Source organism: Mesorhizobium sp. M0317, assembly GCF_040321555.1.
Taxonomy (GTDB): domain Bacteria; phylum Pseudomonadota; class Alphaproteobacteria; order Rhizobiales; family Rhizobiaceae; genus Mesorhizobium.
In genome coordinates, this window is sequence record NZ_JAMYRV010000002.1 from 284845 (window position 1) to 339270 (window position 54426).

Below are 54426 nucleotides of genomic sequence, written 5' to 3' on the forward strand. Positions count from 1 at the left end.
TCTGTACGTCGGCGCCTCGACGCATGTCTCGGCGCGCTACGAGTTGACCTATGGCGGCAGGACCGAGCGCCAGTCGTCGAGCGGCATTATCATCTCCACGGGCGCCGGCTCCACCGGCTGGCTGCGCTCGGTGATGGCGGGCGCCGCGGGACTGGCCGCGGCCTATGGTGACAACTCCGTGCCGACCGTGCCGCCGCAAGGCTACGATCGCGAAGGCGAACAGCTGTTCTTTTCGGTGCGCGAACCGTTTCCGAGCAACACGACCGGCGTGTCGCTTGTGCATGGCGTCATCACCCGCGACCGGCCGCTGGTGGTTTCTTCGCGGCAGAGCAGGGGCGGCGTCATCTTCAGCGACGGGATGGAGCTCGATTTCGTCGAGTTCAATTCCGGCACCGACGTGACCATCGCGATCGCCGACCAGAAGGCCTATCTCGTGGTGCCATAAACGCGCCACGTGGGCAGCCAAATCACCGGCCGGACTGAATTCGGCCGCCCGCCATTCTTTGCGATGCACCATGCCCGACTGTGAAATCAGCTTCGACATGTCACGGATCGATTTCCGGGCGACCTCCGACCTGTTGATGGCCAGCTATTGGGGCGACGGTCGCAGCGATGAGTTTCATCGCCGCGCCTTTGCCAACTCGCTTTGCGCCAGCGCCTATCTGGATGGGAATCAAGTCGGTTTTGGCCGGGCCATCACCGACCGTACGGTGTTTGCCTATCTCGCCGACATCATCATCTGGCCGCAGCAGCGCGGCCGGGGCATTGGCTTGCAACTGGTGAGGGCGCTCATCGATCACCCTGAGCTCAGCACGGTCTCGCACTGGAGCCTGTCGACCAGCGACGCGCATGGCGTCTATGAGAAGCTGGGCTTCAAGGCATCGACCGATGGCCGCTATATGCGCCTCGATCGCAACCCTGATTGAGCGATGCGCCGTGCGGGCTCGCCCGCCAGTTGTTGCAAAATAACCTCAGTGGTTGGACCAGATACGCATTGCCGCTCGCTCGCTCTTGGCGATCCGCCGAGGCGTCTCTATAAGGACCGCTCCGCAATTGCCTTGCGGGAGGTCCGAATGGCAGTATTTCACATGGTAATGCGAGGCCGCGAAGCTTAGGTCTCACCTGGCGTCCGGCGAAGGCTTGTCCTTCGCGCCGATGCCGGGTCGAGTACAGGCTTTTGCCGATGCCGGTCGCCACCCGATATCTAGGGCGCGCCGCCACCTATGCCGAACCTCCGCATATCAGGGCGAATTGCCCAGCGCGGTTTTCAATTTTTCGACCTTACCGGGACCGGGCATTTTTGCGCCCGGAGGACATCATGCCTCGTTTTCGAATCGATCTGCGTGCAAGCGCCTTTCGCAGCGTTCTTGGCTTCACGCTCAGCCACTGGCGGCGCCAGCCGTGGCGGCTTTCGCTGATCATGGGCAGCTTCCTGCTGTCGACCCTGGCCGATGTCTTGACGCCGCTCTATTCCGGCCGGCTGGTCGACGCCGTAGCCAGCAGTGCGTTGGCTGACGATGTCGCGTGGAATGCGGCAATGGCGGCGTTCTCCGCGCTCATCGCTTTGGCGCTGACCGGCGTGGTGCTGCGCAACCTGGCTTTCATGGGTATTGTCGAGCTGACGCTGAAGATGATGGCCGACATCGCCGCCGACGCGTTCTATCGCGTGCAGCGCTTCTCAACCGACTGGCACGCCAATAGCTTTGCCGGATCGACGGTGCGCAAGGTTACGCGCGGCATGTGGGCTCTCGACCTGCTCAACGACACCATCCTGATTGCGTTGCTGCCGTCGGTCGCCATGCTGGTCGGCTCGACGTTGCTGCTCGGCTGGTTCTGGCCGCTGATGGGGCTGGTCGTGGCAGTCGGCTCGCTGCTGTTCATCACCGTGACGGCGCTGCTGTCGCTCGGCTATGTCGCGCCCGCGGCACGGCTCGCCAACAGCTGGGATACGCGGCTTGGCGGCTCGCTTGCCGATGCGGTGAGCTGCAATGCCGTGGTCAAGGGTTTCGGCGCCGAGACGCGCGAGGAAACGCGTCTTGCCAAGGTCGTCGCCAAATGGCGCGCGCGGACCAGCCGCACTTGGGTGCGCGGCACCATCAACGGCACGACGCAAGGCGCCATGCTGCTGGTGCTGCGGACGGCAGTAATCGGCCTGTCGCTGATGCTGTGGGCCTGGGGCCAGGCAAGTGCGGGCGATGTCGCCTTCGTGCTGACCTCGTTCTTCGTGCTGCAGGGCTACCTCAGGGACATCGGCACGCATATCCGCAATTTGCAGCGTTCGGTCAACGACATGGAGGAACTGGTCGATTTCCAGTCGCAACCGCTCGGCGTCGAGGACCGGCCCGGCGCCAAGCCGATCCGGATCACGCATGGCCACATCGCCTTCGATAACGTCACCTTCCACTATGGTAGCCATCGCTTGCCGCTCTACCGCGACTTTTCGGCGGAGATAACGGCGGGCGAGCGGGTCGGACTGGTCGGCCATTCCGGCTCGGGCAAGACGACCTTCGTGAAGCTGATCCAGCGTCTCTATGATGTCAGCGGCGGCAGGATCCTGATCGATGGCCAAGACATCTCCCAGGTTGCACAGGCGTCGCTGCGCGCGCAGATTGCCATCGTCCAGCAGGAGCCCATCCTGTTCCACCGCTCGCTGGCGGAAAACATCGCCTATGCCCGTCCGGACGCCACGCAGGCCGAGATCGAGCATGCCGCCAAGCTCGCCAGCGCGCACGACTTCATCACCAGCCTGCCGAAGGGCTACGGCACGCTGGTCGGTGAACGCGGCGTGAAGCTGTCGGGCGGCGAGCGCCAGCGCGTGGCGATCGCACGCGCCTTCCTGGCGGATGCGCGCATCCTGATCCTGGACGAGGCGACATCGAGCCTCGATTCGGAATCGGAAGTGCTGATCCAGCAGGCGATGGAGCGGCTGATGGTCGGCCGCACGACGCTGGTCATCGCACACCGTCTGTCGACGGTGCGGGCGCTGGACAGGCTGCTCGTGTTCGACCGTGGCAAGATCGTCGAGGAAGGCTCGCATGACGAGCTGATCCGGCTGAAGGGCGGCATCTACCGCCGCCTGTTCGAGCGGCAGGCGCTGGAACTGACCAAGGGCCTGGTGATCTGAGCTGAACGCAGAGCCCTATCCGAGGGATAGGGCTCTGCCTAGTTCATCCAGGCATTCGCTCGAATGGCTGAAGCGCTGGGTCGATCGTGTCCCAGGCGTGGCCGCGCACGGTGTAGGTGACCGCCTGCGGGTCGAACTGGCCGGGATCGTCGAGGCTCGTGGCCTGGATCGCCGTCACCTCCGGCACGGCGACGAACGTTACGTAGACCGGCGTGCCGCAGGTCGGGCAAAAGGCCTGGGCCTTTTCATTGCCGCTGTCGGCGATCATCCGCCATGTGCTCGGCTCGCCGGTGATCTTTACGTCAGCGCGCCGGCCGAAGGTCACATAGGAACAATGGCCAGTACCGCTGCGCTTTTGGCAATCGAGGCATTGGCAGTGGTTCTGAAAGATCGGCTCGCCGCTGGCCTCATAGCGGATCGCGCCGCAGGCGCAGCCGCCGGTATAGTGCCTGGTCATTGTCGTTCTCCCGCTGTCAGATTGCTTCAGGCCGATTTCGGCTTGGCGAACAGGTCGATGCCTGTGCCGGTTTCGAGGAAGGATTTCATGCTGGACAGCACGGCCGGCCAGCCCTGGCTGATGCCCTTGGCCATGCCGCTGCCGGCTTCGAGCTCGTCATGGCTGACGGTCAGCTTGACCATGGTGTCGTATTCCTCGATGGCGAACGTCACCCGGCTGTGCTTGGTGGGATCGTCGGCCTGCGAGGCGTTGGCCCAGCTCATGACCAGGCGGGTCGGCGGCGAGATTTCGACCACCTTGCCGACGACTTCGACAGAGCGCTCCTCATTGGCGCGAATATGTTCCCATTTCGAGCCGGGCTTCCAGTCGGAGACGTTTTCGTGGCCCCAGTAGCGCTTGGCGATATCGGGCCTGGTGATGGCTTCGAACACCTTTTGTGGCGTCGATCTGATGTAGGTCACGTAGACAAAACTGGTGGTTTCCCGGGTCATTGGTCGTCTCCTTCGAGTTCTTGTTTCAGGTCGTGCAGCAGGCTCAGCCGCTGCCGTTCGAATTTTCGCACCCACCGCTCGTAGACTTCGTGCAGCGGCACGGGGTTGATGAAATGCAGCTTCTCTCGGCCACGCTTGACCGTGCTGATCAGATTGGCCGCTTCCAGCAGATCGATGTGCTGCGTGGCGGATTGCCTCGCCATGTCGAGATTTTCGCAAAGCTCGCCGAGCGTCTGGCCGTTCTTCTCACACAGAAGATCGAGCAGCATTCTGCGGGTCGGGTCGCCCAGCGCTTTGAAAACCTTGTCGGCGTCCATCGGTCTCACTCATCTTGAAGACACAATATGCAGGTAAATGCCTGCATGTCAAGCTGTGGCTAAGCTTGGCCTGAAGGGGAGGGATTTATAGTGTCGGATTGCTGGCGCGCGGAGCGAAGCACCGAGCCCGGAATCGGGGCAAGAACCGGTGCGGGCGCGCAGGACTATGCAGCGGTGGCTGTGAGCTAGGCTCTAACGACGAACTTGTCGGGATCGGCGCAGAAATGGGCGATGATCTGGCAGAGGTCCGGCTCGTTGACCATGCGTACGGCCTCGGCCCCATTGACCCATTTGCGGGTGCGCGCGCGCTTTTCCTTCCAGCGGTCGGCAACGTGCTCGACCTGCAGCGGAAACACCAGCACTTCGCAAGGGACTTCCTCGCCGGACGCGAGGGCCTTGGCGTAGAAGTAACGACCGGCCTCGAAGAGCGAAATCTTGCCACGCAATCCGGCTTCCTCGCCCGCCTCGCGCGCCGCTGCCTCGCAGAGCGGCTCCCTGGCCTCGGGCCAGCCCTTCGGCAGCACCCAACGCCCGGTGTCTCGGCTGGTGATCAGCATGATCTCGACGCCGTCTTCGTTATTGCGCCATGGCAAAGCGGCAACCTGCAGGCGACAAGGCGAAGTGCCGAAGAGCTTGCGGACCCTTTCAGCCAGATGGTCGTGTGTCGCCGGTGTCGTCAGCATCAGTGAAAGCTACCCCAGCCCTCAGAATCGTTAGCCGCCGTATGAATCTTACCGACAAGTGTAAGTCTTAAAAGTAAAAAACATCACACCGACCCGTCAAATCCGCCAACACCTGTCGATTCGACAGAACATTGTCCCTTCCAGTGCCTGTTTTCATAGCAAACGGGGCCGGTTTGGCCGTCTGGGCAGAAATGGGCTGGCGCGAATCAGCCGGCGTGATCGTCGGCGATCGGCTTCTGGTAGGTGAAACCCATGTCCCAGGGAAAGTAGATCCAGGTGTCCTGGCTGACTTCGGTGATGAAGGTGTCGACCAGCGGCCGGCCTTTCGGCTTGGCGTAGACGGTGGCGAAATGCGCCTTGGGCATCATGGCGCGCACGATGCCTGCCGTCTTGCCGGTGTCGGTGAGGTCGTCGATAATCAGCACGCCCGCGCCATCATCGGCGAGCAGCGCCGGCGTGATCTCCTTCAGCACCTGCAACTGCCCCTGGCTGGTGTAGTCGTGATAGGAGGCGACGCAGACCGTCTCGATGACGCGTATGCCGAGTTCGCGCGAGATGATGGCAGCGGGAACCAGGCCGCCACGGGTGATGCAGACGATGGCCTTCCACTGACCCTTGTTGGCGCCGGCAAGCCGCCAGGCGAGCGCCCGGGCATCGCGGTGGAACTGGTCCCAGGAGACCGGAAAGGCTTTTTCGGGAAGGGACATTCTGCACTCCGCGCGCAACATTGTGGAATGCGCGCGGAATTAACTGGAAAGTCAGGGCATTGGCAAGGGCGGGGCCAGTCTGTGGAGTTAACGCGACAAAAAGGCCGCCACCGGCACGCTGCGCAACACGGTGCGCGTGACGCCGCCGAACAAAAGCTGACGCAGCCAGGAATGGCTGTAGGCGCCGAGCACCAGAAGGTCGGCTCCGGTCTCGGCGATCCGGGTCTGGATGACGTCATCGACCGAGGCGTTGCCCGATTTCTGCACCGACACGCTGACCGTTGCGCCATGCCTGGAGAGTGCTGCGGCGATCTCGGCGCCGGCGGCTTCCGGGTTGTCATCCAGCGTATCCGGCGGATCGATGACCAGAATGTCGGTTTTCTCGGCCTCGATGATGAAGGGCAGCGCGTCGAAGGCGGCACGCGCCGCCTCCTTGCTGCCGTTCCAGGCCAGCAGCACATGTTTGAATGTGGTGACCAACGGCCCCTCATGCGGCACCACCAGCACCGGCCGGCCGGCATCGTAAACCAGCGCGTCGACATCGGCGCTCTGGTCGCCGCCGGTCTCGCGCTGCGCGGCGATGATCAGGTCGGCGGCGCGCACGCTGGAAATACCCGTCAGCGCGCTGTCGCCGGAAAAGCTCTCGAGGCTGCGCCATTCGAAGGAAAGGCCGGAATTCTCGATCTGCCCAACGAAAAGCGCCTGCAGTTTCTCGGCGCGCTCGCGGTTCATGTCGGCGGAGACCTGCAGGAACTCGGTGTCGGGGAAGCCGGTTGCCGAGGTGTAGGGAACGGGCAGCGCTTCGGCATGGATGCCGATGAGATGGCTCTCGAACCGGTCGGCAAGCGGGATGGCGCAGTCGAGCACGCGTTCGGCGTCCTGTTCGTTCTGCAATATGGCGACGATGGTCTTGAAGCGCATGCGAAATCCCTCAAATCTGCCGGCGCGTGCTGCGCCCGAGGGAAAACGTGGGAGTGCGGTGCTTGGTTCCGGCCCGGCGATGGGCCGCGAACCCAGGGTCAATTGGCGGCGGTGAAGCCGGCCACCATCGCCTCGACGTCCTTGCGTGCCGAATCCAGCGCCTCCTGGCTGCGGGCGCGGACGACCAGCTCCGTCCAGAACTTGCCGTCGCCATATTTCGGATACGAGCCGATGATGGTGTCGGGATGCGCCTTCTGGATATTGCCCAGGGGACCACCGATCAGGCCTTCGCCGAACGGGCAATGGACGGTGGCCGACAGCATCTTGGTGCCGGCCTTCAGCGTCGGCACGACATTGTCGAGCATGGCCTGGAAAATCGCCGGTACGCCGGCCATGACATGGACGTTGCCGATGCGAAAGCCGGGCGCGACGGAGACCGGATTGTCGATATGGTCGGCGCCGCGCGGCATGCGCGCCATGCGCTTGCGGGCCTCGGTGTATTCGATGCCGCGCGCGGCATAGCTCTCGCCCAGCATGGCATAGGCCTTGGCGTCGTATTCGCACGGCACCCCAAAAGCCTTGGAAACGGAATCGGCGGTGATGTCGTCATGCGTCGGGCCGATGCCGCCGGTGGTAAAGACATAGGTGTAGCGGGCGCGTACGGCATTCACCGCAGCGACAATCTCGTCCTCCTCGTCGGGAACGATGCGCACTTCCTTCAGGTCGATGCCGATGGCCGTCATGATGTCGGCGAGGTGGCCGATATTTTTATCCTTGGTGCGGCCGGACAGAATCTCGTCGCCGATGACAAGCATGGCGGCAGTGACGATTTCAGGCATGGAAGGCTCCGGCAAACAGGCCCGTTGGCAGACAAGGTCGCCTGAGGCAGAAAGAAGGTCGCCTGAGATAGCGCGACATCGAACTGGCGGCAATGCCGACACAAGCCGCCATCTGCCTTGCCGAGCGTTCGTCAGTGGGTGATGGTGCGCGCCGGTCCGCTCCCCGGGTGAAACATGCTGGTATCGATTCTGCTTGTCGCCGGCCTGTCCGTGCTGGCTCTCGTCATCGTGGCCTGCCTGGTGGCCGCTACGCTCTGGATTGCCGCCAAGGCCGAAAGGCTGGTGCCGGCCAGCGGAAACTTCGTCGAGATCGACGGCAGCCGCATCCATTATGTCGAAACGGGCGAGGGACGGCCGATCCTGTTCGTGCACGGACTTGGCGCGCAGCTCCACCAGTTTCGCCACACGCTGTTTGAGCGCTTTGGCCCTGGCTACCGCCTCATTGCACTCGACCGGCCGGGATCGGGCTATTCTGTTCGCGCGCGAGGAGCCACCGGCCGTCTGCCTGAACAGGCCGAGATCATCAGGCGCTTCATCGAAACACTCGGGCTGGAAAGGCCGCTCGTGGTCGGGCACTCGCTGGGGGGCGCCGTCGCGCTGACCCTGGCCTTGGAGCATCCCGGCGCGATTTCCGGCATCGCCTTGCTGGCGCCGCTGACCCATCTGGAAGCCGGCGTCCGCGAGAAAGCGGGCCTGCTCTATATCCGTTCGCGGCTTTGGCGCTGGATCATGGCCTACACCGTCGCGATACCGACAAGCCTCAGATATGCGCGGCAGACACTGGAGTTCATCTTCTCGCCGCAGGCCGTTCCCGCCGACTACATGATCGATGGCGGCGGATGGCTCGGGCTGAGGCCTGTCCATTTCCATGCGACCTCCACCGATTTCGTGGCGGTCGAAGAGGATCTTGGCCGCATCGAAGAGCGCTATGGAGAGATCGCCATGCCGGCCGGGATTTTCTTCGGGACAGCCGATCGCGTCATCGCCATGCGCATACATGGGGAGCCGATGAAGGACAGGATCGAAGGGCTCGATTTCGAGACGGTCGAAGGCCTCGGCCACATGCCGCAATTCGTCGAGCCGGACCGCGTCATCGCCTTCATCAAGCGCATTGCCGAGCGGACATTCGCCGGCCAAGACCTCACCACAGCCTCACAACAATTTCACTGAACCATTCGGCTGATATCCGGTTTACCCCGTGTCGCACCCAAGGCGGCGGATACGGAGTAATTCAATGTACAGGAAAGTTTTTGCAGCATCCGTGCTGACGATCGGTCTTGCCACATCGGCGATGGCGCAGTCATCGGACAGCACGTATTCCAACCATCACAGTTGGTGGCCGTTCGGGAACGAGCAGTCATCGACCGTCGACCAGAGCACCACCGGCAGCATCAATGCCGACGGCAGCCAAGGCTATGGCGGCGCTACGGGGCCGTGCGCCTCCGACCCGTCAGGACCCTATGGAAATGTGAGGCCCAACGTGAACGATCAATATTGCGGCAAGTGATCAAGCCGCGGCTTCGACTGACCGGCAGGATGTCCCGCCTGTTTGTTTTGACACGCAATTCCCAAGGGAATTGCTTAGGCGAGCATCCATGGCCGGCAGCGAAAGCTGAGGGGCAAGGATCAGTCGGAAACTTCGGTCTGCGGCCGGTCGCGGCCGTCGGCCAGTTCGTCGTGCCACTTGCCTTCGGCATCCTCATACTGGATGCCGTCCGTGGCGCCGGCGATCTGCTGTTCGGCCGAGGCGATCTCGGCGGCGCGCAGCGCATCCTGGTGGGTCGGGAATGTCTCCGAGAATGTTGAACCGACCTTGTAGGCCCAGCCCCCGTCATGCTCGACGATCTTGTAAGTCAGCTTCGCCATGAATCCTCCGGTTCGTCCGTCCGCTCAATGCGGCCCGTTTTTCATTGCAATTTGGGCTTCAATGCAACTTGGCGTCTGGCAGCCGGTCTTCGGGAACCAGCACTTCCGATTCCTTGGCCGCTTCGATCAAGGCCCTGCGTGCATCGGCCGTCGAACGATAACCTTCCAGCACTTTGAGGCAAGTGTCGAGAGCATCACGATGGCGCGGGCCGCGATTGAGCGGCCACACCGTCATCAGACACTCCGCCGCTTCCTGGGTGCTGCGGATCTGGCGATATTTGCCGACATGGCCGAGTTCGACCACGACCGGGGTTTCAAAAGGTTTGTTATCCATGATGGCCGCAACGCAAAGCAGCCAATATGGTTGCAAAAGTGGCCGTCAGCCTGCGCCCAAACGTCTCACCAACCGCAATCGTTGGTCTCAGTAACCGCAGTCGTTGCGCAGCCAGTGGGCGTTGGCCCAGCCGGTCCGTCCGCCGATTTCGACCTGGTACCAGTTGCCCCGGCGGTCGAAAATCTCCGTGTGGTCGCCGTTGAACAATTGCCCGATCATGCGCGACGACGAGTTCGGCCGTGCGCGCACGGCGAGAAACCCGCTGCCGGTATCCAGATCGTAGTGCCTGGACAGGCCGTGCACCGTGCCTTCGCAATATTGCGCGCCGACCGGAGACGACGCGGCGAACGACAGTGCGACCACCAGAGCGGCTGCCGCCGGATAGATTGCCCTTGATGCCATGGACTTTGCTCCCAATCCGGCCGCCAAGGCGGCCTGCCCCCAGGGACTATAGCGGGCGGATTAAAGCGAAGCTGCGGCAATCTGTCCAGCAGATGCGTTTGGCGCATCCGTCGGCGCTGCCTGTTCAGCCCTTCGTCCAATGCTGCATCGTCGTCACCGAGCGGGCGAGCTGTGGCGCGGGATGGATTTTCTCGCTGAAGGTGGCGGCGGCGCGCCAGCCCCAGCGCGGATCGGCGAGGAAGGCGCGGGCCAGCGCGACCATGTCGGCGCGGCCGTCGGCGACGATCGCCTCTGCCTGCGAGGGATCGTCGATCAGGCCGACAGCCCGTGTCGGGATGCCGGCGCCCTTGCGCACCGCTTCGGCCAGATGCACCTGATAGCCGGCGCCGGTCGGCAGCTTCTGCAACGGCGAATTGCCGCCGCTCGAACAGCAGATATAGGCAACATTAAGCGCCTTCAAGGCTTTGGCCACCTCGATCGCCTCGTCGACCTCGAAGCCGCCATCGACCCAGTCCTTTACCGACAGGCGGGCGCCAAGCATCAGGTTTGGAACTGCCTTCCTCACCGATTTGGCGATCTCGATGAGGAAACGCATGCGGTTTTCCAGCGAGCCGCCCCAGCGGTCGGTGCGCTGGTTGGAAAGCGGCGACAGGAACTGAAAGATCAGATAGCCGTGCGCGGCGTGCAACTCGAGGAAGTCGAAGCCGGCGCGCTCGGCCCGCCTCGCGGCTTGAGTGAAGCGCTCGATAAGCTGCAGGATTTCATCCTCCTCCAGCGCATGCGGCACATTCCAGCCGGTGTCATAGGCGATGGCCGAGGCCGAGACGGTCTGCCAGGGATCCTCGCCCGGCTGCAATGGGCCGCCGCCTTCCCAGGGCTTTCGGTTGGAGGCCTTGCGGCCGGCATGGGCAAGCTGAATGCCGAATTTCGTTTCCGGCGCGGCGACGCGCCTTGCTGCATCCAGCGTGCGCCGGGCGGCCGCCTCGTTGTCGTCGGAATAGAGGCCGAGGCAGCCATGGGTGATGCGGCCGCGCCGTTCGACGTCGGTCATCTCGACGGTGACCATGCCGGCGCCCGACATCGCCAGGTTCATCCAGTGATAGAGATGCCAGTCGCTGGCCGAGCCATCTTCGGCGGAATACTGGCACATCGGCGCAACCGCGATACGATTCGGAAAGGTCAGGCCATCGAGGGCGATCGGCTGGAAAAGCGCTGCGGTCATCAAAAAAACTCCGGAGAGGGACTGCAGCTATTTAGGCGATGGCAGTTGCCGGCGCCAGACACGTGGCGGTGAAAGCTTCGCCGTTTCGGTTGCGCGCAAAACCGTTCGCGGTTACGCCATGGCGCCGACAGCTTGGAGCTCATCATGGAAGATCGTATCCGCATCCGCTCGGAGGAAGTCCTGTCCGACGACTGGGCGGTCCTGAAGAAGACCGTTCTCGATTACCGTCGGCGCGACGGGCAGTGGGAGACGCAGATTCGCCAGACCTACGATCGTGGCGACGGCGCGGTGATCCTGCCTTTCGATCCCGAGCGTCAGACGGTGCTTCTGGTGCGGCAGTTCCGCTACCCCGCCTACGTCACCGGCCACCGCGAACCGCTGATCGAGGCCTGCGCCGGCCTGCTCGACAAAAACGATCCCGAAACCGCCATCCTCAAGGAGGCCGAGGAAGAGCTCGGCTATCGCTTACAGAACATCGAGCGGCTGTTTTCCCCCTATATGAGCCCAGGCAGCGTCACTGAACGGCTGTGGTTCTTTGTGGCGCGCTATTCACCCGCCGACCGCATCTCGGCCGGCGGCGGCGCGGCCGACGAGGGCGAGGACATCGAGGTTCTGGAAATGCCTCTTGATGAAGCGCTGGCCGGCATTTCAGACGGCCGCATCATCGACGCCAAGACGATCATCCTGATCCAGCATTTGAAACTGTACCCGATGAAGGGCTAGCTCGGCGAAGCTCGACGTGCCTCACTGCTGCGGGCAGGGTGGCACGTCCACTTCGCGGATGAAGTTGCGCAGGTTGCAAGGACACCGGAATGGCGCGTGGCGCAAAGGCATGGCTGAAGCGAAACAGCGCGCGGGCATCTCTCCTGTTGCTGAACGCCGCGCTGCTTGTCCGCTACCGCCGGTTGACCCAGCGTTTCCTGGAGCGGATGCGGCATCTGCCGAATTTTGCAGCCCCGGTGACGTTCACGGAAAAGATCCACTGGCGCAAGATTTTCGATGACGATCCTCGCTTTGCCGGTCTTCTCGACAAGCTCAAGTCCAAGGAAATCGTCAGGGAGCGGCTTCCCGGGCTCGCCATCCCTGAGGTGCTGTGGCAGGGCGACGATCCGCGCCAGATCCCCTTCGATGACCTGAAAATCCCCTACGCCGTCAAATGCAACCACGGTTGCGCCATGAATGTCATCGTTCGCGATCCGGCCAACGCCGACCGGGAGGCGATCATTGCCGAGATGACGGAATACCTTGGCCAAACCTATGGCGCCCGCAAGCTGGAGCGCAGCTATGCGCACATAGAGCGGCGGGTTTTCGTCGAAGCACTTGTGGGCAAGGACCAGGGCTATGACCCGGTCGACTACAAATTCTGTGTGCTGGCTGGCCGCGTCGCCTACATCGTCGTCGTCGCCTTCCGTTCCACGGTCAAGAATACCGCCCACCTGGATCGCGATTGGCGCCCGCTGAACATTGCCCAGGGCGCGATCGACTCGAGCCTGGAAATTCCCCCTCCCAAGAGCCTTGCGCGGATGATCGAGGCAGCCGAGGCGCTCGGCAGCGAGTTCGACATGGTGCGTGTCGATTTCTACGAGGAGGAGGGGGAGCCGATCTTCGGAGAATTCACGGTCTACCCACGCAGCGGCTTGCTGCAATTCGACCCGGCTGCCTTCGACCGCGAACTGGGCGAGCATTGGGATATTGGCGCGTCAGGTTACCTAAGTTGTTTGCCCAGCCGATTTGCCCAACGGTACAAGGCAATGCTCGTCGCCGCCGGCTATCTCGACGTTTGAGATGGCTGCCTTGGTGGCGTGCTACCCGAAGCTCGAAGAGCGAAGGGTGGTGCGGAGAACCCATACGATTAGAGATCGAGGGAAACTGATAGCTCAGCAGGGAGTCGTGATTTCGAAGTGCCGTCTCAACTGAGCCGTAGCGGTCAATTCGTCCTGCTGGGATCAATCTTCGTGAGCCGCTGCCTGGTCTCGACCATGCGCCTTTGCGCAGATCGGATTCGGCAACACAAGGCGAGATCGATAGCGACGCCGCAATCTTCGTCCAGCAAGTTTTCGGCTCGTTCGAGATCCAACTTTGCCCGGCCGACGCGCTGACGGGCTCTGGCCAGTTCCAAGTTCATCAGGTCCATTGTTGCGCTTCCTTTTGGGTTGCGGTCCCTTCGGAACACCAAACCGTGCCGAGCGCTTTGGTTCCTGCGGCGACTCGGCCGATTGCCGCTAAGGTATCAGGAAGCTCTCCCACGTCCCGACTGGGTCGAGATCATTTGACAAAATCTTTCAGCTTGTTGAGTCGACTGTCGCCAGAGGCCTTCCGGCCTTCAGGACACGCCGCCTCGCAGATCGTATCCTGCTGGATAAAGCGAGGTTCTCAGCCACCATTTTCTCGCTGAGTACCAGCGCGAACTCGGTTTGTTTGATGCGCTGCTGAGCATCAGCGAGTTGCATCGTGAAAAGATCGGTTGCCATTGTTGATCCGGGATCCGCGAGATTCATGATTGCGTAACACATGGCGGGCGAAATCGTTCCTAGTTGTCGGGCGAAGCCGGTGCCGCAAAGGGCGGCTGAGTTTGAACTTCCCACCCGGCCAGACGTCCGCGAGCGCCAAGGCATCGAGAGCCCAGTGATCGGAGGGCCACGACGAGCGGGCGCAACCCGACCACTTAAGTGATCAGCCTCGCTACAGCCTTGACAGGTACAGTCGCGGCCTCATCAAGGGGAGGTATCAATGGTCTCGGCGATTGGAAACCAACATCGGCAGGCAGCTGAAACTCGACCGAAACCCGCAAAGACAGAACCGGGCGAAGGATTTGCGCCAGGCAAAAGCGCAGACAGCGTAGGACATCGCGCCAAGGCAATGGCGGCAGAAAGTGGCGACACGGATTCTGGCGCCCAGGGGCGCGCCGCATCGACAATCGCCAGGATGGATATCACCGTTTTGGCTCCACAGAGCGAAGAGCCGCCTTTGGAGTAGCCCGGGCGGCCGTGCCGCTGCCTCGGTCCTTGTGCAGCACAACGCGCGCTGGCTACGCTCGGTGGACATTGTCGTCTCGAAACACTTCGGGCGTTGCACTGCCGCGAGCCGCCTTCGCTGCTGGTCGAGGGGCTGTAACCCTTGGTGAGGCCGGCATCGCCTCGCCGGTCGTTGCGAGCCCACGATCGCGCGGCCAAGCGACCTTCCCTGTGTCGGTCTCTATTTGATACTAGGGGACGGCGGTTTCATCACGGGCAATTGCAGCTGGTCAATGGTTGCGACGATGCCGGCGGCAATGGCTTCCGCCTCATGGATCAGTTCCGGACCATAGAGCCCATTGACCATCTCTTCGCTCGGCAGCACGCCAGGAGGACAGTGCTCTTCCATTGTGCGCCGGATGAGCGTCAGCGCTGCCCGGCATTGGTCGGCTTCGATCTTCATAGCCCTTCAAACATCCAATTCGTCTAAAATGTTCCGGAACTAATTTAGCAATTGCTAATTGAAGTCGCAGTTCTGAGAGTCAGTGCATGCGTCTGAAATTCATCAAGCCTATGGAACCCGAACTGGTCGACACGCCGCCGATGGGCGATGATTGGATTCATGAGATCAAATTCGATGGCTACCGCACCCAGGTCATCAAGGATGATGACGGGATTCGGCTGATCACCAAGAACGGTTATGATTGGACGGGCCGCTACATCCAACTTGCCGGTGAGGCGGAAGCGATCGAGGCGAAAGACTTCATCATCGACGGCGAGACCATTACGATCAATGAGGCTGGCCTATCCGACTTCCATGCGCATCAATCAGCCGCGACCAGCCGCAAGCCTTCGCGCGATCTGTATCTGCTAGCATTCGACCTCTTGCACCTGAACGGGCATGACTTGCGGAACACGCCGGTGGAAGACCGTCGCGAGATACTCCGGGCGTTGATCCCGGAAGGCGGCCGAATTCAGTTCAGCGAAGCGATGCCGGGCACTGGCGACGCCGTCTTTCACCTGGTCGACCAGGCTGGGCTTGAAGGTATCGTTTCAAAGCGGAAGGGCAGCAAGTATCGGTCGGGTCCGACGACGAACTGGCGCAAGATCAAGTGCTATGCCGAAAAGGAGATGGACATCATCGGCGTGCAGCGCGAGGCCGGCAAGCCTGCCATGGTGCTGATGGCCGACAAAGGCCACTATGCCGGCGGCGCCTTCGTCACCTTCAAGGCGGACAAGCGCCAGCGCCTATGGGACCGCGTGCAAGGCAAGATTGGCGGGCCGGCGCCGAAAGGGCTCAAGAGTGACAAGGCCGAATGGCTAAAGCCGGGCCTGGTCGGCCGCGTGCGGTTCCTGAAGGGCGAGGAGAAGCTTCGCCATGCCAAGCTGCTGGATTTCCGGGAGGAGACTTAGCCCGGAGGCTTGTCCCGGGGCTGTGCCGGTCCTGTCCCGTTCCACTGGATGAACTTCGCCCTCTGGCCGGTGATGGTCTCGATCGACTTCAACAGGGGTCCATGGACCTTACGTAGAGCTTGGTAGTGCTCGCCGTGGTACGCCAGGAGCGGCCCGACGATGCTCTTGTGCAGCGCTTCGGCTGCCGCCAGGAAGCGCTCGATTTCAGCCCGGGAAAGTTGTTCCGAAGGTTTGGTTCTGGCCATTGGCGCTCTCCATTGAGGGGTCGCCGCAACGAGGACTATAATCCTACATGCCGGACTGCCTGACAAGAGGGCTCGCCGGCCTTACCCCGCAGGTAGCAGTAGGGCGACGGCGCCAAGCGCAGCCATCAGGAGCAACCACCAGCAAAGATGAGCAACGGCAGGCCCGGCGACCTCCTTTGGCACACGGACAAACAAGAAGGTCGCCGAGCCTTACCGGCGCTGCTTTGTGAGGGAGACGACGCCGGATGAGATGAGAGTATGCGATCGTGCTAATCTCTGCGAACCATGCGAACGAAGGAAAGCCTTGTGGCACGGACGTTGAGATCAAGGTCGGCGGGGCGCTGATGCAGGATTCTTCCAAAGCGGTAGTGAGTCCAGAGCGGAACATTAGCGTCGGCTAACGGTTAATTCGGCAGTGTTCCGAACCGTGATTGGTAGAGCGATGGTGACGTTTCATCTTGTCTATTTTTCCGGCCTCACGGCAGACCAGCTGCTAGGCAGCGCCGTTCCTATCCTGGCGTGTTTGCTGCTTTATAACGCTCTGGCTACGGACGCCTAACTGATGGGTCGGCCAGCGGCCGGCCTCCTTGGCAGCCGGCGATTGCCATCCCGATGCCAACTTCAAGACCTATCACGAGGCCAAAGACAAGCTTGCCGACGAAATCAATGGCGAGGGCCGGACAGGACGCCACACGTCCAGGCAGGGCTCTCTGACGGCATTGGCGATGGCCCGTTGGCAATTCGGGGGTCCATTGTTCCCATTTCTGTTTCTCCCAAAACTGCCCGCTGCCTCACGGTGGCGAGCTTTTTCGTTATAGGGCCCTCCGCGCTGGGCAATCTGTTCCATGAGCTTCTGTGATGCCTCTATGACGCGGCAAACCTTGGAAAAGGTTTCCGTGGCAGGACCGGGGTACGATTCTAACCAACTACCGCTGTATAGGCCACTAGCGCCCGACGATCCGGCTAATCATGTCGTCATCAGGTGCGCTGTCGGTGAATTCCCGTAGCAGCGCCTTCGCGTGGTCTACCCAATGCTCTTCAGCCAGGTTCAACTCCCGAACGGATCTCCTGAAGGTCTCGCACACCACATCGAAATCGAAGGCGTCAATGCTGTAGCCTTCCTCGTCATGGTCCATCGGCCGCCTCCCCTATGGGGGAAACTGTACGGAATCGTACGAAGCAAGTGCAAGCGCATTCAAAAGCAATTGGCTGATGCGGCCCGATCGTTCCACAATGTGTTGCTAATATGCAGCACCGACTGAATCTCCGATCAGCGGCACTTGTGGTTGGTTCCAACAGCTGCACGTTGACGGCAAGATGCCAAAGCCAACGACATGCGGGCGACGAAGATGGACAAGCGACAAAACACAAGAAATGTTGAGTTGGTCGGTCTTCTGGCCGTGCCGTTGTCAGTTCTAATCACGCTGCTGATAGCTGGAATGATCCTTTGCTGAAATGTTTGAGTGGCAAAAGGCTGGGGCGGCGGGTTTTTCCCCTTTGAAAGAAGTCACGATGTCCCAATCCGTCGAACCCCCGATATTGCCAGAGGATAGCCCAGACCGTGAGGTGAACTGTGAAGTCGCATTAGAAGCCGCGTTTGCGGCCTTGGTGACTGCGTCAGAAGCGCAAGGTTGGACGCCACAGGAAACGGCTGCAACTCTTCTTAAAATCGCGACGGAGCATGCCCACCGGGTTGAGGCCGCTGCGGCCCCAGCCGGCTCCCGTTCTGCGGCCACATCCTGATCTCATAATGACCGTCAAGGCCGGACGACGCGTATTTCTCATGTCGGCCTTCATTGTAAGTTCCGGTACGGAGATCCTTCGAAAGGCACCCTCGATGTCGACATGCTCCATAGCGTATGAAGAGCTACCAGCACGCTTGTAATATAGCTTTTGACGCTGCGGTGTGGTCGACGTTTCCGACCGTGGCACGTCGATGACCATGAGCTCGGCGTTTTGGTCGGCATTCGATGCAAATCCAGCGACGCGGATACCGTCGTTTTTCGGATGCAGTAAATCCCCAACTGCCGAGCTTACGACCGAAGGGGCTACTTTCCAGTTCGGGATTGGCTCAAGCGCAGTTGCGCAGTCGGCCCGTCACTGTTCTTACGGCAGCCAATACCGAACACCAAAACACCACCGGCCGAATTGATGAAGGCTGACAGTGCTTTTGCCAACGCCGCCCGACCATCCTTAGTTGGTTGTTCGTGAGGTGTGAAAGCGGGCCCCTGTTTTCCAACCGCAGGTGTCTTTAAGTCTAGCTAGGCTTTCCTCAACTGCTCATTTAGCAGAGCTTCCCTATGAGCGACCAAGTCTTGAAAATCCAGCATGGCAGTTCCCGGCTTTGTATCCCGGCTGCCCCTGCGGCTACCTGCGTCAGCCTTTTCTATGGTAGCCAGTGAGTTCGTACAGAACGAATCCTAAAACTAAGCATTTCAATTGGTGCGGACGACGGGAATCGAACCCGTACGATCAGAGATCGAGGGATTTTAAGTCCCTTGCGTCTACCAATTCCGCCACGTCCGCAGGCCAGCCCTTTTCAGACGCCAGCGAAAACCCGTCAAGCCATCTTTTGCCGAGTGTCGGACTCATGAAAGGTGGTTCGTGATGGCAAAACAGTTGGTTGTTGCCAAAATCTCAGTCGCCGAGAAGGCTCAGAATTTGTAGCTGAGATTGATACCGACCGCGTTCAGCTTCACATCCTGATCGCGATCGTTGAAGGGTTCCGCCACGTCATAGTGCTCGGAGCCGAAATCGTAATAGCGATATTGCGCGCCGACGATGAATTTGTCGGTCAGCGCATAGTCAACGCCGGCGCCCAAGGTCCAGCCGATATTCGTGCGTGTGCCGGCGAACGACGCGCCCGCGACTTGCGACGTTTCGATGCCGGCAAAGGCGACGCCGCCGACGCCGTAGACCAGCACGCGGTCCATGGCGAAGCCCGCTTTGGCGTTTACAGATCCGAACCACTTGATGTCCGTGCGGAATGTGCTTCCAAGGCCTGATACCGCCGTACCGTCGACGGCGGAATAATTGAGCTCCGCCTCGGCGCCGAGCACCGCCTGATCGAACTGCCACAGGCCGGCGACATGGCCCCCGACGAAACCGCCGTCAATATCGGGCGAGATGGAAAACGGCGCGCCTTCCGTCACTGATATGTCGGACTGGCCCCAGCCGTAGCCGGCCTGCAGGCCGGCATAGTAGCCGGTCCAGTCGAAGCCTGGTTCGGTCATCGGCACCGCCATCGGGTCGGCGGCGAATGCCGGCGCGGCCAGAGCGATCAGAAATCCGGCACTGGCAATCGTCAGACACCGCATCGAGTTCTCCGAAAAGGCTGTTCAGAAGGCGCCTTGCCGGAAGGTAATCCTATTCGCCGCAAAACGGAACCCATTGTTCAACAATCGGAAGCACCCGTTGCTGCGCTGGGTGCTCTATCTTGGGGGGCGCTATTTGGCGTCGATGAAGTCCAGCGCCGCCTTGCTATATTCGTCCGGCGCCTGCAGCATGGCGAAATGGCTGGCGTTGGGCAGGATGATGAGCTTGGCGCCCGGAATGACGGAGGCCATGTATTCGGTGTGTTCGCGCTTGATCGCCTCGTCATGGTCGCCGGCAACGATCGCAGTCGGCGTGGTTATCTTGCCGAGCTGTTCCTTGGTCCAGGCCGGCTCCGACTCCCACATGTGGCTGATCTGCGCCACGAAGGCATCGTACTGGTCGGGAGTCTTCGACAGTTTCTTGTAGTCGCGTCCCGAGCGGTCGATATAGGCGGCAAAGGTCTTGTTGGTCAGCACACCCGGATCGACGCCATCGGTGGTGACGTTGGCGGCCTGCGCAAAGAGCCTTGTCAGCCGCTCCGGATGATGCAGCGCGATGTCGATGCCGATAATGCCGCCGTCGCTCCAGCCGACAAGAGCGGTCTTGTCGATCTTGAGATAGTCGAGCAGCGCAAGATAGTCCGACGCCATGAGGTCATAGCCGTAAGGCTGCTCGGTGCGGGTAGAGCGGCCATGGCCGCGGCTGTCGGCGATAATAACCTTATGCGTCTTGGACATGGTCGCCACCTGGCTTGCCCAGATGTCGCCATGGCCAAGGCCGCCATGGATCAGGAGAATCGGATCACCGGCGCCGAAAACGGCGTAGTACATCTGAATGCCGTTGACCGGCGCATATCCGCTCTGTTCAGGCTTGGGCATGGCCGCCGGTTCGGGCAAGGTCTGCCAACGTTCCTCGGCGGATGCAAAGCCGGCCGAGATCAGGAACAGGGTGACGAAGGCGAGTGCTTTCAGGAACCGGGTCATGACTTCACCTCAGGAGGTTTCGGCCTCATCACAACAAAAACCCGCCTCGCGGCGGGTCGTCGGCGCAAATCAGCACCGTCGGCAGAATAGTAGCATAAGTGCCGGCACAAGCCAAACTGAATGACCGCCGTGACGCTCGCCGGTGTGAACGGGTGCAGCGCATCCGCCGATCATCGAGCGGATTTCGTCCGTGATCGCTGGCCAAAACCTTGCCGGCTTGGCACAGTCTGGCAAACAGGAGTCTTTCATGGCCAAGCAGCCGTCGGCGACGAAACCCAAGCCCTGGACCGAGATGGCGACGCATCTGGTCGACGTCGCGACGGGGCGCAAGCCTGCCGATCTCGTCATTCGCAACGGCCGCTGGGTGAACGTGCACTCCGGCGAAATCATAGCCGGCACCGACATCGCCATATCAGGCGGCCGCTTCGCCTATTGCGGGCCGAATGCCAGCCATGCCATCGGCCAGGGCACCAAGGTGGTCGACGCCGGCGGTCGCTATCTCGTGCCCGGCCTGTGCGACGCGCACATGCATGTCGAGAGCGGCATGGTGACGGTGACCGAGTTCTGCCGCGCCGTCATCCCGCACGGCACCACCTCGATGTTCATCGATCCGCACGAGATCGCCAATGTGCTGGGTCTGCCCGGCGTGCGGCTGATGCATGACGAGGCCGTCGCCATGCCGATCAACGTCCATGTCCAGATGCCGTCCTGCGTGCCGTCCGCGCCGGGGCTGGAGCATGCCGGGGCCGAACTGACGGTCGCCGATGTCGCGGAAGCGATGACCTGGGAAAACATCATCGGGCTCGGCGAAGTGATGAATTTTCCCGGTGTCGTGGCCAACGATCCGGTGATGTCGGGCGAGATAGCCGCCACGGTGCGAGCGGGCAAGACGGTCGGCGGCCACTATGCGTCGCGCGATCTCGGCCTGCCGTTCCATGGCTATGTCGCCGGCGGGCCGGAGGACGACCATGAAGGCACGCGCGCCGAGGACGCGATCGCCCGCGTGCGCCAGGGCATGAAGGCAATGCTGCGGCTGGGCTCGGCCTGGTACGATGTTGCCTCGCAGATCAAGGCGGTGACCGAGAGCGGGCTCGACCCGCGCAACTTCATCCTGTGCACCGACGACAGCCATTCCGGCACGCTGGTGCATGAAGGCCATATGGACCGGGTGGTGCGCCACGCCATCCAACAGGGATTGAAGCCGGTGACGGCGATCCAGATGGCGACGCTGAATACCGCCCAGCATTTCAAGCTGGAGCGCGAGATCGGCTCGATCGCGCCGGGACGGCTGGCCGATCTGCTGATCGTCGCCGATCTCGCCGCCATGACCATCGACGAGGTCTATGGCCGCGGTATCAGGCTGGCCAAGGGCGGCAAGCTCGAGATCGACATCCCGGCCTATGATTACCCCAAATCGGCGAAGAACACCGTCAAGCTCGGCAAGAAGCTGAAGCCAGGCGACTTCGACATTGCGGCGCCCAAGGGCGCCAACGAGGTGCGGGTGCGGGTCATCGGCGTGATCGAAAACCAGGCGCCGACGCGGGCGCTGGAGGCCGACCTGCCGGTCGAGGACGGGCTGGTCGCCATGGACCGCCGCAACGACATCTGCCAGATCGCGCTGGTCGAGCGCCACCGCGGCACCGGCGGCGTCACCAATGCCTTCGTCTCAGGCTTCGGCTATATGGGCGACTGCGCCATTGCGTCGAGCGTCGCACATGATGCCCACCACATCATCTGCGTCGGCACCAACAAGGAAGACATGGCGCTGGCCGTCAACCGCCTGGGCGAGGTCGGTGGCGGCGTGGTGCTGTTTTCAAAGGGCAAGGAACTGGCGCTTGTCGAAATGCCGATCGCCGGGCTGATGTCGGACGAGCGCGCCGAAATCGTGGCGGCCAAGGCCGAGAAACTCACCGAAGCAATGCGCAAGATGGGCTGCTCGCTCAACAACGCCTACATGCAGCACTCGCTGCTGGCGCTGGTCGTCATTCCGGAGCTCAGGATTTCCGATGTCGGCCTGATCGACGTGACGACGTTCCAGAAGGTCGATCTTTTTATCTGAGATCAGCCCGCTGCTTGGCTCTCATCCGCCGGTGGCGATGGTCAGCACCTTGAATGGCGTGGTGATGATGATCTCGGCGACGGATCCGACTGCCTTGCCGAGGCCTCGGCCGAGATTGTCGATCTGGCCCTGCGTGGGTTCGTCCGATGCCAGGCCGGCTGGAGCGCGCAGACGGTCGCCGAGCAATTGCACCAGGAACGGGTTGTCGGCGAATTTGGCGTGGTTCAGGCGGTCGCCGCCCTTGATCTGGCTGAGGTCGGCCACAACGACGCCGTAACTGGCAATGTCGGCGGCGTTGCCGTAGTCGCCGACGCGCGGCTTGTCGCCGGATAGCAGGCTGGACAGTCTCAGAGCACGGTCGTCGGCGGAAAGCAGGATGACGAACGGCCTGTCGGGCTTGCCGTAGCGGATCATCTGCTTCTTGAAGACGTCGACATCGATATCGGGCGATGCCAGGACGACACGGCCGAGCTTGCCGTCGAGATCGCGGTCGCCGGTGATGGCGAGCTGGCGCAGCGCTTCCATCGTCACCCAGGTTCCCATCGAATGCGCGATGATGTCGATGCTCTTGACCTTTGTCTTGGCGAGCATCCTGAGCGTCGCCTCGAGGTCGTCGCGCGCGGCGTTGGCGCTGTCCTTGTCGTAGATATAGCCCGTGGTCTTGCCGCTCGAAGCCCACGAAAACAGGATCGGCGTGCCGGGATATTCGGTGTCGTGGGCGATCTGCGCCAGCCGGTAGACCCCGTCGTCGAAGCCGTTGTTGAAGCCGTGGACGAAGACCAGCGCGCGGTCGCCATTCATGGTGATGTTGGCGCCGACGGCCTTGGCGAATTGCGAGGCGTCGCCATAGTGGACGACGTCGGTGGCGGTGAATTGCTTGGCCGGGTTCGAATTTGCCGAGCCCTTGGCGCGCTCGATGGCGCCGACCTGGTGGACCTTCGGCACGGTGACGTCGACGCGGGCGTAGCTGGTGGTCAGCGAGCGATCGCCATCGAACACCTGGCGTGGGTCCTTGGTCGCCTGCTTGCGGGTGGTGGCGACGAAGATTTCGTGGGTGGCCGCGATGTCGGAGGCAGGCACCGAAACCGTCGTCTCGTTCAACAGGTCATGGGTGTTCGGGCCGGCGCAGCCGGCGGCAGCGAGCGCGAACGCAAGGACCAGGACAGTCTTCCAACGCTCGTTCACGCGGGCTCCCGCTGGCGCATTGGCGCCGATTTCAATGTCGTAGAGGCAGAGACCGGCCCGGTCCAGTTGAAAGTGATCGGGCCGAGCGGCATTCGCGACCTCACGCGGCGACGGTCGCCGCAAGGCGACAGCCTTATTGTCCGAGCGCGCTGATACGGTCGGTCACCGTCTGGTCGCTGGCAAAGCCGTCATCCTCGCGCAGCCGCTGGCCGATCATCTTCACCAGTTCGGGATTGTCGGCGAATTTGGTGTGGTTGAAGCTGTCGCCTCCCTTGACCTTGGAGAGGTCGACCACGGTGACGCCATAAGCGGCGAGGTCGGCGGCATCCTTGTAGTCGCCGACGCGTGGCCGCGAGCCGGCGATCAGGCCTGAGAGCCGCAGCGCCCGGTCGTCGTCGGAGAGCAGCAGGATGAACGGCTTGTCCGGCTTGCCGTAGCGGCGCATCTGGCTCTTGAAGACGTCGACGTCGATGTCGGGAGAGGCCAGCACGACATCGCCGAGCTTGCCGCCGAGATCGCGGTCGCCGGTGATGGCCATCTGGCGCAGCGTTTCCATGGTCACCCAGGTTCCGAGCGAGTGGGCGACGATGTCGATGCGCCGCGCGCCGGACTGCTGCAGCATGCGCAATGTCACCTCCAGCTGATCGCGGGCGGCGCTGGCGCTTTCCTTGTCATAGACATAGTCGGTGGTTCTGGCGCCGGATGCCCAGGAAAACAGCACCGGCGTGCCGGGATAGCCGGAATCGTGGACGATCTGGGTCAGGCGGTAGACCGCGTCGTCGAAGCCGGTGTTGTAGCCATGCACGAAGACCATGACGCGGCCGCCGCGCGCGGCAATGTCGGCATTGAGCGCGCTTGAGAATTGAGGCTGCGCATCGTAGCCGACGACCTCGGAAGCCATGAAGTATTTCGCCGGGTCGTTCGACTTGCCGCGCGAGCGGCGCTCGATCTGGCCGGTCTGGTGGGTGCCGGGAACGGTGACGGTGACGCGGGCGTAGTTCAGCGTCGCCGAGCGTTCGCCGTCGAAAACTTTGTTGGGATCGTCGGATTTCTTGCGTGTGGTGGCAATGAAGATCGAGTGATTGCCCGAGATTTCGGTCACCGGCGTGGACATGACGGCGCTGCCGAGCAGTTCCTCGGTTTTGCGGCCGCCGCAGCCGGCGATCAACAGGGCAAGTGCAAGAATGCAAATCGTCTTCAAACGCACGTCAAAAATTCCAATCGAAAGATGAATTCACATAGAATTCACTTTGAGGCCCAAAGGCCTGTCTACCCTCGGCCCGTCTACCCTCCGCGACACCTCCCGGACAGTGAGAGTGCGGCAGAAGTAAGTCGTGTCCAGCCGAAATGTGGTCAGCGTCGGGTCACAGCCATCGCACTGTTGCGCGAAAGCCAGAATGGCGGCAGGAACGCCGGAATGTTGGAGAAGGGCAATACCTCGGGTTTGAGCCTGATGCCCAGCACGTCGCGCATGAAGGCGCGGCGCGCCTCGATGCGGCGCCATGCCTCGGGATAGCGGGCCGCGATCTCCTCGCGCAGGGACTCATCGGCAAGCGCGATACCGTCTTCGATGTTGGTGGTGAAATAGCTGGTTCCGGTCGCCGGAATGATGTCGACCTGCAGCGCCATGCCCGATTGCAGCTTGATGTCCGAGCCGGAAAACACCGGCGAATGCATCCATTCGTCCATATGGACGAGATGGCCGGGATTGAGCGAGACGCCGAAGAACGGGTCGCCTATGCGGTCATGCACGGCTTTCCAAAGCGCTCCGCCGGCAGCCCCGATGCCGATGGTCTCGTACCAGTCGACGACGGCGGCGAAATAGGGCGCGACCAGCTTGTCGATATAGTCGTCGATCTCGCGCGGCAGTTCGGCCGCGCTCTCGACCAGGAAGCCGGCGCGGGCGTTGAGCGAGCCCTGGATGCCATAGGCCATGGTGACGGGATCGCCGCGCTTGATGATGTCGAGGCGCGGGCTAGGCAAGCCGTAGGGCGCACGCCTGCCGGCGGACAGCATCGGGTGGCAGCACAGGGGCAGGCCGTTGATCCCCATCAGCCGCGCGGCCTGCAATTCGCTCATGCCGGGCTCAATATTCCCAAGCACGTTGCGCAGGCCCTGCGAGGAAAAGGTCGCGGCGAATTCGAAGGACGCCAATTGGTCTGCCTCGTTGATGGCGCGTAGGCCGTCGGATGGGTTCATCAACAGGTTGGCGGCGTTGGCCACCGCGCCTCTGTCGCCGGCCAGTGTGCGCAGCGTATCGGCGATGAAGGACGGCAGGTCGAGCGTCGTCTCGCCAAAGCCGCCATCGCCGGGGCCGAACGGCTTCCAGCTGATGGCGCCGATCTTCTGGCCGGCTTTCAGGCCGCAGGCGGCAAGCGTGTCGGATAGAGAGGCCGAGCGGTCGCGTGGCTGCGCCGGCAGCGAGAAGGTCTGGTAGAGGACGCGCTGGTAAGGCCCGTCGCAGATTTCGGCATAGCCCCAACCCTCATTGCCGACGAGAAGTTTTGGCTGGCTGCCGGGAACGATGACCAGCAGCGTCTCCTCGAAACGCGGATCGTAACCACTGAGATAGGCGACATTGGCCGCGTGCTCGCGGTCGCCATAGACGGCAAAGGCGTCGAGCCCGGCCTCGGCGCCGCGCGCCAGCAGAGCCTCGATGCGCGCTTCGTAGGTCCGCCGCTGAACTAGCGGCATCACTGTTGGTTCGCCGAATTCAGGAAGGTCTATGGTCTTCAGGGCGACAGCCGAAACAGGCATGAAGATGGCTCCAATGGATTCCTGCTGGCGCGTCAAAGCGGCCGCGCCGCATCGGTGGCTGCAAACGGCGAATTGTGCAATAGGCTTCGCCTTCGAACCATTCGATCCAGAGGTGACGGCGCCATGAACAGTTTCTCCTCCCGTGTCGCCACCGCCGCAGCCGCGATCCGCGAGATCTTTCCCGAAACGCCGCTGCAGGAAAACGATTATCTGTCGAAGAAGACGGGGGCTCGGGTGCTGTTGAAGCGCGAGGATCTTTCGCCGGTGCGCTCCTACAAGATCCGCGGCGCCTTCAACTTTTTCCGCAAGGCGCTTGCCGCCGGCAACGAGGCCGAGCTGTTCGTCTGCGCCTCGGCCGGCAACCATGCGCAGGGCTTTGCCTTCGTCTGCCGCCATTTCGGCAAGAAGGGCGTGGTCTTCATGCCGGTGACGACGCCGCAGCAAAAGATCGACAAGACGCGGCTGTTCGGCGGCGATTTCGTCGAGATCAGGCTGGTCGGCGACTTCTTCGACGACTGCTACCGCGCCGCCTTCGAATTCACCGAAAGTTCCGGCGCGCATATGGTGCCGCCCTTCGACCACAAGGATATTATCGAGGGGCAGGCGACGGTCGCCTATGAGATCGCCGACCAGATGCCAGGCGCGCGCATGCCCGACATCATCATGCTGCCGGTCGGCGGCGGTGGCCTGGCCGCGGGGGTGACGCACTATTTCGCCGATCAGCAACGTGACGCGCGCTACGTCTTTTGCGAACCGGCCGGTGCGCCGAGCCTGCATCAGAGCCTCGCCAGCGGCAAGCGCGTCCGGCTCGCCAATGTCGACAATTTCGTCGACGGCGCGGCGGTGGCCGAGATCGGCCGCGAGCCGTTGCGCCACCTCAAGGAGTTCGCCGCTCAGGCGGTGCGGCTGATCCCTGAGAACCGGCTCTGCGCCACCATGATCGAGATGCTCAACATCGAAGGTGTGGTGCTGGAGCCGGCCGGTGCCTTGGCGATCGACGCGTTGAAGGATTTTTCGCGCAAGGAAATCCGCGGCAAGACCATCGTCGCGGTGGTGTCGGGCGGCAATTTCGATTTCGAGCGGCTGCCCGACGTGAAGGAGCGGGCGCTGCGCTTCGAGGGGCTGAAGAAATACTTCATCATCCGCTTTCCGCAGCGGCCGGGCGCGCTGCGCGACTTCCTCGAACTGCTCGGTCCCGACGATGATATCGCCCGCTTCGAATATCTGAAGAAATCGGCACGCAATTTCGGCTCTGTGCTTATCGGCATCGAAACCAAAGACCGGCGCAACTTCGATCTGCTGAGGGCAAATTTCGAGGCCGAGGGCGTGCACTATCAGGACATCACCGACAACGAGACCCTGGCCGGGTTCATCATATGAGCGGTACAGCCTGCCACCCGAAGCTCGAAGAGCGAAGGGTGGTCTTCGTCGCGCTGTTTTCCGGCATCAACGTCGGCGGCAACCGCATCGTCAAGATGGCGGAGTTGCGAGCGTTTTTCGAAGAGTTCGGTTTCTCGGACGTCGCCAGCTATGTACAGAGCGGCAATGTCGTGTTCCGGGCCAGGAAGGGCGACGCCGCCACGCTGACGAAACAGATCGAAGCCGCTTTCGAGAAGAAATGGGGCTTTCATTCGCGCATCATGGTGCGCGATCTCTCCTGGTTCGAACGGTTGGTGAAGGAGAATCCGTATCCGGAAGTCGCCAGCGATCCGACCAAGCTTCACGCCTACACGCTGGAGCGCCAGCCGACGGCGGACGAGATCGCCAGGCTTGCCGAAAAATGCACCGGCCCGGAAAGCTTTGAGGTCAAGGGCGACGTGCTTTACCTCAAGGCGCCGGACGGGCTCGGCAAATCGGTGTTCGCCGGGCTGATCCCGCGCATGCTGAAAGTGCCGGGCACCGCGCGCAACTGGCGGTCGGTGCTGGCGCTGCTGCAGATAGCGCGTTCGCTTTGAACCGCTTCTGCGTTGCGGTCGCGATGCTAATTAAGCCTCGGCTAAACAACAAGGGCGGCGCGGCGGCGACTCACTACAAATTGAGTTATGGCGATACTTTCGATTTTGACGGGGTGCCCGACCCGGACAGCAGCGCATCGAGGAGCGGAGGCCGCTTCGGCTATACGATCGGTGGCGGTGTCGAATGGGCCTTCGCCGACAAATGGACCACGAAGCTGGAATACCAGTACTTCGACTTCGGCAAGGTCCGTTTGACAGATATCGAGGGCAACGACGCAAGGGTGAAGATCGACGCCCATACGATCAAGATCGGCCTGAACTACAAGTTCTGATCGATCCGTCGTTCCGACAATTCATATGGCGTCGCAACCAAGTGACGCCATAACGTTGTCCGGGGCTGGCAGCTTCCGGCGTTCGGCGTTGCGGCTGACCGCAGATCAGGTCGCCGGAGCCTGCTTCCACTCGAAAGTCAGCTCCTCGCGGAAGGCGAAGCGCTTGATGTGATCGGCAACGACGCTCTCCATGCGCTCCAGCGATCCGCTTTCATCCGTCGACACCGTGATATGCAGCGCTGCCGCATCGGCATCGAGAACCGTGCGGCCGAGTGACAGATCGATGGTGCCGTGGTTCGGATCGAACTCGACGGGAAATTTGTGCGCCCAGTGCTTGCACAACTGCTGCAAATAGCGGCTGGCATACGCGGTGGAGACATCGGCACGGCTGGTCGGCATAAATGAATTCTCCTGGGTGAGGCACTGGCTTTGCTTGGCTGGCGCGACAGGCAGGTAAATAGGTGCCGTTGCTCGAAATGGCAAAGGGGCCGGCTTGTCGGCGCGGCCGCCTCGCTCAAGATGGCGTGATCGCTACCAGGTGCCGGTGTTCGGCATCGATGCCCACGGCTCAGCCTTGGGCTTGGCCGGGCCCTTCTGCAGCAGTTCGAAGGAGATGCCGTCCGGCGACTTGACGAAGGCCATGTTGCCGTCGCGCGGCGGCCGGTTGATGATGACGCCATTGTCCATCAGATGCTGACAGGTGGCGTAGATGTCGTCGACCTCATAGGCGAGGTGGCCGAAATTGCGTCCGCCCTTGTACTCCTCCGGGTCCCAATTGTAGGTCAGTTCGATCAGCGGCGCCTTCTCAGTGATGCCGCTTTCTACATCCTCGGAGGCGGCGAGGAAGATCAGCGTGAATCGGCCCTGCTCGTTTTCGTAGCGGCGCACTTCCTTAAGGCCGAGCTTGTTGCAGTAGAAATCGAGCGAGACATCGACGTCGGCGACACGGACCATTGTGTGGAGGTAGCGCATGGGATTTCCTCGGGGATGTTTGGGTTGCGAGGCAACATAAGGTCCACCCCGCCGAAGGGCAACGAGCATCGGACTGAAAGTGGTCACCGGTTTGACAAAGCGCCGGACACAAGTGGTTGCCGATTTCGGCGAAATCCCTTGCAAATTGCCGACCGGTTGACCGCCTTGATGGATCGTCATTGCTGTCGGCAGCGACGCCGGCAAACAACAAGTCAGCTATTCCTGTATTCAACCGTGAAAAAAGGCACGGCAGGTCTTGCACACCCCGGAAGCGGCGGTGTTAATCTAATGTCAAGAATCACTTGCGGTTTTCTTGAAAAAAGGGGGCGTTCTTATGGGGGATAAGGCCTCTTTCACGAGGCGGGATGAGAACCTTGACGACGCCCTGAAGCGCGACAGTGGCGGCGATAGCGCCGACCTTGTCGAAATCGCCGGCGCCATCAAATGGTTCGACGTGGCCAAGGGCTACGGTTTCATACTACCCGATGACGGTTCTTCGGGCGACATCCTCCTCCATGTCACCTGCCTTCGAAAGGACGGTTTTCAGACTGCATTGGAGGGCGCGCGTGTCGTGTGCCTTGTCAAGCACGGCGACCGTGGTTTGCAGGCGTTCCGGGTGCTGTCCATGGACACCACTACGGCGATCCATCCGGCCGAGATGCAGGAACAGCGCACCCATGTGGCGGTGACGCCGGAAAGCGGGCTCGAGCGGGCGCTGGTCAAGTGGTTCAACCGCACCAAGGGCTTCGGCTTTCTGACGCGCGGCGAGGGCACCGAGGATATCTTCGTCCATATGGAGACGCTGCGCCGCTATGGCATCACCGAGCTCAGGCCCGGACAGGTCGTGCTGGTGCGTTTCGGACGCGGTGACAAGGGCCTCATGGCTGCCGAGATTCACCCCGATATGGGCACCTTGCCGGTCGCGCATTAGGACGCGAGCCCTTACGATGAACTCCAGTCGACCAATTCAGGACGGCTCTTTTTCTTGGTTTCACCACGATCTTATCCGAATACCTGAGACCACTTTTAGGGATCATGGTCTTTGGTCGAGGATTTCCAATGGCGTACAGGAACTGGCTGACAGCGGGCGCGCTCTGCGTCATCGTTGCGGTAGCCGCAGGCGCTTACTTCTATTCCGGGCAGCCGACCGCATCCCAGCAGACGATCGCCGGCGGTCAGGCGATGATCCTTCCCGTCGATCCGACACCCTTGGTCGTGGCGACGAAAGGCGGCGATAAATCCTTTTCGATCGAAGTCGCCGACACCGACTCGGAACGCGAGGCCGGCCTGATGTATCGCCAGGATATGGCCGACAATCATGGCATGCTGTTCGTCTTCGAGATGCAGAAGCAGGTCGGCTTCTGGATGCACAACACGCCGATGCCGCTCGACCTGATCTTTGTTGGACAGGACGGCAAGGTCCGGGCCGTCAAGCACGGCACTCCATTGTCCGATGCAGTCATCTCGCCGGGTGTGCCAGTGCGCTTCGTGCTGGAGCTCAAGGCCGGCACCGCCGCCAAAAACGGCATCGACCATGGCGATCTGCTGCGCCATCCGGCCGTCGGCACTGTGTCCGGCCCCGGCATGCCGCCAACGGACAAGGGCAACGCGCCCACGCCCGGCGCCGGCTGAGCCGCTCCCGATGCAATTCTTCTCCCATGACGGGTTCGACTTCGCCTTCCTCGACCGCCGGCCGGCGTCGGGGGCGGGCGATCCGGTGCTGATGATCCACGGCTTTGCCTCCAGCCACTATGTCAACTGGGTATCGCCCGGCTGGTTCAAGACGCTGAACGATGCCGGCTATCGCGCCATCGCCTTCGACAATCGCGGCCACGGCTCGTCGTCGAAAAGCTATGACGAGGCCGACTACACCCCGGCCAAAATGGCTTCGGACGCGGCGGCCCTGCTCGACCATCTCGGCATCGGCCGCGCGCATGTCATGGGCTATTCGATGGGCGCGCGCATCGCGGCGTTCCTGGCGCTGTCCGATCCCGACAAGGTGGCGACGCTGGTCTTCGGCGGCCTCGGCATCGGCATGGTCGACGGCGTCGGCGACTGGGATCCGATCGCCGAGGCGCTGCTGGCCGACGATCCGGCCGCCACCAGCCATCCGCGCGGTCGCTCCTTTCGCGCCTTTGCCGATCAGACGCGCAGCGACCGCCGGGCATTGGCTGCCGGCATCGCCACGTCGCGCGAACTGCTCAGCGAACACGACATGACGCGCATCGCCCAACCGACGCTGATTGCGGTCGGGACGACAGACGATATCGGCGGCTCGCCCGACGAGCTCGCCGCGCTGATGCCGAATGCCAAGTCATTTCACATCGACGGCCGTGACCATATGCTGGCGGTGGGCGGCAAGACCTTCAAGCAGCGGGTTTTGGAGTTTTATGCCGAAAATCCGCTTTAACCGGTAAGCGATTTTCGGGCGATATGGATTGGGCGGCCGGCGAGGGGTGGCAAACAATGGCACAATGGGGAAGAAGCGCCGACGCTCTGCCGGGCCCCGTCGTGACAAGCAAGTTCGGCAAGCGTTCCGTCATCCTGGCGCTGCTCGCCTTCGGTGCCGGTGTGATAGCGCTGACCACAATGGTGGCGCTGCCGACCCACGCATCCGAGCGTGCCCAGAACATCGCCACGGGTTTCTTCATGGCGGTTTTCCTGCTGGCAGGGCCGTTCGCGCATATTGCCGGATTGATTTTCGGGCTGATGGCGCTGGTGCGTTCGAACGATAGCCGCGTGCTTGGGGTCGTCGGCATCCTGCTCAACGGCGGCTCCCTGGCGGTTGGCTTCCTGCTGCTTGTGGCAATGGCATCGACGATAGGCGCTTTCACCTGATCGGGGACGAGTAATGGCCGGATGGGGAAGAAGCACGATAGCAATGCCCGGCGTGGTGGGGCGGAGCAGCTTGGGCAAACGCTCGGTGATCCTGGCCCTGCTGGCGTTCGCAATGGATTTTGCGGCGGTGGTCACGCTGGCGTTGATGCCAGGCGAGGCGTCGCTGGCCGCTCAAAACGTCCTCGGCGGGGTTTTTCTGGTGGTGTTTCTCGTTGCGGCGCCGCTGGCGCACATCACCGGCGTGGTTTTTGGCTTGATGGCACTGGGACGTTCAAACGACAATCATGTCCTCGGCATCGTGGGTATCCTCCTCAACGGGCTGTCGTTGGTGATCGGCCTGTTCTTTGTTTGGGCGGCCACCAAGTCCGTTGGCGCCTTCAGGTGATCGATCTTCGTCTGGCTTGCAGCCGGAGGCGGTGCCGCTTTGGTTGATCTTCTCGTCACCTACATGGAGATGCGCCCGCGCGATTTGGCGCCTGCACGCGTCAGCCCTGCAGCAGCGACCACGGTGGCGCCGGAAAGGCTGGACTGCGCCGCTTACATCGACCTCTACCGCGCTGTCGGCGAGCCGGTGCAGTGGGACCAGCGGCTGCGCATGCCGGCGGAAGACCTCGAGCGCCTGCTGGCGCTGCCCTCGACACATATCCATGTGCTGCGCGTCGAGGGCGAGGCCGCTGGTCTGTGCGAATTCAACGGCGTCGGCCAGCCTGAGGTCGAGCTGGTTCATTTCGGGCTGGTTCCCGCCTTCCAGGGTCGCAGGCTCGGCCCGTTCCTGCTCGACCAGGCGCTTCGCGCCATCTGGTCGCGGGCGCCGCAAAGGATCTGGCTTCATACCGACACCTTCGATCACCCTGGCGCGCAAGCGGTTTACCGGCGCGCCGGTTTCAAAGCCTATGCCCAGCGCATGGAGACATTTCCGGATTAGGATTTGAGCGTTTCTAGAGACCGCGCCAGGTTTTGCCTGGCCTGGGGCTCGAACCTGTGGCGGAATTCCTGCGTGTGAAAAATATGCTGGCGCGCGAGGAAAGTCTTGAGAATCGCGCCGCGGCCGGCGCGCCACATAGGCTCCTCGACCCAGCCATATTCGCGTCGGACCGCTTGTTCATAGGCGTCGAAAGCGTCGGCTGACGCACCCAGTATCGCCAGGTCCATGTCGAGGAAAAGCGCTGCGTCGCGGAGGGCGTTCTCATCGGCAAGGCCCCGTGGTTGAAGGCTGGGCAGTTCATGCGTGGCAGTGGCGACGATCATCGCCGCGATGCGGCCGAGGCGCTCCGGATCGGTGCGGGCGGCAAGTTTGTCCTGCGCAAGTGCTGCACTCCTGGCCTCGTTGTCCTTGGCGCGGCTGTCATATATGGCGTCATGGAACCAGATTGCGGCTTCGACGGCGCCGGAATCATGCAGCGATGCTCGATATTCGTCCGCCAGCGCCAGCAACGCCTCGATATGGGCGAGGTTGTGATAGTGGCGATCCGGAGCTTGATAGAGCGCGGAGAGCGCGCGTTTCAGCGGAGCGTCGATCAAGGGTTCGTTTTCCATGGCGGCTTGAATTTCCGTGAACCAAATCCATTTCACCGAGCACTAAGGAAAATTGAGTTCAATCGTGCTATGATCTGGCTTATATGTGCCGCCGGAGAATAGGCAAGCGGCCAGGACGCAGGACAAGACGTCGATGAACAGCATCAGCATTTCCCGCCCCACAATGGTCCAGCCGGTCGATCCGATCTGGCGTTCGGTCCGCGACGAGGCGATGGAAGCGGTCAACCGCGACCCGCTTCTGGCGGCGTTCCTCTATTCGACCATCCTCAACCAGGAGAGCCTGGAGGAAGCTGTCATCCATCGGCTCGCCGAGCGGCTCGCGCATCAGGACATCGGCTCCGACCTCATCCGCCAGACGTTCAAGTCGATGCTGGCCGACGACAAGGAATGGTCGTCGATCGTGCGTGTCGACATCCAGGCCTATTACGACCGCGACCCGGCTTGCGACCGCTTCATCATGCCAGTGCTCTATTTCAAGGGTTTCCACGCCATCCAGACGCATAGGCTGGCCCATTGGCTGTGGAATCAGGGCCGCAAGGATTTCGCGCTCTATCTGCAGAGCCGCTCGTCCTCGGTGTTCCAGACCGACATCAACCCGGCCGCCCGCATCGGCAAGGGCATCTTCATCGACCACGCCACCGGCCTCGTCGTGGGCGAGACGGCGGTGATCGAGGACGATGTGTCGATCCTGCACGGCGTGACGCTGGGCGGCACGGGCAAGGCCGGCGGCGACCGCCACCCCAAGATCCGTTACGGCGTACTGATCGGCGCCGGCGCCAAGATTCTCGGCAATATCGAGATCGGCCATTGCTCGAAGATCGCGGCAGGCTCGGTCGTGCTGTCGCCGGTGCCGCACAACAAGACGGTTGCCGGCGTACCGGCCCGCGTCGTCGGCGAGACCGGCTGCGACCAGCCTTCGCGCCAGATGGACCAGCTTTTGCCGTCGCAATCGATGGACCAGGTCGTCAGCTTCGACATCTGATTTGCAACACCCGGCGCGCCGGACTGAAGTCCGGTTGCCGGCGCCGTTGCCTCTGAAGCATGATGCCGAAAAGTGTGAGGCGGTTTTCGGACGACATCATGCTCTACCTCCTTGATTTAGAGGCGGATTTGGATTCGACCTGAAATCATCCGGCCCCAGGGTTCGCGTTCTATCCAGCCGGCTTGCCTTTACATCGCCATTGTCGACGTGCCAGAAGCGCGTTCCAACGAGCAAGCCCGACGATCGGAGAAGACTTTTGAAGCCGGACGAAATCAGAAAGCTGGACGCCTATTTCAAGCGCGTCTTCCAGAATCCCAAACTCGAGGTGAAGGCGCGGCCGCGCAAGGAAGATTCGGCCGAGGTCTATGTCGGCGACGAGTTCCTCGGCATCGTCTTCAAGGACGAGGACGACGGCGACTATAATTTCTCGATGGCGATCCTCGACATCGATCTGGCCTGATCGCGGAACTGCGGATCGGAGTTGCCTATCTCCAACGAAGTGGGGAGATGAAGAGCAAGCCTCGGCGATCCTTCCCACCCCCCTCTGTCCTGCCGGACATCTCCCCCGCAAGGGGGGAGATCGGCAGTTCCTCGGCTCTTCTTCTGCAACCTCGATAATTGGCGAAAGCAGTGATGGGGGCGTAATCTCCCCCCTTGCGGGGGAGATGTCCGGCAGGACAGAGGGGGGGTACTGTCCCGCCAACGTTCGTAAACTTCTGCGCCGCTTCGCTTCGCACGAACAGAGGCAGGCTAGCGCCCCGTCTTCAGGACGCGCGTGGCCTCGGCGACGATAGCGGCGTCAAGCGCTGGCCAGTTGCCCAGCAACTCCCGGGGAAAGCGGTAGGTCAGGCTGAGGCTGTCGCCGACCTGGATGTCGCGCTCGCAGGGCGCCAGCGATTCCTCGGCGCTCGGTCCGCTCAGGCAGCGGGCGACGAACGGGTCCTTGCCGGCCCGGTCGGCGACCGCAAGCACCTCGTTGAGATAGCCTGATTTTTCGCTAAAGCCGTAAATCGTCGTGCCGCCGGGGCCGGGCGCGCCGGGCTGGCTGATCAGCGCGCTATAGATCGGCGCGAAACGGCCGCTCATGTCGCGCGACATCATCTGCGGTTCAAACGACAGGAAGATGATGTTCTTGGCCGTGCCCGTGTGGTTGAAATCGTCGCGTGCGGCTTCGCTGTAGCCGTCCATCTGGGGATAGCGCAGATAAAGGTCGAGGCGCGAAGCGATGCCGTCGCGCCGCGCCTGCAGGAAGCGGATGGCGTTGGCCGGCACGGCAATGACATTGTTGCCGATCACTACCCTGTGGACCGTGGTGTCGTCGGTGTAGCCGGCCATGGCGATCGAGCGGCCGAACCACTTTCCGCCAAGGCTGATCGCCAGCGACAGCAGCGCCAATGCGGCAAAAGCATAGAACACCCGCTTCATCAGCACGGAATCGACGACGTTGAACTCTTCTGCGGTCGCTGCCTGCTTCATCGCAATCCCCATAGTCGCCGCCCTCTGTCCCTGGGCGGCACACATGCCGCGGCATGGCTCTTGCTGCGCTGGACGCGACTGTGCGATTTCATGGTAAACGGAAGGTAAAGATGAGCCTGCTACTGCCCGTTCTCTTCGCTTTTGCCGTCGGCCTCACCGCCTGCGGGCTTACCGGGTCCGTGATGGAACTGGCGGCGGGCCGCCGGCTTGCCTTTGCCGAGCCTTATGTGTCGCCAGCGTACATCCTGCGCTCGCTGGCCGCGACCGCTTGCGCCGGGCCGTTCATGCTCGCCAACGATGCGCTCGATGCGCGGCGCGAGAGCCGCCTTTCGACGCTGATGCTGATGTCCTGCGGCTGCACGGTGATCGCCTGGGCGCTGACGCTGGGCATCGTGCTGATCGCCATTGCCTCCTGGGGCATCGGCTCTCCTGGTGCGCTTCAGCTTTTGGTGGAATCGCTGGCGCGGTATTTGCCTTGAGGCAATTGCGGGAGAAAACCGGCACGCGGTTTTCCTCGGATTGTTCTAGGGTTTGTCCCGGCCTGCGACGAATCGGAGACTGCAAATGCCGACCTACGCAATCGACGGAAAAGCGCCCCGTTTCGAGGATGCCGACAGCAACTGGATCGCGCCGGACGCTACGTTGATCGGCGACATCAGCGTCGGCCGCAATGCCGGCTTCTGGTTTGGCGTGGTCATCCGCGGCGACAACGAGGCGATCGTCATCGGCGCCGACAGCAATGTCCAGGAACACACGGTGATGCACACCGATCCCGGTTTTTCCCTGACGATCGGGCAGGGCTGCACGATCGGCCACCGCGCCTTGCTGCATGGCTGCACGATCGGCGACAACAGCCTGATCGGCATGGGCGTCATAGTCCTCAACGGCGCCAGGATCGGCAAGAATTGCCTGGTCGGCGCCGGCGCGCTGGTCACCGAAGGCAAGGAGTTCCCCGACAATTGCCTGATCGTCGGCTCGCCCGCGCGGGTGATCAGGACGCTGGACGACGCCGCGGTCGCCAGGCTGCGCGCCTCGGCCGCGCACTATGTCGCCAACGGCAAGCGCTTCAAGGCCGGGCTGAAGAAGGCCTGAACTCTATTCCTGTTTGACGATGATCTTTCCCGAACGGCGGGTCAGCGCAGCAAAAATCGTTTCTCGCTTTCGCTGACGCGGTCCTTCGGTTCGGGATCATGGTCTGAAATGGTGGAGCCGGCCCGGGGACGGGGCCGGCTCCTTAAAACCCGGTCGTTGGGGACGGGGAGGGTGGGGACTCGACCGGGCTTTCTCGTTAGGCACGTCGCATTATTCGATGTGCTTGACCTCTGTGATGGCGTCCTAGCGGACGCTGGCAACCGCGTCGGCGCGACCGTCATTGATCGTCACCCACACGCCGGAATTCTGGTCGGACTGGCGCTTCAGGTAGGTGTAGTCGGTGTCGGTCCAGGACAGCACCTTGGAGTCCAGATTGTCGAGGATGAACTCGCCGAGGCTGGTGCGCACGGTCAGCACCGCGTGGCCGTCGCCATTTTGTTGGCGCGCCACGGTCATCAAGAGATTGCCGGCGGGAACGCCGAGCGCCATCAATTCGCGGCGCTTCTCCAGCGCATAGTCCTCGCAGTCGCCGAAGCCGCTGTCGGGATAGGACCAGACCTCTTCCTTACCCCACATTTCCATATCGGTGCGCGGCACGATCCGGGTGTTGACCGAATTGTTGACGTCGACGATCGCCGCCCACAGCTTGCGGGTCAGTTCGACCGGTGCCTGCTTCGGCGTGCGCTGAGCGCACTCCTGCGGCAGCTTCTGGCAGAATTCGTAGTGACCGACCGGCTGTGTCGTGCGGCCGCCAGTGTGCATGTAGGCCGGTCCTGCTGCTTGCGCCGTTCCCCAAGCGGAAAGCTGCATCGCCATTGCCAAGAGCAACAGCTTGCCCCAAATCTTTGCCATTCGTCAGTCTCCCCGTTTGAGGAGACAATGACAGCGTTGGATTTATTCGACGCAAAAACCCGAAGTAGACATTGAGTAAAAGCTCAATAGAATACGCGTAAAATTTGACCTATTTTAATATAAAATCGTTCAGGTCTCGGCGTAAACCCGCGGTGTCGGGGCGCGGATTTCCGGGTGGAGCCGTGGATTTGCTGCGTGCCGCTACAAGCTGGAGAGGCAGGCGGAACGCCGGCAACAAAAAACCGGCCGCGCAGGGCCGGTTCGTTTTTGCTGCCTGTTGCCGATCGTTCAGGCGCGCGGGGCGTTGAACTCGGAATCGAGCGTTTCCGGGCGTTGGATGACGGCGAATTCGATGGCAACGCCATCCTCGAAATGACGCACCACCTGGCCACGCATGGTGCCCAGCATGACCTGGATGCCGAGCGCCGGCTTGACGTCGATCTCGACCGCCGCGCCCGACAGCGACAGGTCGATGATGCGGCACTGATACTGGCGCCCATCGGTGAGCTGCAGCACGCTTGTCGGGTTGCGCGGCGCCACGCGTTCGTGGCGGCGGTCTTCCGGCAGGTCGAGTTCATGCTTGTTGGCGAGCCAGGTCAACTGCGCCGCCAGTTTGTCCTTCTTGCGATCCGAAGCAATGACGGTCATGGCAAAGCCGTCCTGCGAGGTGCGCGTCACCACGCCCTCGATACGGCCGATATGATCGATATAGGCAATGATTTTTTCGCCCGGCATGCCGACGCGCTCGGTGCGCAACGCGACATTGCCCGGCGACATGTCGACGACCTGGCAAGGGTGCTCGGTGCGGTCCTCCAGCATGAAGCGCCCGTAGATCTTGACCCGGACGCGCTGAAAGTTACGCCTTTCGGCGCGGGACGGTGCGTATTCGACCGCCGCTGACCTCATGACTGCCTACACCCCGTTGGCATTCCCGCGTCGTGCGTGGAATCTCGGCAAAAACTACAGCCAAGCAGGTTAACAAAGGGGAAAAGTGGGCCCCCGATAGTTAAGATTAGCGCCGGCTTGGAGACTATTGCTCGCGCCCGCCGTCGAACACGACGAGGTGGCGGATACGGCGCGACCGACCGAGCGCCGAGATGGTCTCCGGCGCTTCGAGTTCGGGAGCCAACGACGGAACGGATATTTCCGGCCGGTTTTTCAGGAACATCGGGTCCTTGTCGGGATCGATGACGCGGATGGCATCGATCAGCGCATCGGTGATCGGGTCGGCGCCCAGCCAGAACGGCTTTTCCACGGCGCTGATGACGCCGAGGCAGCGCGGGTTCTCGACGCCGCCATCGAGCGGCAGCGCAAGCAGTTCGAAGTGGTTGGAACGGCCGTTGCGGCTGAATCCCTCATAAGTGATCAGCACCACGGATTTCTGCTCGAAAACGCCGTGAATGAGGCGCGACACCAGCCGCTGGTCCTTCTCACGCCATAGCGAGGGGAACGAAAAACCCTTGAGCTCGCGGCCGTAGCCGGCGCAAAGCCTGGTGCCGGCAAGCCGGAACACCGCTTCGCCACGCGTATCCCTTTCCAGGATGAAGGTGTCGGCCAAAAGCGCCTTGATGTCGGCAGGTTCGATCTCCGAACGCTTTGGGGCAGGACGTCCACCACGCAGGCGATTCCAATAATGGAACAGCGCGATTGATCCGTTCTGGTTCATGCTATTAAACTCCGCGCATTCTGCCGTCTGATGGTCCCATCGGTGAACAGAAAGGGCGCCCTCCGATGACCTACATGCGTTCCGGAGCAGGATGCGTGCCAGCGTCGTTAAGACTTGTTCACGGGTCGGGGGCGTTAAGGTTAACAAGTGGTTTACGTTGCGCGCGCAGGCTTGCCATGGCACACCAAAACCACTCCAGAAGCGGTCGTTTCGCGACGACCAACAGCACTTCGGTCAATAGTTTTAGGGGAGCAGGGGGCTCGACCAGCCGTTCAAGGGAAACCTTGGACGGCTTCTTTTTGATTCGCGGTTTGTGATTCGCGCTTTGTGATTCGTAGTTTGTGATTTGTCCGGGCATGGCCTAGATGCTCGCGACACGCAAATCCCTGGATCAGAGCATATGAGCGAACCGGCCGGCCCCCTGGAGACCGAACAGACCGCGGAGGCGCCGCCGCCGCGCCGCGAGCCGGTGTTCAACCTGCCACCGGCGGTGCTGGCGGTGATCGGCATCTGCGTTGCCGTCTTCCTGCTGCAGCAATATGTGCTGACCGAAGAGCAGCAGATAACATTGCTCACCGACGGCGCCTTCATTCCGGTCCTCTACACCGGCCAATACGGTTTCGACTGGTTCCTCTTCACCCGTCCTTTCACCTATGCCTTCATGCATGGCGGCGTTGCTCACATTGCCATCAACATGGTTGCGCTGGCCGCCTTCGGGTCGCCGCTGGCCAACCGTCTCGGCTGGTTCTGGTTCGCCTTGTTTTTCGCCGCCACCGGGCTGGCCGCGGTGGTGCTGTTCTGGGCGGTCCATCCATATGGCGAAGCACCGCTGGTCGGCGCTTCCGGGGCGATATCGGGCATGATGGGTGCGGCGGCTCGCTTCGGGTTCCGTACCGACCGCTCCTCCGGCAGGGCGGCCTTTGCCGGTCCCGTGCTGCCGATCGCAATGGTTTTGCGCATGCGCGGCGTCGTCAATTTTCTCGGCGCCTGGATGGTCATCAACCTCGCCACCGGCCTTTACGGTCTCGGGCTCGGAGAACCCGGCCAGATCGCCTGGGAAGCGCATATTGGCGGCCTCGTCGCAGGCTTCTTCGGGTTGCGCTGGTTCGACCGGCACTGGCGGGCGCCTGAATGGGAGATCCCCGACGACCAGCGCACCCCCGACTAGCGCACTCTATTGGCGCACCCCACTGGCACACTTGAAAAGCAACCGATCACGGCGCACGATGTTCACTCTTATGTGAAGCCGGTCAGGGCGGGAACTGGCTAGCCAAGCAGGAGGAGGAGGACGCCATGACGGTTAAGGCAATTCTCGAGAGAAAAGGCCATGACGTGTTCACGCTCGGGCCGAATGTAAAGCTCAGCGAAGCCATTCGAATCCTGGCCGACCACAAGATCGGTGCACTGGTCATCACCAATGGCGATCGCAAGATCGTCGGCATCCTTTCCGAGCGTGACATCGTGCGGGTCGTTGCCAGGGAAGGCGCTGCCGCACTTGATATAACGGTACGCTCGGCGATGACGCCGAAAGTGAAGATCTGCAACGAGAACCACACGGTCAACGAGGTGATGGAGATCATGACCAAAGGCCGTTTCCGCCATCTGCCGGTGGAAAAGGATGGGCTGCTCGACGGCATCGTGTCGATCGGCGACGTGGTCAAGCGCCGCATCGAGGATGTCGAGCGCGAGGCCGACGAAATCAGGGCCTATATCGCAACGGCCTGACCTGACGAAGAAACCGCCGACCGAATACCGGCCGGCGGCGTTCATTCTATCGGTTGCCGAGCGGCCGAAAGGGGCTGAAAAGACCAGCCCGCTGCTCTGCGCTGCTTTGGGCGCTTGTCTCGCGAAGCGGTTTGCACTAGCGAAGACCGATACCCAAATTCGCGAAAATCGCAGTTTTCGCGAGCCAAAAGCGCAGGCCACCATGACCCTTATCGATACCCGCACGCCCGATGCCAAACGTTTTATTCCCGGCGCTACCGGCGATTGGGAGATCATCATCGGCCTCGAGGTTCATGCGCAGGTGACCTCGGAAGCAAAGCTGTTTTCCGGGGCGTCGACGACTTTCGGCGCGGCGCCCAACGCCAATGTCAGCCTCGTCGACGCGGCCATGCCCGGCATGCTGCCGGTCATCAATGAGGAATGCGTCAAGCAGGCGATCCGCACCGGCCTCGGATTGAAGGCGCAGATCAACCACAAGTCGGTGTTCGACCGGAAAAACTATTTCTATCCCGACCTGCCGCAGGGTTACCAGATATCGCAGTTCAAGCAGCCGATCGTCGGCGAAGGCACGATCGTCATTTCGGTCGGTCCCGACCGGCAGGGCGAGTTCGAGGACATCGAGATCGGCATCGAGCGCCTGCACCTGGAGCAGGACGCCGGCAAGTCGATGCACGATCAGCATCCCACCATGTCCTATGTCGATCTCAACCGCTCCGGCGTGGCGCTGATGGAGATTGTCTCCAAGCCCGACATGCGCTCCGCCGACGAGGCCAAGGCGTATGTCACCAAGCTGCGCACCATCGTGCGCTATCTCGGCACTTGCGACGGCAACATGGACGAAGGTTCGATGCGCGCCGACGTCAACGTCTCCGTTCGCAGGCCCGGCGGCGAATTCGGTACGCGCTGTGAGATCAAGAACGTCAACTCGATCCGCTTCATCGGCCAGGCCATCGAGTTCGAGGCGCGCCGCCAGATCGCCATCCTCGAGGATGGCGGCAAGATCGACCAGGAAACCAGGCTGTTCGACGCCGTCAAAGGCGAGACGCGCTCGATGCGCAGCAAGGAAGAGGCGCATGACTACCGCTACTTCCCCGATCCCGACCTTTTGCCGCTGGAGTTCGACCAGGCCTATGTCGACGCGCTGGCCAAGGAGTTGCCGGAACTGCCCGACGACAAGAAGGCGCGCCTGATCTCTTCACTTGGCCTGTCGACCTACGACGCCTCGATCCTGGTGTCGGAAAAGCCGATCGCCGACTATTTCGAGCAGGTGGCCTCGGGCCGCGACGGCAAGCTTGCCGCCAACTGGGTCATCAATGACCTGCTCGGCCAGCTTAACAAAGCCGGCAAGGACATTGAAAATGCTCCTGTAACACCGGAGCAGCTCGGTGCCGTGATCGACCTGATCAAGGAAGGCACCATCTCCGGCAAGATCGCCAAGGATCTGTTCGAGATCGTCTGGAACGAGGGCGGCGATCCGCGCCAGCTGGTCGAAAGCCGCGGCATGAAGCAGGTCACCGACACCGGCGCCATCGAGAAAGCGGTCGACGAGGTGATCGCCGCCAACCCCGACAAGGTCGAGCAGGCTCGCGCCAAGCCGACCATGGCCGGCTGGTTCGTCGGCCAGGTGATGAAAGCCACCGGCGGCAAGGCCAACCCGCAGGCGGTCAACGATCTGGTCAAGGCCAAGCTCGGTATCGAATAGAACAATGTTCGTCCGCACCGCCAGCGAACGTGACCTTGCCGCCGTCCGCGCGCTGCTGGTCGAAACCTGGCACGCAACCTACGACACGATCTATGGCGCCGAGCGGGTGATCGAAATTACCGACGACTGGCATTCGATCGCCTCGCTCAAGGCGCGGCTGACAAGGCCGAACTCGGAATTCCTGGTCGCCGATGACGGCAAGCGTATCGGCGGCATGGCTTTTGCCGCCGCAACGATATGCGAAGATCGTGCTGCTGAACCAGCTCTATGTACTGCCGGCCTGCCAGCGGCAAGGCATCGGCCAGGCCTTGCTGGACGAGGTCGAAGCCAGCTTTCCCGAGGCGAACAGGTTGCGCGTCGAGGTGGAAGAGGCCAACGTGCCGGCCATCGCCTTCTACCGTTCGAAGGGATTTTTGCCGGTCGGCAGCACCGCCGATTGCGGCGGCGGTTCGGGGTTGCCGGCGCTGATCTTCGAGAAGCCGCTGGGATAGGCGTCCGACGAAACGCTCAGTGCTGTCCTTTCAGCACGACCAGATAGCCGCGTTCCACCGGCTGCCGGAAGGCGATCTGTTCGGATGTGCCCGGATCTTTCGATTGCTTTTCGATGACGTAGCCGCCGGGGTGAGACTTGAGCCATTCCTCGGGCTTGTCGGCGTTCTCGAATGGCTTCTCTATTCGCCCAAGGAAACCGACCTCGCCCTGATAGTCGTAAGCGACGGCCCAGTCCGCGTCCTTTCGTTCGTCGATGAAGCTCGCCAGCGGCGTGAGATCGTAGCGTTTGAACACGGTCGCCGAGGCGGCGGCGTGGCCGATGGCGAAAAGGGCAAGCATGACAAAGGCCGTCGCCCTCAGCCTGGCGACTGAAATCTCGGCCATGAAGTAGCCCAGCAGAATGGTCGCGAATGGTAGTGCCGGCACGACATAGTGCGGCTGCTTGCCGGATATGGCGCTGAAGACCAGCAGCACCGCAATGAACGAGAACGACAGCAGGCGCAGGGCACGCAGATCCGGGGATTTGGTGTCGATCAGGCTGCGTATCCGGACACCCGGCCTCAGCCGCCACACCGGGGGGATAAAGGCCCAGGGCACGAACATGAGCGGCAACAGCATCAGGTAAAAGTAAAACGGCCGGCCATGCGAATTGTGCAGGCTTCCGGTAACCCGACCCGCCGACTGGTTCCAGACGAGGTCGTAGACGAAACTGCCCTTGGTCAGGATGGTCGCGGGCGCCAGCCATATGGCGACCGGGACAAGGGCGGCGAGAATTGCCAGGCCGGCTCCGGCAAAGAACTGTAAAGGGGCAAGGCCGGCTCGCCGGTCACGCCAGAGGGGATAGAGCAGGACGGGCGCGCCGATGTGAATGAGCACGACCGGGCCTTTGGCCAGCACGCCGAGCCCGATGAACAGACCCGCCAGCACCGCCTGCCACCGGTTGCCGGTCCTGGCGAAGCCCAGCAACGCCAGCAGTGCGGCGACCACACAGGCCGTCAAAAGCATGTCGAACAGGATCAGGGTCGAATAGATGACAAAGACGGTGCTGCCGGCCACCAGCCAGGGGATGCGGCTGGCGATGTCCTGGCGCTCGGGAAACAGGGTTTTGGCCAGAAGCGTCGTCAGCCAGATGACCAGCGACGAGGCGGCGAAGATGACGAGCATCGCCGCCGCGCGGCTCACACCGAAGATGTTCCAAGAGAGATCGATGAGCCAGAACAACAGCGGCGGCTTCTGCAGATAGGGCGCAAAGTTCATCGTCGGTACGAAGACATGTCCACCGAGATACATCTCCCAGGCGACGCTGAGATAGCGCGTCTCATCGACCGGCAGTAGCGGACGGAAAGCGAGCGCGATGCAAAGCAGGGCCAGCAGGAAGAGGTAAGGCAGCAGCCGTTCAATTCGTGTCGGTATCAAGTTCGGGGACCGCCCAGGAAATGGTTTCCACGTCCGGTCGTGCACGATGCACCGTCTCCGGACCGGAGCAGAACCGCACCATGATTTTGGCCGAATTGCAACGATGCCGGCTTGGTATTGTGGATTACGCCTGCGTACCGGCAAATAGTTGAAAAATTTGACGATTGGCTCCGAGTATGGCTTCAGGCCGAGCGCAGCGGCGGCGTCAATTCGCGCATCAGGAGTTCCAGCTCTCGCTGGTCGCCGGTGGCGGTCTTGTCGAAGATGGTTGCCAGCTGTGATTTGACGGTGCCGTCCGAGACGCCGCTGGCAGCCGCGATTTCACGCCGTGTCAGCCCGGCGGCGACATGGCCGGCGACACGCTTTTCCGCTGCGGTCAGTCCGAACAGCGCAGCGATCGCTTCCAGCGCCGGCACTGATGCGGCGCCGGCGGGGGCAATGAAAATGGCCGCGGCGGCGCGCGGCGATATGCGGGCCGAAATGTCGCGTCGCGCCAGAGGCATGACATGCGCCACCGCCGGAGACATGGCCTTCACCAGCGGAATGTTGATGCCGGACGGTCCGAGCGCGAATTCGTCGCGCGTGCCGAGCTGGACGGCGCGACCGATGGCGGTGTTGGCGTTGGCATAAGCGAAGGACAGCTGGCCGCGCACCGAGGACACTGAGGCGGTTTCGGTGAGCAGGGCTTCGGCTGCCGGATTGGCGAAAATGATCTGCATATCGTCGGCGACGATCAGCACTGGATGGTCGAGGCTCTCAAGGATCGAGCGAAAGACGTCGGCCTTGCGCCGCTCGGCCTCGAACAGGTCGCCGATGGTCACCGCACGCCGGACATGGGGGGCGAGCCTGGACATCAGGTCGATATCCCTGGCTGAAATCTGGGGCCTGTCCTTGTCGGTAACCACCATCAGCGTGCCGGTGCGCGCCGGCTGCTTCATCAGCGCCACCCAGAAGAAATCGTCGAGACGGTTGGGTCCCACCCACTCGCGCACGATGCGGCTTTCGAGCCAGTTCTGGCGGGCGTCAGGGCCTTGCAGGGCGTAGACGCTATCGACAGTGAACGGCATGTCGATTTCCATCTTCGGCACTGCCTTGAAGAAGGGCACCTCGCAGGCGTAGTCGCGCTGCAGCGGCTCAAGCAGAACCGGATCGCCGCAGGAAGTCGAAAACCGGGCCGAGTTTCTCGCCGTATCGACGACCGCCAGCATGGCAAGCCGGCCGAGCGCCAATTTGCAGATTGATTCAAGCGTCGATGGCCAACGGCCGACATCGGCAATCGAATCGTAAATCGCTTCGACGATCTGCGGCAGGGCGCGACCGAATATGTTGGCCTGGACAGACACGTAGAGCCTCGTAAGTATTGCAGCGTAGTGGCAGGCCACGCTGTCTCTGCCTGGGGTCGCACACAACATAGCCGGCCTGGTTACGTCTGTGAAACGTCTCACAGCGGCGTGCGGAGTATTGTGAGCGCTACGGGCCGGCCAGAACGTGCCTGATGAGCCGTTGTCTAAGAGCGCTCGGGCCGCTCTGCGATACAAATCAAAGTGAACGGAATTGCAATTTTTCAGGGAATAAATGAGGAAACTTCCACATTGTCGATCAACCTGGTTCTGCCAAGCCACGCCGCGGCAAGCAGGCGGCCATCGCCGTCACGCCGCCACGAGGTGAGCGTCAGGCTCTCGCGCGCGGCGACATAGTCGACGCTGTCGAAGCCTGCCTCGAGAAGCGCGGCAGTGGCTTTACCGGTCACGCCGTTTTCATCGGCACCGGCCGCGAGCGCTGCCGCCGTCTGGCGCAAGATGACATTGAGCTGTCGCGCGACGTCGAGTTCGGCGGCGTCGAGATAGGCGTTGCGCGACGACATTGCGAGGCCGTGCGCATCGCGCACGGTAGGCGCGCCGACGATGTCCACCGGAAGGTCGAGATCGCGGCAGAGCTGTCGGACGACGCAAAGCTGCTGGTAGTCTTTTTCGCCGAAGATGGCGTAGTCGGGCAGGGCTTGCAGAAAGAGCTTGGCCACGACCGTGGCGACGCCCTCGAAGAAGGTCGGCCTGAAATCCGATTCCAGGCCAGAAGACGGGCCGCCGACCGAAATCTTCGTCGCAAAGCCTGCCGGATACATCTCGGAAACCGTAGGCGTGAAGGCAAGCTGTGCGCCGGCCTCGGTCAGCCGGTCGAGATCGCGGGCCAGCTGACGCGGATACTTGTCGAGATATTCAGTGGGGGCGAACTGGGCCGGGTTGACAAAGATCGAGACGACGCAGCGATCGGCCGTTGCGAGCGCGGCCCCGACCAGCGAGATATGGCCGTCATGCAAAGCGCCCATGGTCGGCACCATGGCGACGCTCAGGCCTTCGCGCCGCCATTCGCGGATCTGCGCGCGAAGGCCGGGCACGGTGTCGACGACGAGCGGCTGGCTGATGGGGGGCCGGTTCATGCCTTGTCCTTGTCGCTCGCGGCTGAAAAGACGTGGCCCGGCCCGGGGAAGGTGCGGCTGCGCACCTCCGCTGCGTAGCGCGCCGCGGCATCGGCGACCGCGCTGCGCAAATCGGCGTATTCCTTGACGAATTTCGGCACCCGGTCGACCGTCAGGCCGACCATGTCGTCGATGACCAGGATCTGGCCGTCGCAATCGCGGCTGGCGCCGATGCCAATGGTGGGAATGGCAATGCGCCGGGTGAGGTCGGCGGCAACGGTCTCGACCGTGCCCTCGATGACCAGCGAAAACGTGCCGGCTTTCTCGACCGCGTCGGCGTCGCGCATGAGCGCGGCCACATTCTCCGGCGTGCGGCCCTTGATCTTGTAGCCACCGTCCTTTTCCACCGATTGCGGCTGCAAGCCGATATGGCCCATCACTGGAATGCCGGCCGCGACGATTGCCGCGATCTGGAGGGCGACTTCGACGCCGCCTTCCAGCTTCACCGCCTGGCAGCCGGTTTCCTCAGAGATGCGGCGCGCCGAGGCAAGGGCTTGCGCGGCCGAAGTCTCGTAGCTGCCGGCCGGCATATCGACCACCACGCAGGCCTTTGATGAACCGCGCATCACGGCCTGGCCATGGGCGATCATCATCTCCAGCGAGGCGCCGAGCGTGGTCTTGTGGCCATGCAGCACCATGGCAACGCTGTCGCCGACCAGGAGAAGGTCGACATGATCGTCGAGCAGGCGGGCGACGGGATAGGTGTAAGCGGTAAGGCATACGATCGGCACGCCGCCCTTGCGGGCGCGTATTGTCTCCGCACTGATCCTGGCGACAGCCAAGGCCATTCCTCACCTCCCGCAGCCGGCGTTGACTACAGCGCCGCGCCCCGTGGACGCGCAAAGGACGCTGTAGCACTTGGGTTTGCGCATGATCCTTTCCGAAAATCGATTTCGATTTTCGGGGTCATGCGGCAGCGCCGGGCGATGAGAGCTTTAGGAAGACGCAGCCGGCTTGGCAAGCGTCGGTTCGCAGGTGCGAAATGGATCGGCCAATGACCGAGCGTTTCGGCATGCCGTCAGTGCCGCAGGCGCCGCAAAACCCTTGCCTTCGCCAAGGCCTGACGCCATAAGCAGGGACAGCCACCGCCGCGCGCCCGCGAGGATCTGAATGAAAACTTTCCTTCTGCAGTTTTTCACCTGGTGGAACCGCCAGACGCTGGGAACCCGTTTTCACACCTGGCGCCACGGCAACAAGGTCGGCCAGGATGGGGCCGGCAACGTCTACTACGAAGGCGGCGTCGATTCGGAAGGCCGCACCCGCCGCTGGGTCATCTACGCCAATTATTCGGAGGCGTCGGCGATCCCTCCGGGCTGGCACGGCTGGATGCATCACCGCGTCGATGTGGCGCCGCCAAGCGACGACTATCGGCCGCGCGAATGGGAAAAGGCGCATGAGCCGAACCTCACGGGAACACCGGCGGCTTATCGCCCGAAGGGTTCCGTGCTCACCAATCAGCACCGTCCGCAGGTGACGGGCGACTACGATGCGTGGACGCCTGGTTCTTGACCGCCGGCCGGTCCTTTGTCGCCACAATTGGCGTTTAGCTGCTTGCTGATATGACAACGGCGAATAGCCTTGGGCGTGACAGAATCACCCGGGCCCAAACCACCGGTATCTCCGCATGAACATTTTCAGCCTGACATCGATGGCCGGACTGGCGGCAATTGGCGCTGTCGCCATGTTCCCGACAGCGTTTGCCGCGGCGCAGGCGCCTGCGGCAGCACCCGCAATCTCCGATCGCATCACCAATCCGGTCGCCGAATTTGCCGGCATCGACAAGATCACCGGCCGTATCATCACCTTCGATGTCTACATCGACGAAACCGTGCAGTTCGGCGCTTTGCAGGTGACGCCGCGCATCTGCTATTCGCGGCCGGAGAATGAAGAGCCGAAGACCGATTCCTTCGTCGAAGTCGACGAAATCACGCTCGACCGCAAGATCCGCCGCATCTTCACCGGCTGGATGTTCGCCGAGAGCCCCGGCCTAAACGCCGTCGAGCACGCCGTCTATGACGTCTGGCTAAAGGGCTGCAAGCAGAAGTCGGATGTGCCGCCGCCCGACGCGGCCAATGCCGAGACGCCCAAGGTCGACACGTCCAAGCCAAAGCCCGCCGCTGCTCCGGCCGCCGAACAGCCGGACCCCACGGAGCCTGACGCGACCAACACCAACTGATCCTCCGGAACCGTCATGGCCACCAAGCGTTGGGCCATGGACGACCGCGCATTTGCGCGCTTGGAGGATATTCCGATGTCGGACAGCAAACGGATCACGGCCAGCAAAGACGACCTGCTCGAACTCGAAAAGGGGTTCTGGACGGGCGACGAAGCTTACTACGCCGCCAATGTCGACACAGAATGCCTGGTGGCATTTCCTGAGATGGCACAGGCAATGGACAATGCCGATCTGGCCAAGACCGCGACCAAGCCCAACCGCTGGCGCGACCTTCAGATCGACCTCAAGGGTATCATCGAGCCCGGCAGCGACATTATCATGCTGACCTATGAGGCTCATGCGACACGAGAAAACGGCGAGCCCTACGCCGCGTTGGTCAGCACCGGCTATGTTCATCGTGTCAACGGCTGGAAGATGATGTTCCATTCGCAGACGCCGATGGAAACCGCGAAGGGCTGACCCCTTTCACCGGTCGAGCCGGCTCGGCCGCTCGGTCTCCGGTCAGGGATAAAAAACGGCTTCGCCCTTCAGCGCGTCGGCCAACATCTTCTCGTATTTGACGCGCGGCACGTCGACCGCGCCGAAGCGTTTGAGATGCTCGGTGGTGAATTGCGTGTCGAGCAGGGCAAAGCCGCGCGCCTTCAGCCGCTCGACCAGATGATACAGGCAGGTCTTGGACGCGTCGGTTTCCCGGGCGAACATGCTTTCGCCGAAGAACACGCGACCGAGCGAGACGCCATAGAGGCCGCCGACCAGCCGTTCCTCGCGCCATGCCTCGACCGAATGGCAGTGCCCAAGACGGTGCAGCTCGATATAGGCTTCGCGGATCGGCGCGTTGATCCAGGTCGAGCGGCGCTCCTCGCGCTTTTCGGCGCAGCCGTCGATCGTCGCCTCGAAATCGAAATCGAAGCGGATGTCGAACGGGTGCTTGCGGATCGTCTTCCGCAGGCTCTTCGGCGTGTGGAAGCCGTCGAGCGGGATGATGCCGCGCGTCTCCGGCCGCACCCAGAACACTTCCGGGTCGGAAGCGCTCTCGGCCATCGGGAAGACGCCCGAGGCATAGGCCTTGAGCAACAGGTCGGTCGGAATGCGATAGCCGGGAGCGTAAGGACGGGTCATCGCGGCATCATAGCGGCAAGTCGGGCGCTATTCCTCTTTGGCCAGATACTTTTCCAGCCAGTGGATGTCGTAGTCGCCATTGGCGATATCGGCATTGCCGACCAGGTCGCGAAACAGCGGCAGCGTCGTCTTGATGCCATCGACGACGAACTCGTCGAGCGCCCGGCGCAGCCGCATCATGCATTCGACGCGGTTGCGGCCGTGCACGATCAGCTTGCCGATCAGGCTGTCATAATAGGGCGGGATCTTGTAGCCGGAATAGACACCGGAATCGACGCGGATGCCCAGACCGCCAGGCGTGTGGAAATGCGTAATCGTGCCGGGCGAAGGCGTGAAGGTGCGCGGGTCCTCGGCATTGATGCGGCATTCTATGGCGTGGCCGTTGAACTTGATGTCCTCCTGGCGCACCGAAAGCCCGCCGCCGGAGGCAACGCGGATCTGTTCGTGGACGAGATCGATGCCGGTGATCGCCTCCGTCACCGGATGCTCGACCTGCAGCCGCGTGTTCATCTCGATGAAGTAGAACTCGCCATTCTCGTACAGGAATTCGATGGTGCCTGCGCCGGAGTAGCCGAGGTCGGCGATGGCCTTGGCACAGATATTGCCGATGCGGGCGCGCTCCTCGGCGTTAAGGGCCGGCGAGGGCGCCTCTTCCCAGACTTTCTGGTGGCGGCGTTGCAGCGAACAGTCGCGCTCGCCGAAATGCACGCCGCGGCCGGCGCCGTCGCCGAATACCTGCACCTCGATGTGGCGCGGCTTTTCCAAGTATTTCTCGATGTAGACGGCATCGTCGCCGAAGGCGGCTCCCGCTTCCGTGCTTGCTGTCTGCAAGGCGATCTCAAGGTCAGCCTCGGTAAGGGCGACCTTCATACCGCGCCCGCCACCGCCTGCCGATGCCTTGATGATCACGGGATAGCCGATCTCGGCGGCAATGCGCCTGGCTTCCTTTTGATCGGTGACGGCGCCGTCGGAGCCCGGCACAACCGGAATGCCGAGCCGCTTTGCGGTGCGCTTGGCCTCGATCTTGTCGCCCATGATGCGGATGTGGTCGCCCGACGGGCCGATGAAGGTGATGTTGTGGGCGGCGAGAATGTCGGCGAACTTGGCGTTTTCCGACAGGAAGCCATAGCCCGGATGCACGGCATCGGCGCCTGTGATCTCGCAGGCTGCGACGATCTGGTGGATGTTGAGATAGCTGTCGCGCGACGGCGGCGGACCGATGCACACGCTTTCGTCGGCGAGCCTGACATGCATGGCGTCAGCGTCGGCGGTCGAATGCACGACCACGGTCTGGATGCCGAGTTCCTTGCAGGCGCGCAGCACCCGAAGCGCGATTTCGCCGCGGTTGGCGATGAGGATCTTCTGGAACATCCGGCCCGCTCTACTCGATCACGACGAGCGGCATGCCGTACTCGACCGGCTGGCCGTCCTCGAACAGGATCGCCGTCACCGTGCCGGCGCGCGGCGAAGGGATCTGGTTCATCGTCTTCATCGCTTCGATGATCAGCAGCGTCTGGCCTTCCTTGACCTTCTGGCCGACTTCGATGAAGGCCTTGGCGTCGGGCGAGGGCGCGAGATAGGCGGTGCCGACCATCGGCGAGGGGACCGCGTTCTTGGACGGGTCGGCCACTGCTGGTGCGGCAGCCGCGCCCGCCGCGGGCTGCTGCGCTGCCGGAGCATAACCGGCCTGCGGGGCGGCGATGGCGTGGACGGCCGGCGCCTGGCGCGACACGCGCACCTTCAGGTCGCCGAGCTCGACTTCGATCTCGGTGAGATTGGTGTCGTTCAGTATGCCCGCGAGATCGCGGATCAGTTGCTGGTCAACACCGGTCTTCTTTATCGACATTTTCGAGCCTTCTGTTTGTGGGCCGGTCATAGGCGTGCCGCCAGCGCCTGCAGCGCCAGCGAGTAGCCAAGCGGCCCGAACCCGCAGATCATGCCGACAGCGACCGGCGCGACCATGGAGACGTGGCGGAATGGTTCCCGCGCGTGGATGTTGGAGAGGTGAACTTCGGCGACCGGCAGCGGCGCGACAGCGCGGATGGCGTCGTGAATGGCAACCGAGGTGTGGCTGTAGGCACCCGGATTGATGACGATGCCGGCTGCCTTGTCGCCGGCTTCCTGGATCCAGTCGACGAGGTCGCCCTCATGGTTCGACTGGCGAAAATCAATCTCGAGGCCAAGCGCGGCGCCCGCCTGCTTGCAGTCGTCGGCGATCGCGGCAAGCGTCTTGCCGCCATAGATGCCCGGCTCGCGCTTGCCGAGCGCGTTCAGGTTGGGGCCGTTCAGGACGAAAATCGTTTTCAAAAATGCCGACCTTTTCCGACGCCGGCCTCAAGCCGGCGCGCAGGGCCTTCTATAATGGGCATAGCCGCCCGCGGAAAGAGCACAAGTGCGATCTTTCACTGTCCACAACAGGCGGAAATGTGCCCGTGAGAGATAGGCTCGCGTGCAAGATCAGAGCGCGGCTTTCGCCGCCTCGATCTTTTCAGCCAGCACTTCCTGGCCGAGCGCCCCGAACACCACCTCATTGCCGACCACGTAGGAAGGCGTTCCGGTGATGGCCAGCTTGTTGGCGAGGTCGAAGGTCTTGGAGAAAGCCTCGGTGATGGTCGGATCCTTCATCTTCTCGCGCAATTTCGCCTCATCGGCGCCTAGCGACAGCGCAACCTTGATGGCCGCCGCCTCGGTGGCGCGGCCCTGGCCGCCGAGCAGGGCGTTGTGGAACTCGCCGTATTTCTCTGGATGCATCAGGTGGAAAGCCATCGAGACGACGCTGGCCTTTTGCGAATCCGGCCCGAGGATCGGGAATTCCTTGAGCACGAAGCGCAGCTCCGGATCGGCCTTTGTCAGAGCCTGCATGTCGTCGATGGCGCGTTTGCAGAAGCCGCAATTGTAGTCGTAGAATTCGACGATGGTGACCTTGCCCTTCGGATTGCCGACGACGCCGTCGAAGGTCGAGTTGAAAATCTCGGACTTGGCCTTCTCGATGACGCCGAGGCTGGCTATGCGCTGCTCTTCCTTCTGCTTGGCCTCGAGCGCCTCCTGCACTTCGAGCAGCACTTCGGGGTTCTTCAGGAGATAGTCGCGGATAATGCCCTCGACCTCGGTGCGATCGATCTTGGTGTCGGCAGAGGCGGTCTGCACGGTCTGCGCCGTGCCGGCCTTGGCCACCTGCGGACTGCCGGCGACGAACCCGAAAGCCAGCATGGCAAGAGCAGCCGCCATTCCCGTCGTGCCGAGCAATATTGCCTTGTTCATCGTCTCATCCTCTTTACCGGTTCCGGTCTATCCTAGTCGCCGCGGGCGACCGGAAGGTTCATTTCTTGAGTTTGCCTGAAGGGT

General features: G+C 62.2%; 65 protein-coding genes, 1 tRNA gene and 1 pseudogene (2 of these 67 cut by a window edge). 29 read left to right on the plus strand and 38 right to left on the minus strand.

Annotated features, from left to right (window positions below; all coding sequences use genetic code 11):
* The 3 genes from NKI88_RS03655 to NKI88_RS03665 all read left to right on the plus strand — a co-directional run.
* A protein-coding gene (locus NKI88_RS03655) for a diacylglycerol kinase catalytic domain-containing protein (RefSeq protein WP_050588495.1) crosses the window boundary here: on the plus strand, positions 1-445 show its end. The gene continues 506 nt to the left of window position 1, outside the view; only the last 445 of its 951 coding nucleotides appear in the window; its start codon lies beyond the left edge, outside the window; its stop codon occupies positions 443-445.
* A 70-nt stretch (positions 446-515) separates the two neighbouring features.
* A complete protein-coding gene (locus NKI88_RS03660; protein ID WP_023735336.1) occupies positions 516-926 on the plus strand; it encodes a GNAT family N-acetyltransferase in 411 nt (136 codons plus the stop codon).
* 392 nt (positions 927-1318) lie between these two features.
* Positions 1319-3124 carry an ABC transporter ATP-binding protein gene (locus NKI88_RS03665; RefSeq protein WP_023735337.1) on the plus strand — a complete coding sequence of 602 codons (1806 nt, stop codon included), beginning with the start codon at positions 1319-1321 and terminating at the stop codon, positions 3122-3124.
* A gap of 43 nt (positions 3125-3167) precedes the next feature.
* Here the strand turns inward: NKI88_RS03665 and NKI88_RS03670 are convergent, their stop codons facing one another.
* The 7 genes from NKI88_RS03670 to NKI88_RS03700 form a co-directional block, all read right to left on the minus strand.
* Positions 3168-3581 carry a GFA family protein gene (locus tag NKI88_RS03670; protein WP_352653766.1) on the minus strand — a complete coding sequence of 138 codons (414 nt, stop codon included), beginning with the start codon at positions 3579-3581 and terminating at the stop codon, positions 3168-3170.
* A gap of 26 nt (positions 3582-3607) precedes the next feature.
* Positions 3608-4072 carry an SRPBCC family protein gene (locus NKI88_RS03675; protein ID WP_023748750.1) on the minus strand — a complete coding sequence of 155 codons (465 nt, stop codon included), beginning with the start codon at positions 4070-4072 and terminating at the stop codon, positions 3608-3610.
* Complete coding sequence (locus NKI88_RS03680; RefSeq protein ID WP_023681541.1) at positions 4069-4389, minus strand: ArsR/SmtB family transcription factor; 321 nt, start codon at positions 4387-4389, stop codon at positions 4069-4071. The genes NKI88_RS03675 and NKI88_RS03680 overlap by 4 nt, the downstream gene beginning before the upstream one ends.
* A gap of 185 nt (positions 4390-4574) precedes the next feature.
* Positions 4575-5072 carry an NUDIX hydrolase gene (locus NKI88_RS03685; RefSeq protein ID WP_023667541.1) on the minus strand — a complete coding sequence of 166 codons (498 nt, stop codon included), beginning with the start codon at positions 5070-5072 and terminating at the stop codon, positions 4575-4577.
* Between the two features lie 206 nt (positions 5073-5278).
* Entirely contained in the window at positions 5279-5779 is a 501-nt protein-coding gene (gene gpt / locus NKI88_RS03690; RefSeq protein ID WP_023667540.1) for a xanthine phosphoribosyltransferase, read from the minus strand.
* Positions 5780-5866: 87 nt separating this feature from the next.
* The gene (locus NKI88_RS03695; protein ID WP_023667539.1) at positions 5867-6700 is read right to left on the minus strand and encodes a universal stress protein; all 834 of its coding nucleotides are present in this window, start codon (positions 6698-6700) and stop codon (positions 5867-5869) included.
* A gap of 98 nt (positions 6701-6798) precedes the next feature.
* Positions 6799-7539 (minus strand): competence/damage-inducible protein A, encoded by a 741-nt coding sequence (locus NKI88_RS03700; RefSeq protein ID WP_352653767.1) that lies wholly within the window; start codon positions 7537-7539, stop codon positions 6799-6801.
* 174 nt (positions 7540-7713) lie between these two features.
* Between NKI88_RS03700 and NKI88_RS03705 the strand changes: the two genes are divergently transcribed.
* The gene (locus tag NKI88_RS03705; protein ID WP_352653768.1) at positions 7714-8709 is read left to right on the plus strand and encodes an alpha/beta fold hydrolase; all 996 of its coding nucleotides are present in this window, start codon (positions 7714-7716) and stop codon (positions 8707-8709) included.
* A gap of 64 nt (positions 8710-8773) precedes the next feature.
* The gene (locus tag NKI88_RS03710) at positions 8774-9046 is read left to right on the plus strand and encodes a hypothetical protein (protein ID WP_023688343.1); all 273 of its coding nucleotides are present in this window, start codon (positions 8774-8776) and stop codon (positions 9044-9046) included.
* A gap of 119 nt (positions 9047-9165) precedes the next feature.
* Here NKI88_RS03710 and NKI88_RS03715 read toward each other — a convergent pair whose 3' ends face one another.
* The 4 genes from NKI88_RS03715 to NKI88_RS03730 form a co-directional block, all read right to left on the minus strand.
* Positions 9166-9405: a DUF2188 domain-containing protein gene (locus NKI88_RS03715; protein WP_023667535.1), complete on the minus strand. Its 240-nt coding sequence runs from the start codon at positions 9403-9405 to the stop codon at positions 9166-9168.
* Positions 9406-9463: 58 nt separating this feature from the next.
* Positions 9464-9742 (minus strand): DUF982 domain-containing protein, encoded by a 279-nt coding sequence (locus tag NKI88_RS03720; protein WP_032891817.1) that lies wholly within the window; start codon positions 9740-9742, stop codon positions 9464-9466.
* A gap of 84 nt (positions 9743-9826) precedes the next feature.
* Positions 9827-10141, minus strand: coding sequence for an SH3 domain-containing protein (locus tag NKI88_RS03725; RefSeq protein ID WP_023691186.1), 315 nt, complete (start codon positions 10139-10141; stop codon positions 9827-9829).
* Positions 10142-10265: 124 nt separating this feature from the next.
* Positions 10266-11363, minus strand: a complete 1098-nt coding sequence (locus NKI88_RS03730; protein ID WP_352653769.1) for an NADH:flavin oxidoreductase/NADH oxidase — start codon at positions 11361-11363, stop codon at positions 10266-10268.
* Between the two features lie 144 nt (positions 11364-11507).
* On the opposite strand from NKI88_RS03730, the gene NKI88_RS03735 reads away from it, so the two are divergent.
* Positions 11508-12086 carry an NUDIX domain-containing protein gene (locus NKI88_RS03735; RefSeq protein WP_023667531.1) on the plus strand — a complete coding sequence of 193 codons (579 nt, stop codon included), beginning with the start codon at positions 11508-11510 and terminating at the stop codon, positions 12084-12086.
* Positions 12087-12175: 89 nt separating this feature from the next.
* Entirely contained in the window at positions 12176-13147 is a 972-nt protein-coding gene (locus NKI88_RS03740) for an ATP-grasp fold amidoligase family protein (protein ID WP_352653770.1), read from the plus strand.
* Positions 13148-13290: 143 nt separating this feature from the next.
* Here the strand turns inward: NKI88_RS03740 and NKI88_RS03745 are convergent, their stop codons facing one another.
* Together NKI88_RS03745 and NKI88_RS03750 are read right to left on the minus strand one after the other, a co-directional pair.
* Positions 13291-13497 carry a hypothetical protein gene (locus NKI88_RS03745; protein WP_023815363.1) on the minus strand — a complete coding sequence of 69 codons (207 nt, stop codon included), beginning with the start codon at positions 13495-13497 and terminating at the stop codon, positions 13291-13293.
* Between the two features lie 1061 nt (positions 13498-14558).
* On the minus strand, positions 14559-14780 hold the full coding sequence (locus NKI88_RS03750) for a hypothetical protein (protein ID WP_023681532.1): 222 nt from the start codon (positions 14778-14780) through the stop codon (positions 14559-14561).
* Between the two features lie 86 nt (positions 14781-14866).
* On the opposite strand from NKI88_RS03750, the gene NKI88_RS03755 reads away from it, so the two are divergent.
* Positions 14867-15730, plus strand: a complete 864-nt coding sequence (locus NKI88_RS03755) for an ATP-dependent DNA ligase (RefSeq protein WP_023738947.1) — start codon at positions 14867-14869, stop codon at positions 15728-15730.
* Here the strand turns inward: NKI88_RS03755 and NKI88_RS03760 are convergent.
* The 5 genes from NKI88_RS03760 to NKI88_RS03780 all read right to left on the minus strand — a co-directional run bounded on the left by NKI88_RS03760 (position 15727) and on the right by NKI88_RS03780 (position 20273).
* Positions 15727-15975, minus strand: coding sequence for a hypothetical protein (locus tag NKI88_RS03760; protein ID WP_023695401.1), 249 nt, complete (start codon positions 15973-15975; stop codon positions 15727-15729). The genes NKI88_RS03755 and NKI88_RS03760 overlap by 4 nt on opposite strands.
* Positions 15976-16919: 944 nt before the next feature.
* Positions 16920-17111 carry a hypothetical protein gene (locus tag NKI88_RS03765; RefSeq protein ID WP_023667524.1) on the minus strand — a complete coding sequence of 64 codons (192 nt, stop codon included), beginning with the start codon at positions 17109-17111 and terminating at the stop codon, positions 16920-16922.
* 1304 nt (positions 17112-18415) lie between these two features.
* Positions 18416-18501 (minus strand) — tRNA-Leu (locus tag NKI88_RS03770).
* Positions 18502-18629: 128 nt separating this feature from the next.
* Positions 18630-19292, minus strand: coding sequence for an outer membrane protein (locus tag NKI88_RS03775; protein ID WP_023702493.1), 663 nt, complete (start codon positions 19290-19292; stop codon positions 18630-18632).
* A 129-nt stretch (positions 19293-19421) separates the two neighbouring features.
* Complete coding sequence (locus NKI88_RS03780; protein ID WP_023702492.1) at positions 19422-20273, minus strand: alpha/beta fold hydrolase; 852 nt, start codon at positions 20271-20273, stop codon at positions 19422-19424.
* A gap of 247 nt (positions 20274-20520) precedes the next feature.
* Between NKI88_RS03780 and ade the strand changes: the two genes are divergently transcribed.
* Positions 20521-22332 carry an adenine deaminase gene (ade, locus tag NKI88_RS03785; RefSeq protein WP_023751503.1) on the plus strand — a complete coding sequence of 604 codons (1812 nt, stop codon included), beginning with the start codon at positions 20521-20523 and terminating at the stop codon, positions 22330-22332.
* Between the two features lie 21 nt (positions 22333-22353).
* On the opposite strand, the gene NKI88_RS03790 is transcribed toward ade, so the two are convergent.
* From NKI88_RS03790 to NKI88_RS03800, 3 genes are all read right to left on the minus strand, one after another.
* On the minus strand, positions 22354-23517 hold the full coding sequence (locus tag NKI88_RS03790; protein WP_352653771.1) for an alpha/beta hydrolase: 1164 nt from the start codon (positions 23515-23517) through the stop codon (positions 22354-22356).
* A 133-nt stretch (positions 23518-23650) separates the two neighbouring features.
* On the minus strand, positions 23651-24724 hold the full coding sequence (locus tag NKI88_RS03795; protein ID WP_023695396.1) for an alpha/beta hydrolase: 1074 nt from the start codon (positions 24722-24724) through the stop codon (positions 23651-23653).
* A 146-nt stretch (positions 24725-24870) separates the two neighbouring features.
* Positions 24871-26274 (minus strand): aminopeptidase P family N-terminal domain-containing protein, encoded by a 1404-nt coding sequence (locus NKI88_RS03800; protein ID WP_352653773.1) that lies wholly within the window; start codon positions 26272-26274, stop codon positions 24871-24873.
* A gap of 123 nt (positions 26275-26397) precedes the next feature.
* Here NKI88_RS03800 and ilvA point away from each other — a divergent pair, with 123 nt between their 5' ends.
* From ilvA to NKI88_RS03815, 3 genes are read left to right on the plus strand one after another with little or no spacing between them, the layout of a single operon-like run.
* Positions 26398-27654, plus strand: coding sequence for a threonine ammonia-lyase IlvA (gene ilvA / locus NKI88_RS03805; protein WP_023715803.1), 1257 nt, complete (start codon positions 26398-26400; stop codon positions 27652-27654).
* Complete coding sequence (locus NKI88_RS03810) at positions 27651-28229, plus strand: DUF1697 domain-containing protein (RefSeq protein WP_352653774.1); 579 nt, start codon at positions 27651-27653, stop codon at positions 28227-28229. Before ilvA ends, NKI88_RS03810 begins: the two co-directional genes overlap by 4 nt.
* Positions 28226-28561 carry an outer membrane protein gene (locus NKI88_RS03815; RefSeq protein ID WP_023695392.1) on the plus strand — a complete coding sequence of 112 codons (336 nt, stop codon included), beginning with the start codon at positions 28226-28228 and terminating at the stop codon, positions 28559-28561. The genes NKI88_RS03810 and NKI88_RS03815 overlap by 4 nt, the downstream gene beginning before the upstream one ends.
* Before the next feature lie 105 nt (positions 28562-28666).
* Here NKI88_RS03815 and NKI88_RS03820 read toward each other — a convergent pair whose 3' ends face one another.
* Positions 28667-28960 (minus strand): DUF2218 domain-containing protein, encoded by a 294-nt coding sequence (locus tag NKI88_RS03820; RefSeq protein WP_023702485.1) that lies wholly within the window; start codon positions 28958-28960, stop codon positions 28667-28669.
* Positions 28961-29092: 132 nt separating this feature from the next.
* The gene (locus tag NKI88_RS03825; protein WP_023667513.1) at positions 29093-29533 is read right to left on the minus strand and encodes a VOC family protein; all 441 of its coding nucleotides are present in this window, start codon (positions 29531-29533) and stop codon (positions 29093-29095) included.
* Positions 29534-29867: 334 nt separating this feature from the next.
* Here NKI88_RS03825 and NKI88_RS03830 point away from each other — a divergent pair, with 334 nt between their 5' ends.
* From NKI88_RS03830 to NKI88_RS03855, 6 genes are all read left to right on the plus strand, one after another.
* A complete protein-coding gene (locus NKI88_RS03830) occupies positions 29868-30464 on the plus strand; it encodes a cold-shock protein (protein ID WP_352653775.1) in 597 nt (198 codons plus the stop codon).
* A gap of 128 nt (positions 30465-30592) precedes the next feature.
* Positions 30593-31165 (plus strand): DUF192 domain-containing protein, encoded by a 573-nt coding sequence (locus NKI88_RS03835; protein WP_352653776.1) that lies wholly within the window; start codon positions 30593-30595, stop codon positions 31163-31165.
* Positions 31166-31175: 10 nt separating this feature from the next.
* Positions 31176-31943, plus strand: coding sequence for an alpha/beta fold hydrolase (locus tag NKI88_RS03840; protein ID WP_352653778.1), 768 nt, complete (start codon positions 31176-31178; stop codon positions 31941-31943).
* A gap of 101 nt (positions 31944-32044) precedes the next feature.
* Positions 32045-32371 (plus strand): hypothetical protein, encoded by a 327-nt coding sequence (locus NKI88_RS03845; RefSeq protein ID WP_352596614.1) that lies wholly within the window; start codon positions 32045-32047, stop codon positions 32369-32371.
* Positions 32372-32441: 70 nt separating this feature from the next.
* Positions 32442-32756 (plus strand): hypothetical protein, encoded by a 315-nt coding sequence (locus NKI88_RS03850; protein ID WP_023822943.1) that lies wholly within the window; start codon positions 32442-32444, stop codon positions 32754-32756.
* A 39-nt stretch (positions 32757-32795) separates the two neighbouring features.
* Positions 32796-33296, plus strand: coding sequence for a GNAT family N-acetyltransferase (locus NKI88_RS03855; RefSeq protein WP_352596616.1), 501 nt, complete (start codon positions 32796-32798; stop codon positions 33294-33296).
* Here the strand turns inward: NKI88_RS03855 and NKI88_RS03860 are convergent.
* Positions 33293-33907, minus strand: a complete 615-nt coding sequence (locus NKI88_RS03860; RefSeq protein ID WP_023822941.1) for an HD domain-containing protein — start codon at positions 33905-33907, stop codon at positions 33293-33295. The genes NKI88_RS03855 and NKI88_RS03860 overlap by 4 nt on opposite strands.
* A gap of 133 nt (positions 33908-34040) precedes the next feature.
* Here NKI88_RS03860 and cysE point away from each other — a divergent pair, with 133 nt between their 5' ends.
* A complete protein-coding gene (gene cysE, locus NKI88_RS03865) occupies positions 34041-34889 on the plus strand; it encodes a serine O-acetyltransferase (protein ID WP_023667506.1) in 849 nt (282 codons plus the stop codon).
* A 256-nt stretch (positions 34890-35145) separates the two neighbouring features.
* Positions 35146-35349: a DUF3126 family protein gene (locus NKI88_RS03870; protein ID WP_006200852.1), complete on the plus strand. Its 204-nt coding sequence runs from the start codon at positions 35146-35148 to the stop codon at positions 35347-35349.
* A 290-nt stretch (positions 35350-35639) separates the two neighbouring features.
* Here the strand turns inward: NKI88_RS03870 and NKI88_RS03875 are convergent, their stop codons facing one another.
* Entirely contained in the window at positions 35640-36365 is a 726-nt protein-coding gene (locus NKI88_RS03875) for a hypothetical protein (protein WP_352653781.1), read from the minus strand.
* Between the two features lie 110 nt (positions 36366-36475).
* Between NKI88_RS03875 and NKI88_RS03880 the strand changes: the two genes are divergently transcribed.
* Both NKI88_RS03880 and NKI88_RS03885 read left to right on the plus strand, forming a co-directional pair.
* Positions 36476-36844: a DUF6949 family protein gene (locus NKI88_RS03880; protein ID WP_352653783.1), complete on the plus strand. Its 369-nt coding sequence runs from the start codon at positions 36476-36478 to the stop codon at positions 36842-36844.
* An 85-nt stretch (positions 36845-36929) separates the two neighbouring features.
* Positions 36930-37457 (plus strand): gamma carbonic anhydrase family protein, encoded by a 528-nt coding sequence (locus tag NKI88_RS03885; RefSeq protein ID WP_023667503.1) that lies wholly within the window; start codon positions 36930-36932, stop codon positions 37455-37457.
* Between the two features lie 243 nt (positions 37458-37700).
* Here NKI88_RS03885 and NKI88_RS03890 read toward each other — a convergent pair whose 3' ends face one another.
* The 3 genes from NKI88_RS03890 to NKI88_RS03900 form a co-directional block, all read right to left on the minus strand.
* Positions 37701-38309, minus strand: coding sequence for a transglutaminase-like cysteine peptidase (locus NKI88_RS03890; protein ID WP_023729811.1), 609 nt, complete (start codon positions 38307-38309; stop codon positions 37701-37703).
* Between the two features lie 288 nt (positions 38310-38597).
* The gene (locus tag NKI88_RS03895) at positions 38598-39215 is read right to left on the minus strand and encodes a PilZ domain-containing protein (RefSeq protein ID WP_023667501.1); all 618 of its coding nucleotides are present in this window, start codon (positions 39213-39215) and stop codon (positions 38598-38600) included.
* A 124-nt stretch (positions 39216-39339) separates the two neighbouring features.
* Positions 39340-39975: a PAS domain-containing protein gene (locus NKI88_RS03900; RefSeq protein WP_352653786.1), complete on the minus strand. Its 636-nt coding sequence runs from the start codon at positions 39973-39975 to the stop codon at positions 39340-39342.
* Positions 39976-40375: 400 nt separating this feature from the next.
* Here NKI88_RS03900 and NKI88_RS03905 point away from each other — a divergent pair, with 400 nt between their 5' ends.
* The 4 genes and pseudogenes from NKI88_RS03905 (at position 40376) to NKI88_RS03920 (ending at position 43893) form a co-directional block, all read left to right on the plus strand.
* Positions 40376-41143, plus strand: coding sequence for a rhomboid family intramembrane serine protease (locus NKI88_RS03905; protein WP_352653788.1), 768 nt, complete (start codon positions 40376-40378; stop codon positions 41141-41143).
* Positions 41144-41268: 125 nt separating this feature from the next.
* A complete protein-coding gene (locus tag NKI88_RS03910; protein WP_023667498.1) occupies positions 41269-41700 on the plus strand; it encodes a CBS domain-containing protein in 432 nt (143 codons plus the stop codon).
* 202 nt (positions 41701-41902) lie between these two features.
* A complete protein-coding gene (gene gatB, locus NKI88_RS03915) occupies positions 41903-43402 on the plus strand; it encodes an Asp-tRNA(Asn)/Glu-tRNA(Gln) amidotransferase subunit GatB (protein WP_023681506.1) in 1500 nt (499 codons plus the stop codon).
* Between the two features lie 4 nt (positions 43403-43406).
* A pseudogene (locus NKI88_RS03920) lies at positions 43407-43893 on the plus strand (GNAT family N-acetyltransferase).
* A 16-nt stretch (positions 43894-43909) separates the two neighbouring features.
* Here NKI88_RS03920 and NKI88_RS03925 read toward each other — a convergent pair.
* The 4 genes from NKI88_RS03925 to panB form a co-directional block, all read right to left on the minus strand.
* Positions 43910-45310 (minus strand): ArnT family glycosyltransferase, encoded by a 1401-nt coding sequence (locus NKI88_RS03925; RefSeq protein ID WP_352653790.1) that lies wholly within the window; start codon positions 45308-45310, stop codon positions 43910-43912.
* 182 nt (positions 45311-45492) lie between these two features.
* Positions 45493-46653 carry a helix-turn-helix transcriptional regulator gene (locus tag NKI88_RS03930; RefSeq protein WP_352653792.1) on the minus strand — a complete coding sequence of 387 codons (1161 nt, stop codon included), beginning with the start codon at positions 46651-46653 and terminating at the stop codon, positions 45493-45495.
* Positions 46654-46874: 221 nt separating this feature from the next.
* Positions 46875-47732, minus strand: a complete 858-nt coding sequence (gene panC / locus NKI88_RS03935) for a pantoate--beta-alanine ligase (RefSeq protein ID WP_352653844.1) — start codon at positions 47730-47732, stop codon at positions 46875-46877.
* A gap of 11 nt (positions 47733-47743) precedes the next feature.
* Positions 47744-48574 carry a 3-methyl-2-oxobutanoate hydroxymethyltransferase gene (gene panB, locus NKI88_RS03940; RefSeq protein ID WP_023667492.1) on the minus strand — a complete coding sequence of 277 codons (831 nt, stop codon included), beginning with the start codon at positions 48572-48574 and terminating at the stop codon, positions 47744-47746.
* 322 nt (positions 48575-48896) lie between these two features.
* Here panB and NKI88_RS03945 point away from each other — a divergent pair, with 322 nt between their 5' ends.
* From NKI88_RS03945 to NKI88_RS03955, 3 genes are all read left to right on the plus strand, one after another.
* Positions 48897-49295, plus strand: a complete 399-nt coding sequence (locus tag NKI88_RS03945) for an NADH:ubiquinone oxidoreductase subunit NDUFA12 (protein ID WP_023667491.1) — start codon at positions 48897-48899, stop codon at positions 49293-49295.
* Positions 49296-49410: 115 nt separating this feature from the next.
* Complete coding sequence (locus NKI88_RS03950; protein WP_023681499.1) at positions 49411-49962, plus strand: DUF2155 domain-containing protein; 552 nt, start codon at positions 49411-49413, stop codon at positions 49960-49962.
* A 75-nt stretch (positions 49963-50037) separates the two neighbouring features.
* Positions 50038-50421 carry a hypothetical protein gene (locus tag NKI88_RS03955; protein ID WP_023667489.1) on the plus strand — a complete coding sequence of 128 codons (384 nt, stop codon included), beginning with the start codon at positions 50038-50040 and terminating at the stop codon, positions 50419-50421.
* 42 nt (positions 50422-50463) lie between these two features.
* Here the strand turns inward: NKI88_RS03955 and aat are convergent, their stop codons facing one another.
* From aat to NKI88_RS03985, 6 genes are all read right to left on the minus strand, one after another.
* Complete coding sequence (aat, locus tag NKI88_RS03960) at positions 50464-51081, minus strand: leucyl/phenylalanyl-tRNA--protein transferase (RefSeq protein WP_023681498.1); 618 nt, start codon at positions 51079-51081, stop codon at positions 50464-50466.
* Between the two features lie 27 nt (positions 51082-51108).
* Positions 51109-52452, minus strand: coding sequence for an acetyl-CoA carboxylase biotin carboxylase subunit (gene accC / locus NKI88_RS03965; RefSeq protein ID WP_023681497.1), 1344 nt, complete (start codon positions 52450-52452; stop codon positions 51109-51111).
* 10 nt (positions 52453-52462) lie between these two features.
* A complete protein-coding gene (gene accB / locus NKI88_RS03970) occupies positions 52463-52927 on the minus strand; it encodes an acetyl-CoA carboxylase biotin carboxyl carrier protein (protein ID WP_023681496.1) in 465 nt (154 codons plus the stop codon).
* Between the two features lie 26 nt (positions 52928-52953).
* A complete protein-coding gene (gene aroQ / locus NKI88_RS03975) occupies positions 52954-53388 on the minus strand; it encodes a type II 3-dehydroquinate dehydratase (RefSeq protein ID WP_352653794.1) in 435 nt (144 codons plus the stop codon).
* A 150-nt stretch (positions 53389-53538) separates the two neighbouring features.
* Positions 53539-54342 (minus strand): DsbA family protein, encoded by an 804-nt coding sequence (locus NKI88_RS03980; protein WP_352653797.1) that lies wholly within the window; start codon positions 54340-54342, stop codon positions 53539-53541.
* Positions 54343-54400: 58 nt separating this feature from the next.
* Positions 54401-54426, minus strand: partial view of a M48 family metalloprotease gene (locus NKI88_RS03985; protein WP_352653799.1) — the end only. Its footprint extends 1387 nt past the window's final position; 26 of the gene's 1413 nt are visible here — the last part of the coding sequence; its start codon lies off the right edge, out of view — the gene reads right to left on this strand; its stop codon occupies positions 54401-54403.

Coding starts and splice junctions, on each gene's coding strand:
- NKI88_RS03660 (WP_023735336.1), top strand. CDS start 516: ATGCCCGACTGTGAAATCAGCTTCGACATGTCACGGATCGATTTCCGG.
- NKI88_RS03665 (WP_023735337.1), top strand. CDS start 1,319: ATGCCTCGTTTTCGAATCGATCTGCGTGCAAGCGCCTTTCGCAGCGTT.
- NKI88_RS03670 (WP_352653766.1), bottom strand. CDS start 3,581: ATGACCAGGCACTATACCGGCGGCTGCGCCTGCGGCGCGATCCGCTAT.
- NKI88_RS03675 (WP_023748750.1), bottom strand. CDS start 4,072: ATGACCCGGGAAACCACCAGTTTTGTCTACGTGACCTACATCAGATCG.
- NKI88_RS03680 (WP_023681541.1), bottom strand. CDS start 4,389: ATGGACGCCGACAAGGTTTTCAAAGCGCTGGGCGACCCGACCCGCAGA.
- NKI88_RS03685 (WP_023667541.1), bottom strand. CDS start 5,072: ATGCTGACGACACCGGCGACACACGACCATCTGGCTGAAAGGGTCCGC.
- gpt (WP_023667540.1), bottom strand. CDS start 5,779: ATGTCCCTTCCCGAAAAAGCCTTTCCGGTCTCCTGGGACCAGTTCCAC.
- NKI88_RS03695 (WP_023667539.1), bottom strand. CDS start 6,700: ATGCGCTTCAAGACCATCGTCGCCATATTGCAGAACGAACAGGACGCC.
- NKI88_RS03700 (WP_352653767.1), bottom strand. CDS start 7,539: ATGCCTGAAATCGTCACTGCCGCCATGCTTGTCATCGGCGACGAGATT.
- NKI88_RS03705 (WP_352653768.1), top strand. CDS start 7,714: ATGCTGGTATCGATTCTGCTTGTCGCCGGCCTGTCCGTGCTGGCTCTC.
- NKI88_RS03710 (WP_023688343.1), top strand. CDS start 8,774: ATGTACAGGAAAGTTTTTGCAGCATCCGTGCTGACGATCGGTCTTGCC.
- NKI88_RS03715 (WP_023667535.1), bottom strand. CDS start 9,405: ATGGCGAAGCTGACTTACAAGATCGTCGAGCATGACGGGGGCTGGGCC.
- NKI88_RS03725 (WP_023691186.1), bottom strand. CDS start 10,141: ATGGCATCAAGGGCAATCTATCCGGCGGCAGCCGCTCTGGTGGTCGCA.
- NKI88_RS03730 (WP_352653769.1), bottom strand. CDS start 11,363: ATGACCGCAGCGCTTTTCCAGCCGATCGCCCTCGATGGCCTGACCTTT.
- NKI88_RS03735 (WP_023667531.1), top strand. CDS start 11,508: ATGGAAGATCGTATCCGCATCCGCTCGGAGGAAGTCCTGTCCGACGAC.
- NKI88_RS03740 (WP_352653770.1), top strand. CDS start 12,176: ATGGCGCGTGGCGCAAAGGCATGGCTGAAGCGAAACAGCGCGCGGGCA.
- NKI88_RS03745 (WP_023815363.1), bottom strand. CDS start 13,497: ATGGACCTGATGAACTTGGAACTGGCCAGAGCCCGTCAGCGCGTCGGC.
- NKI88_RS03750 (WP_023681532.1), bottom strand. CDS start 14,780: ATGAAGATCGAAGCCGACCAATGCCGGGCAGCGCTGACGCTCATCCGG.
- NKI88_RS03755 (WP_023738947.1), top strand. CDS start 14,867: ATGCGTCTGAAATTCATCAAGCCTATGGAACCCGAACTGGTCGACACG.
- NKI88_RS03760 (WP_023695401.1), bottom strand. CDS start 15,975: ATGGCCAGAACCAAACCTTCGGAACAACTTTCCCGGGCTGAAATCGAG.
- NKI88_RS03765 (WP_023667524.1), bottom strand. CDS start 17,111: ATGGACCATGACGAGGAAGGCTACAGCATTGACGCCTTCGATTTCGAT.
- NKI88_RS03775 (WP_023702493.1), bottom strand. CDS start 19,292: ATGCGGTGTCTGACGATTGCCAGTGCCGGATTTCTGATCGCTCTGGCC.
- NKI88_RS03780 (WP_023702492.1), bottom strand. CDS start 20,273: ATGACCCGGTTCCTGAAAGCACTCGCCTTCGTCACCCTGTTCCTGATC.
- ade (WP_023751503.1), top strand. CDS start 20,521: ATGGCCAAGCAGCCGTCGGCGACGAAACCCAAGCCCTGGACCGAGATG.
- NKI88_RS03800 (WP_352653773.1), bottom strand. CDS start 26,274: ATGCCTGTTTCGGCTGTCGCCCTGAAGACCATAGACCTTCCTGAATTC.
- ilvA (WP_023715803.1), top strand. CDS start 26,398: ATGAACAGTTTCTCCTCCCGTGTCGCCACCGCCGCAGCCGCGATCCGC.
- NKI88_RS03810 (WP_352653774.1), top strand. CDS start 27,651: ATGAGCGGTACAGCCTGCCACCCGAAGCTCGAAGAGCGAAGGGTGGTC.
- NKI88_RS03820 (WP_023702485.1), bottom strand. CDS start 28,960: ATGCCGACCAGCCGTGCCGATGTCTCCACCGCGTATGCCAGCCGCTAT.
- NKI88_RS03825 (WP_023667513.1), bottom strand. CDS start 29,533: ATGCGCTACCTCCACACAATGGTCCGTGTCGCCGACGTCGATGTCTCG.
- NKI88_RS03830 (WP_352653775.1), top strand. CDS start 29,868: ATGGGGGATAAGGCCTCTTTCACGAGGCGGGATGAGAACCTTGACGAC.
- NKI88_RS03835 (WP_352653776.1), top strand. CDS start 30,593: ATGGCGTACAGGAACTGGCTGACAGCGGGCGCGCTCTGCGTCATCGTT.
- NKI88_RS03840 (WP_352653778.1), top strand. CDS start 31,176: ATGCAATTCTTCTCCCATGACGGGTTCGACTTCGCCTTCCTCGACCGC.
- NKI88_RS03860 (WP_023822941.1), bottom strand. CDS start 33,907: ATGGAAAACGAACCCTTGATCGACGCTCCGCTGAAACGCGCGCTCTCC.
- cysE (WP_023667506.1), top strand. CDS start 34,041: ATGAACAGCATCAGCATTTCCCGCCCCACAATGGTCCAGCCGGTCGAT.
- NKI88_RS03875 (WP_352653781.1), bottom strand. CDS start 36,365: ATGAAGCAGGCAGCGACCGCAGAAGAGTTCAACGTCGTCGATTCCGTG.
- NKI88_RS03880 (WP_352653783.1), top strand. CDS start 36,476: ATGAGCCTGCTACTGCCCGTTCTCTTCGCTTTTGCCGTCGGCCTCACC.
- NKI88_RS03885 (WP_023667503.1), top strand. CDS start 36,930: ATGCCGACCTACGCAATCGACGGAAAAGCGCCCCGTTTCGAGGATGCC.
- NKI88_RS03890 (WP_023729811.1), bottom strand. CDS start 38,309: ATGGCAAAGATTTGGGGCAAGCTGTTGCTCTTGGCAATGGCGATGCAG.
- NKI88_RS03895 (WP_023667501.1), bottom strand. CDS start 39,215: ATGAGGTCAGCGGCGGTCGAATACGCACCGTCCCGCGCCGAAAGGCGT.
- NKI88_RS03900 (WP_352653786.1), bottom strand. CDS start 39,975: ATGAACCAGAACGGATCAATCGCGCTGTTCCATTATTGGAATCGCCTG.
- NKI88_RS03905 (WP_352653788.1), top strand. CDS start 40,376: ATGAGCGAACCGGCCGGCCCCCTGGAGACCGAACAGACCGCGGAGGCG.
- NKI88_RS03910 (WP_023667498.1), top strand. CDS start 41,269: ATGACGGTTAAGGCAATTCTCGAGAGAAAAGGCCATGACGTGTTCACG.
- gatB (WP_023681506.1), top strand. CDS start 41,903: ATGACCCTTATCGATACCCGCACGCCCGATGCCAAACGTTTTATTCCC.
- panB (WP_023667492.1), bottom strand. CDS start 48,574: ATGGCCTTGGCTGTCGCCAGGATCAGTGCGGAGACAATACGCGCCCGC.
- NKI88_RS03945 (WP_023667491.1), top strand. CDS start 48,897: ATGAAAACTTTCCTTCTGCAGTTTTTCACCTGGTGGAACCGCCAGACG.
- NKI88_RS03950 (WP_023681499.1), top strand. CDS start 49,411: ATGAACATTTTCAGCCTGACATCGATGGCCGGACTGGCGGCAATTGGC.
- NKI88_RS03955 (WP_023667489.1), top strand. CDS start 50,038: ATGTCGGACAGCAAACGGATCACGGCCAGCAAAGACGACCTGCTCGAA.
- aat (WP_023681498.1), bottom strand. CDS start 51,081: ATGACCCGTCCTTACGCTCCCGGCTATCGCATTCCGACCGACCTGTTG.
- accC (WP_023681497.1), bottom strand. CDS start 52,452: ATGTTCCAGAAGATCCTCATCGCCAACCGCGGCGAAATCGCGCTTCGG.
- accB (WP_023681496.1), bottom strand. CDS start 52,927: ATGTCGATAAAGAAGACCGGTGTTGACCAGCAACTGATCCGCGATCTC.
- NKI88_RS03980 (WP_352653797.1), bottom strand. CDS start 54,342: ATGAACAAGGCAATATTGCTCGGCACGACGGGAATGGCGGCTGCTCTT.